This window comes from Telluria aromaticivorans, assembly GCF_013003915.1.
GTDB lineage: Bacteria > Pseudomonadota > Gammaproteobacteria > Burkholderiales > Burkholderiaceae_D > Telluria > Telluria aromaticivorans.
In genome coordinates, this window is sequence record NZ_JABAIV010000015.1 from 1 (window position 1) to 41060 (window position 41060).

General features: G+C 64.6%; 24 protein-coding genes. 13 read left to right on the plus strand and 11 right to left on the minus strand.

Annotated features, from left to right (window positions below):
• Window positions 1-156 precede the first annotated feature (156 nt).
• Complete coding sequence (locus HGB41_RS22660) at window positions 157-2244, minus strand: 3-hydroxyacyl-CoA dehydrogenase NAD-binding domain-containing protein (RefSeq protein ID WP_171088578.1); 2088 nt, start codon at window positions 2242-2244, stop codon at window positions 157-159.
• A 135-nt stretch (window positions 2245-2379) separates the two neighbouring features.
• On the opposite strand from HGB41_RS22660, the gene HGB41_RS22665 reads away from it, so the two are divergent.
• Window positions 2380-3126 (plus strand): hypothetical protein, encoded by a 747-nt coding sequence (locus HGB41_RS22665; protein WP_171088579.1) that lies wholly within the window; start codon window positions 2380-2382, stop codon window positions 3124-3126.
• A gap of 121 nt (window positions 3127-3247) precedes the next feature.
• Here the strand turns inward: HGB41_RS22665 and HGB41_RS22670 are convergent, their stop codons facing one another.
• Together HGB41_RS22670 and HGB41_RS22675 are read right to left on the minus strand one after the other, a co-directional pair.
• The gene (locus HGB41_RS22670) at window positions 3248-4567 is read right to left on the minus strand and encodes an amidohydrolase (RefSeq protein ID WP_171088580.1); all 1320 of its coding nucleotides are present in this window, start codon (window positions 4565-4567) and stop codon (window positions 3248-3250) included.
• Window positions 4568-4585: 18 nt separating this feature from the next.
• Window positions 4586-6223: a 3-(methylthio)propionyl-CoA ligase gene (locus HGB41_RS22675; protein WP_308788950.1), complete on the minus strand. Its 1638-nt coding sequence runs from the start codon at window positions 6221-6223 to the stop codon at window positions 4586-4588.
• Window positions 6224-6487: 264 nt separating this feature from the next.
• Between HGB41_RS22675 and HGB41_RS22680 the strand changes: the two genes are divergently transcribed.
• From HGB41_RS22680 to HGB41_RS22705, 6 genes are all read left to right on the plus strand, one after another.
• The gene (locus tag HGB41_RS22680) at window positions 6488-7978 is read left to right on the plus strand and encodes a protein adenylyltransferase SelO (protein WP_171088599.1); all 1491 of its coding nucleotides are present in this window, start codon (window positions 6488-6490) and stop codon (window positions 7976-7978) included.
• A gap of 31 nt (window positions 7979-8009) precedes the next feature.
• Complete coding sequence (gene msrB, locus HGB41_RS22685; protein ID WP_171088581.1) at window positions 8010-8405, plus strand: peptide-methionine (R)-S-oxide reductase MsrB; 396 nt, start codon at window positions 8010-8012, stop codon at window positions 8403-8405.
• A gap of 14 nt (window positions 8406-8419) precedes the next feature.
• On the plus strand, window positions 8420-9049 hold the full coding sequence (locus HGB41_RS22690) for a septation protein A (RefSeq protein WP_171088600.1): 630 nt from the start codon (window positions 8420-8422) through the stop codon (window positions 9047-9049).
• Window positions 9046-9327: a BolA family protein gene (locus HGB41_RS22695; protein WP_171088582.1), complete on the plus strand. Its 282-nt coding sequence runs from the start codon at window positions 9046-9048 to the stop codon at window positions 9325-9327. Before HGB41_RS22690 ends, HGB41_RS22695 begins: the two co-directional genes overlap by 4 nt.
• A 159-nt stretch (window positions 9328-9486) precedes the next feature.
• The gene (locus HGB41_RS22700) at window positions 9487-10266 is read left to right on the plus strand and encodes a peptidylprolyl isomerase (protein ID WP_171088583.1); all 780 of its coding nucleotides are present in this window, start codon (window positions 9487-9489) and stop codon (window positions 10264-10266) included.
• Between the two features lie 82 nt (window positions 10267-10348).
• Window positions 10349-11125 carry a peptidylprolyl isomerase gene (locus tag HGB41_RS22705; RefSeq protein ID WP_171088584.1) on the plus strand — a complete coding sequence of 259 codons (777 nt, stop codon included), beginning with the start codon at window positions 10349-10351 and terminating at the stop codon, window positions 11123-11125.
• Window positions 11126-11797: 672 nt separating this feature from the next.
• Here HGB41_RS22705 and purL read toward each other — a convergent pair.
• Window positions 11798-15829 carry a phosphoribosylformylglycinamidine synthase gene (gene purL, locus HGB41_RS22710; protein ID WP_171088585.1) on the minus strand — a complete coding sequence of 1344 codons (4032 nt, stop codon included), beginning with the start codon at window positions 15827-15829 and terminating at the stop codon, window positions 11798-11800.
• 222 nt (window positions 15830-16051) lie between these two features.
• Here purL and HGB41_RS22715 point away from each other — a divergent pair, with 222 nt between their 5' ends.
• Window positions 16052-17680, plus strand: coding sequence for a tetratricopeptide repeat protein (locus HGB41_RS22715; protein WP_171088586.1), 1629 nt, complete (start codon window positions 16052-16054; stop codon window positions 17678-17680).
• Window positions 17681-17884: 204 nt separating this feature from the next.
• Entirely contained in the window at window positions 17885-18853 is a 969-nt protein-coding gene (locus HGB41_RS22720) for an extracellular catalytic domain type 1 short-chain-length polyhydroxyalkanoate depolymerase (protein WP_171088587.1), read from the plus strand.
• A 7-nt stretch (window positions 18854-18860) separates the two neighbouring features.
• Here HGB41_RS22720 and HGB41_RS22725 read toward each other — a convergent pair whose 3' ends face one another.
• The 5 genes from HGB41_RS22725 to HGB41_RS22745 form a co-directional block, all read right to left on the minus strand.
• On the minus strand, window positions 18861-19505 hold the full coding sequence (locus tag HGB41_RS22725) for a redoxin domain-containing protein (protein ID WP_171088588.1): 645 nt from the start codon (window positions 19503-19505) through the stop codon (window positions 18861-18863).
• A 58-nt stretch (window positions 19506-19563) separates the two neighbouring features.
• The gene (locus HGB41_RS22730; RefSeq protein WP_371868575.1) at window positions 19564-21630 is read right to left on the minus strand and encodes a protein-disulfide reductase DsbD family protein; all 2067 of its coding nucleotides are present in this window, start codon (window positions 21628-21630) and stop codon (window positions 19564-19566) included.
• A gap of 122 nt (window positions 21631-21752) precedes the next feature.
• A complete protein-coding gene (locus HGB41_RS22735; RefSeq protein WP_171088590.1) occupies window positions 21753-27002 on the minus strand; it encodes a tetratricopeptide repeat protein in 5250 nt (1749 codons plus the stop codon).
• Window positions 27003-27130: 128 nt separating this feature from the next.
• Window positions 27131-30712, minus strand: a complete 3582-nt coding sequence (locus HGB41_RS22740; protein ID WP_171088591.1) for a M1 family aminopeptidase — start codon at window positions 30710-30712, stop codon at window positions 27131-27133.
• Window positions 30713-30721: 9 nt separating this feature from the next.
• On the minus strand, window positions 30722-31651 hold the full coding sequence (locus tag HGB41_RS22745; protein ID WP_171088592.1) for an ABC transporter ATP-binding protein: 930 nt from the start codon (window positions 31649-31651) through the stop codon (window positions 30722-30724).
• A 326-nt stretch (window positions 31652-31977) separates the two neighbouring features.
• Between HGB41_RS22745 and HGB41_RS23680 the strand changes: the two genes are divergently transcribed.
• Entirely contained in the window at window positions 31978-33237 is a 1260-nt protein-coding gene (locus HGB41_RS23680; RefSeq protein WP_171088593.1) for a GNAT family N-acetyltransferase, read from the plus strand.
• 10 nt (window positions 33238-33247) lie between these two features.
• Here the strand turns inward: HGB41_RS23680 and HGB41_RS22755 are convergent, their stop codons facing one another.
• The gene (locus HGB41_RS22755; RefSeq protein WP_171088594.1) at window positions 33248-36847 is read right to left on the minus strand and encodes a hydantoinase B/oxoprolinase family protein; all 3600 of its coding nucleotides are present in this window, start codon (window positions 36845-36847) and stop codon (window positions 33248-33250) included.
• An 85-nt stretch (window positions 36848-36932) separates the two neighbouring features.
• On the opposite strand from HGB41_RS22755, the gene HGB41_RS22760 reads away from it, so the two are divergent.
• On the plus strand, window positions 36933-38435 hold the full coding sequence (locus HGB41_RS22760) for an NAD(P)H-hydrate dehydratase (protein ID WP_171088595.1): 1503 nt from the start codon (window positions 36933-36935) through the stop codon (window positions 38433-38435).
• Here HGB41_RS22760 and HGB41_RS22765 read toward each other — a convergent pair.
• A complete protein-coding gene (locus tag HGB41_RS22765; RefSeq protein ID WP_229423187.1) occupies window positions 38432-39172 on the minus strand; it encodes an ABC transporter ATP-binding protein in 741 nt (246 codons plus the stop codon). The two genes, HGB41_RS22760 and HGB41_RS22765, sit on opposite strands and share 4 nt — an antisense overlap.
• Between HGB41_RS22765 and HGB41_RS22770 the strand changes: the two genes are divergently transcribed.
• Window positions 39171-39800, plus strand: coding sequence for an arylesterase (locus HGB41_RS22770; protein ID WP_171088596.1), 630 nt, complete (start codon window positions 39171-39173; stop codon window positions 39798-39800). The two genes, HGB41_RS22765 and HGB41_RS22770, sit on opposite strands and share 2 nt — an antisense overlap.
• On the plus strand, window positions 39797-40852 hold the full coding sequence (gene mnmH / locus HGB41_RS22775; RefSeq protein WP_171088597.1) for a tRNA 2-selenouridine(34) synthase MnmH: 1056 nt from the start codon (window positions 39797-39799) through the stop codon (window positions 40850-40852). Before HGB41_RS22770 ends, mnmH begins: the two co-directional genes overlap by 4 nt.
• Window positions 40853-41060: the final 208 nt, after the last annotated feature.

Below are 41060 nucleotides of genomic sequence, written 5' to 3' on the forward strand. Positions count from 1 at the left end.
ATCACGCAGGGCACCACGGCAGCGAAGAAAGCATCCGCTCAAAAGCGAGTGTGACTTTTGGAAAACGGACATTTTAACTTTGCTAAAAGCGGACATTTCTACTTTGCTGTTACACACCCTACGGGAAGGCTGCAGCTCATCCGGCGCGTACCTGGATCAGCCGTTAAAACCCTTGCCCTCCGCCGCGCGCCGTTCGAGCAGCGCCGCCGGCTTCCACGCTTCGCCATGGCGCCCACCCGCGTACTTGCGCACCGCTTCCAGCAGCTTCGGCAGCCCGACCGACTCGGCGTAGAACATCGGGCCACCCCGGTGCAGCGGGAAGCCGTAGCCGCTCAGGTAGACCATGTCGATGTCGGAAGCGCGCATGGCGATGCCTTCCTCGAGGATCTTCGCGCCCTCGTTCACCAGCGCATACACCAGCCGTTCGACGATCTCGGAATCAGGAATCGCGCGGCGCTTCAGGCCCAGGTCATGCGAATGCCGGACGATCATGTCGTTCACCAGCGCCGACGGATAAGCCTTGCGGTCGCCCGCCTTGTAGTCGTACCAGCCGGCGCCGGTCTTCTGGCCGAAGCGGCCCCCCTCGCACAGCAGGTCGGCGCTCTTCGAGTAGGCGATGTGCGGCGACTCAACCGCGCGGCGCTTGCGGATATACCAGCCGACGTCGTTGCCGGCCAGGTCGCTCATGCGGAACGGTCCCATCGCAAAGCCGAATTTCTCGATGGCGGCATCCACCTGTTCCGGCAGCGCGCCTTCGTCCAGCAAAAAGTAAGCCTGGCGCAGGTATTGTTCCAGCATGCGGTTGCCGATGAATCCGTCGCAGACGCCCGATACCACACCCAGCTTCTTGATCTTCTTCGAGAGCGCAAGCGCGGTCGCCAGCACGTCCTTGCCGGTCTGCTTGCCGCGCACGATTTCCAGCAGCTTCATGACATTGGCCGGGCTGAAGAAATGCAGGCCGATCACGTCTTGCGGACGGTTGGTGAAGGCGGCGATGCGGTCCAGGTCGAGCGTCGAGGTATTCGAGGCGAGAATTGCCCCCGGCTTCATCACGGCGTCGAGCTGCTTGAACACGGCTTCTTTTACGCCCATGTCTTCGAACACGGCTTCGATCACGATGTCGGCTTGGGCGATGTCGGCATAGTCCAGGGTGCCCTTGACCAGGGCGATGCGCTGCTCGGCTTTTTCCTGGGTCAGCTTGCCCTTCCTGACGGTGTTCTCGTAGTTCTTGCGGATCGTGGCCAGGCCCTTGTCGAGCGCTTCCTGCCTGGTCTCCAGCAGCGTGACCGGGATGCCGGCATTCGCGAAGTTCATGGCGATGCCCCCGCCCATGGTACCGGCGCCGACCACGGCGGCACCCGCGATGCTGCGCACCGGGGTGTCCGACGGCATGTCCGGCACCTTGCTCGCGGCGCGTTCGGCCATGAAGGCATGGCGCTGGGCTTTCGATTCGGGCGTGGCCATCAGGTGCAGGAAACGCTCGCGCTCGAACTTCAGGCCGTCTTCGAAAGGCATGGTGATCGACGCGGCGACGGTCTCGACGCATTCGAGTGGCGCCGGGAACGGTCCGGCCAGCGCCTTGACCGACTCGCGCGAAGCCGCAATAAAACCTTCGTGGTTCGGGTAATCGACCTCGCGGTCGCGCACCTTCGGCAGCGGACGCAGGTCGGCCACCTTGCCGGCGAATTCGACCGCCGCGGCCAGCAGGTCGGTCCCAGCCGGGAACACCTGGTCGAACAGCTTTGTACCCGCCAGCTTTTCCGACAGGACCGGCGCGCCCGAGACCACCATGTTCAGTGCCATTTCCAGGCCAACCAGGCGCGGCATGCGCTGGGTACCGCCGGCGCCCGGCAGCAGGCCGAGCTTGACTTCCGGCAGCGCGATCTGGGCGCCCGGCAGCGCGACGCGGAAATGGCAGCCCAGCGCCAGTTCCAGCCCACCGCCCATGGCGACGCTGTGGATCGCGGCGACCACCGGCTTGCTGCAGTCTTCGACCACGCGGATCAGCGTGTGCAGGGTCGGTTCGGTCAGCGCTTTGGGGGAATTGAATTCGCGGATGTCGGCGCCGCCAGAGAACGCCTTGCCGGCGCCGGTGATCACGATCGCCTTGATGGCGGCATCGCGTTCGGCCTGCTGCACTGCGTTGACTGCGGCAGTGCGCGTTTCCAGCCCGAGGCCGTTGACCGGCGGGTTATTCAAAGTAATGACGGCAACGCTGCCCTGGACGGTGTAGTCGGCACTCATGTCTCTTCCATCTCCTGGTTGGTGGTCCTGCTTATCCGTTCAACTATACCTCAACTAAAAGAACGTTCGTATTATTTTCTGCCTGCTGCATGCTGTGCCAGAATAGCGCCCTTACGAAGCAACCGGACCGCCCCGATGGAAAAACTGATCGCGCTATTGAACCGCCTCTACCTCATGCCGCAACTGGCATCGCCGGAGGCGCTCGCCCGGCATTTCCATGGTCTGCAGGCCTTGCGCATCCCGCTGGCCTCGCCCGACGACCTGACGCGCGCCATCGTCATCGACTTCCCCAAGCTGCGCGGCCACGCCGACCGGCACTGGACCAATTTGTGCGAGGTCGCCAACCGCCTGCAGGAAGCCTATGGCTTCCCGCCGCCCGCCGTCAGCATCGATGGCGGCAGCGGCTACCAGCTGTGGCTGTCGCTCGATGAGCCGGTGCCGCTGGGCGATGCGCGCCGCTTCGTGGCCATGCTGCGCGACGCCCACTTCCCCGAACTGGACCTGCAGGTAGCGGTCGAGGTCGCGCTGCCGCCCTGCCTCAACGCGGCATCGGGCAAATGGGCTGCCTTCATCCACCCGGGCATGGGTGCGTCGTTCGCCGAGGAAGCCGGGCTCGAGATGACGCCGCCGGTGAACGCGCAGCTTGCCTTCCTGGAGGGACTGGACAGCATCGGCAAGGCCCAGTTCTTCGATGCGCTGGTGTCGATGAAGCAGGGTGACGCCCCGGCGCAGGTGCAGGCACCTGAACCGCCGCGCGCATCTCCGGACGGCCTGCTGCTCAAGGACGCGACGCTGGAAGACATCGTGCGGCGCCTGCATGCGATGAATATCGAGCCGACTTTCCGGCACCTGCTGCGGGGCGCGACCTGGTCGCAGCCTTGACCGCATCGCCGGCCCCCATCGGTTCAGTCCTGCCCAGCCTTGGAAGCCATCATCGAACTGGATAAGAGGCGAACCTCGTCGGGGTGATCGACGACCAGGGGTCGAGCGATACTGCGAATATTTACCGCTTGCCCATCAAATCCTGCAGGGCCACTACCGTCGACTCCACCCCCATCCTCACCGCCGGCCCGTGCTCGACCTTGAACAGCGGGCTGTGATGGCTCGGCAGCCGCAGCTTGCCGGCCTTGGCGGCAGCGATGGTCTCCGGCGCCGTCCCGCCAACCGTGAAATACACGCTCGGGATATACGGGTCGGTCACGAACATCGGGAAGTCCTCCGAGCCCATCCCTTCGCGGAATTCTTCCGCACCGAATGCATCCGCCCCCAGCTTGCCGGTCCAGGCTGTGCGCAGGCGCCGCACCAGCTCGACATTGTTGAGCACCGGAGGCGCCGGCGTATCCACCAGCTTGACTTCGGGCAGTTCGTTGTCCGCCATGCCGGCGGCGCGCGCCGTGTGCTCGGCCATGCGTTTGATCCCGCCCAGCAGCAGGTCGCGCGTCTTCGCGCTCTCGCTGCGCACCGTCAGCTGCAGCCTGGCGTTGTCGCCGATGATGTTGGCCTTGCTGCCGCCATGGAAGGAGCCGACCGTGATCAGGCCCGGCTCGCGCGGGCCCAGCTCGCGGCTGACGATGGTTTGCAGGCCCATGACGATCATCGCACCCAGCACGATCGGATCCTTGCCCCGGTGCGGCTGGGCGCCGTGGGCGCCGACGCCCTTGATCAGGATCTCGACGGTGTCGGCGCCCGAGTAAGGCGACACTTCGGACGCATGCACCTTGCCGGTCGCCATGTCGGCCTTCACGTGGAAGCCGAGCGCGAAGTCCGGCTGGCCGAAGCGCTTGTACAGGCCATCCTTCATCATCGCCAGCGCGCCGCCGATGCGCTCCTCGGCCGGCTGCCCAACCAGCATCAGGCTGCCCGACCACTTGCCGCGCTCGGCCGCCATGCGGCGCGCCGTGCCGACCAGGCTGGCCATGTGGATGTCGTGGCCGCAGGCATGCGCCACGGGCGTCATATTGCCTTCCATGTCCTTCTGGGTCGCGGTCGAGGCATTCGCCAGGCCGGATTTTTCCTGCATCGGCAAGCCGTCCATGTCGGCGCGCATCATCACCAGCGGGCCGGGGCCGTTCTTCAGGATCGCCACCACCCCGGTGCCGCCGACGCCCTCGGTCACCGTAAAGCCTGCCGCGCGCAATTCTTTCGCCATGCGCGCCGCGGTTTTCACTTCCAGGAATGAGAGCTCGGGATTGCGGTGGAAGTAGTCGAGCAGCGGCGCCAGGTGGGCGTCGTAATCTTTCGCGACGGCCTTGGACAGCTCGTTTGCATGGAGCGCCCCCGGCACGAACAGGGCGGCGAGCAACAGGGGAAGCAGTTTTTTCATGAAGTGCTCAAGGTGTGGTCAGGCGGTTGGCAAACGGTGCTCGTGGTAGGCGTCGCGCAGCTTGTTCTTCTGAATCTTGCCGGTGCCGCCCATCGGCAGCGACTCGGTGAAGACGACATCGTCCGGAATCCACCACTTTGCCACCTTTCCATCGAAGAAGGCCAGCAGTTCTTCGCGGCTCACCTCCATGCCAGGGCGCTTGACCACCACCAGCAGCGGCCGCTCGGCCCATTTCGGGTGCTGTATGCCGATGCAGGCCGCCTGCAGCACCGCCGGGTGGGCCATGGCGATGTTCTCCAGGTCGATGGTGCCGATCCATTCGCCGCCCGACTTGATGACGTCCTTGCTGCGGTCCGTGATCGAGAGGTAGCCATCGGGGTCGATGGTCGCCACGTCGCCGGTCGGGAACCAGCCGTCCTGCAGCACGTCGCCACCCTCGCCGCGGAAATAGCCCGACACCACCCAGGGCCCCTTGACCAGCAGGTGGCCGTAGGTCGCACCGTCCCAGGGCAGTTCGGCACCGTCGTCGTCGACGATCTTCATGTCCACGCCGTAGATGGCATGGCCCTGCTTGCGCAGCACGGCGCGCTGGGCCTCCGGCGGCATAGCCTTGTGCTTGCCCAGCAAGGTGCAGGCGGTGCCGAGCGGCGACATCTCGGTCATGCCCCAGGCATGCACCACTTCGACGCCGAGCTGGTCGATCAGGGTATCCATCATCGCCGGCGGGCAGGCCGAGCCGCCGATCACGGTGCGGCGGAAAGTCGAGAAGCGCAGCCCGTTCTGCAGTACGTAATTGACCAAGCCCAGCCACACGGTCGGCACGCCGGCCGAGAAGGTCACGCCCTCGCCCTCGAACAGGTCGTACAGCGATTTGCCGTCCAGCGCAGGCCCCGGGAACACCATTTTCGCCCCCGACAGCGGCACCGAGTAAGGCAGGCCCCAGGCATTCACATGGAACATCGGCACCACCGGCAGCACGGTATCGGCCGCCGAGACGTTCAGCGCGTTCGGCATCGCGGAGGCGTAGGCATGCAGCACCGTGGAACGGTGCGAATACAGCGCGCCTTTCGGATTGCCGGTCGTGCCCGAGGTGTAGCACAGGCTGGCTGCCGAGCGCTCGTCGAACTGCGGCCAGGCGTAGTCGCCGGACGAGGTCGCAATCAGGTCTTCGTAGCAGAGCAGGGTCGGGATGGTCGTCTCCTGCGGCATGTGGGCGCGGTCGCACATCGCGACATAGCCCTTGATGGTCTTGCAGTGGCGCGCCATCTGTTCGATCGCCGGCAGGAACGTCATGTCGAAGAACAAGTACTGGGCTTCGGCGTGGTTGACGATGTAGGCGATCTGTTCCGGGTGCAGGCGCGGATTGAGGGTGTGCAGCACCGCGCCCGATCCGGACACCGCGTAGTAGAGCTCCATGTGGCGGTAGCCGTTCCAGGCCAGGGTCGCCACCCGGTCGCCCATGGCTACGCCCAGGCCTTGCAGGGCCTGGGCCATGCGCCGCGCGCGCGCTTCGCAATCGCGGTAGGTGTAGCGATGCAGGTCGCCTTCTACGCGGCGCGACACGATCTCGCTGCTGCCATAGTGGCGGGCGGCGAATTCGATGATGCTCGAGACCAGCAGCGGCTGGTCCATCATCTGGCCCATCAGTGGGCTCATTACGGGGCTCACTGCGGAACTTACTGCGGGGCTGGTCGAGTGGTCGGTCATGCGGTTTCCCATGGACGGATTGGCAAAATTGGCAACATACCCCGAGTTTCATCTACAGGGTTCTAGTGCGTCAACGCAATTCGGTGATGCGCCGCACAAGCTATGCACAGCGGTTACCGGATGTAAATGCGTTGGCCGCCGGCAGTCGTGCGCCGATAGAATTGCTTCGGTACGGTAGAATCCTGCCAATATTGCCCTTACCCTGCCCTACAACTGAATATTTGTACTGGAACTGCCATCACTGCTGACGAACTTCCCTTCAACAACTCGTTTGCCGAGTTGCCCCCGGCGTTCCATACCCGGTTGATGCCGACGCCCTTGCCGGCGCCGACCTTCATCGCCGCCAGCGCGCCCGCAGCGGCGCTGGTCGGGCTCGAGCCGCAGGACCTGGCCGGCCAGGATTTCGTTGACGTTTTCACCGGCAACAAGGTGGCGGTACGTTCGCAGCCCTTGTCCGCGGTGTATTCGGGCCACCAGTTCGGCGTCTGGGCCGGACAGCTCGGCGATGGCCGTGCGATCACGCTCGGCGACCTTCCTGGCGAAGGCGGCCAGATGGAGATCCAGCTCAAGGGCGCCGGGCTGACGCCCTATTCGCGCATGGGCGATGGGCGCGCCGTGCTGCGCTCCTCGCTGCGCGAGTTCCTGTGCTCGGAAGCGATGGCGGCCCTTGGCATCCCGACCACGCGCGCCCTGATGGTGACCGGCTCGCACCAGCCGATCATGCGTGAAAGCGTCGAGACCGCCGCTGTCGTGACCCGCATGGCGCCGACGTTTGTGCGTTTCGGTTCCTTCGAGCACTGGTACCACCGCGGCAGGCAAGACGAATTGCGTATCCTGGCCGATTACGTGATCAAGAACTGGTACCCGGAATTTGCCGGTGCCGCCAACCCCTATAAAGAGCTGCTGGCCGAGGTAACCCGCCGTACGGCACGCATGATCGCCGGATGGCAGGCAGTCGGTTTCATGCACGGCGTCATGAACACCGACAATATGTCGATCCTGGGCCTGACCCTGGACTACGGCCCCTTCGGATTCATGGAAGCGTTTGATGCCAACCATATCTGCAACCATACCGACCAGGGCGGCCGCTATTCCTATGCCAACCAGGTGCCGGTCGGCCACTGGAACTGCTACGCACTGGGCAATGCCTTGCTCCCCCTGATCGGCACGCCGGAAGAAGCCGAGGAAGCGCTCGACGCCTACCGCCCGGCTTTTGGGGCCAAACTGGACGAACTGCTGCATGCCAAGCTCGGCCTGCTGGACGTGCGCGAGGGCGACGAAGCACTGTTCGACGACATGTTCAAGCTGCTGCAGGCGAATCATGCCGACTTCACGCTGTTCTTCCGCCGCCTGGGCGAACTCAAACTCGATGGCGACCTGGGCCAGGACGCCCCGCTGCGCGATTTGTTCCTCGACCGCGCAGCCTTCGATGCCTGGGCCTTGCAATACCGTGCTCGCCTGCGCCTGGAAAACAGTAGCGACGAACGGCGCCGCGCCGCCATGCACCGCGCCAATCCGAAATACGTGCTGCGCAACTACCTCGCGCAGACGGCGATCGAACAGGCGCAAAATGGCGACTACAGCGGCGTGCACAAATTATTGGGCGTGCTGGAGCGGCCGTTCGACGACCAGCCCGAGAACGAGGCCTATGCGGCCATGCCCCCTGACTGGGCGGCCCATCTTGAAGTAAGCTGCTCATCCTGATTTCAACAAGCCCGACCAGAACGAGACCGACATGAACGATAAAGTGACCAAGAGCGACGCCGAGTGGCGCGCCCAGCTCGACCCGATGGAATACCAGGTGACCCGCCATGCCGCCACCGAGCGCGCCTTCACCGGCAAGTTCTGGGACCACCACGAGCACGGCATCTATACCTGTGTCTGCTGCAATACGCCGCTGTTCGAATCCGACGCCAAGTTCGATTCCGGTTGCGGCTGGCCCAGCTATTTCCGCGCGCTCGACCCGGACAACGTGATCGAAAAGACCGACCGCACCCACGGCATGCTGCGCACCGAGATCATTTGCGCCGTCTGCGACGCCCATCTCGGCCACGTGTTCCCGGACGGCCCGCCGCCGACCGGCCTGCGCTATTGCATCAACTCCGCTTCGCTGCGTTTCGAACCTGCCTGAGGATGTTTTAAATGATTAAGTTTTTGTTCGACATGCTGCCGGTGATCCTGTTCTTCGGGATCTACAAGTATGGCGAAAGCAACCAGGACTGGGCCCATGGCCTGGTCACCGATTACCTCGGCTTCCTCATCTCGGGCGGGGCCGTGCCGGCCTCGCAGTCGCCGATCCTGCTGGCCACCTTCGTCACCATCCTGGCGACGGTGCTGCAGATCGTGTATTTGCTGGCGCGCCGGCGCAAGGTCGATGGCATGCTGTGGCTGTCGCTGGGCGTGGTGGTGATCGCGGGCGGCGCCACCATCTACTTCCACGACGACACCTTCATCAAATGGAAGCCGACGATTTTGTACTGGGCCTTCGGCGCCGCCCTGATGTTCGCCCACCTGGTCTACCGCAAGAACCTGATGCGCTCGGCGCTCGGGGGCGCGATGAACTTGCCGGAAGCCGTGTGGAACCGCGTGCTGTATGCCTGGGTGGCCTTCTTTACCGTGCTGGGCCTGCTGAACTTGCTGATGGCTTTCGTTGTCTTCCAGGGCGACACCGGCGCCTGGGTCAGCTTCAAGCTGTTCGGCATTACCGGCATCCTGTTCGCCTTCATCGTCATTCAATCGTTAATGCTGTCTAAACACATTCAGGAGGATGCATGACTGATTCGACCCGTACCGAACGCCTGCGCGAGCGCCTTCAGGCCGAGCTCGCCCCGACCCTGCTCGAGATCACCGACGACTCGCACCTGCACGCCGGGCATGCCGGCGCGGCCTCCGGCGGCAGCCATTACAGCGTCAAAATCGCCTCCGACAAGTTCACCGGCCTCACGCTGGTCATGCGCCATCGTCTTGTGTATGATGCCGTTCACGAAATGATTAACAAGGCGGAAATCCATGCGCTGGCCATCACGGCCATCCTGCCTTCCGAAGCCGCTTGAAGATTGGCCGTTCGCGGCCGCCTTCAGTCAGCTTTAAGTAAAGTCGCCGACAATCTTTCGTGGTACGCAATGAAGGCGAAGTAGAAGACGGCACTACAACACGAAGTAAAAGAACTGAGCAATCTCGTCCAAGCAACTCTCCCCACAGGAATTCCAGAAATGACTTTGAAGCCAGCACGCCTGCTGTTAGCCCTGATCGCCGTTGTCGCGGCGCCTGCCTTTGCGCAGAACCTCGCCGTGGTCAACGGCAAGCCGATCCCGTCGTCGCGCGTCGACGCCGTGGTCAAGCAGGTCGTCGCCGCCGGCCAGGGCCAGGATTCGCCGCAGCTGCGCGAAGTAATCAAGCGCGACCTGGTCTCGCGCGAAGTCCTGATGCAGGAAGCGGTCAAGCAAGGCTACGACAAGAAGCCTGAAGTCAAGGCAGCGCTGGACAGTGCGCGCCAGGCGATCGTCGTCAACCAGCTGGCCCGCGACTACATCACCAAGAACCCGGTGACCGATGCCGAGATCAAGGCCGAATACGACCGCTTCACCAAGCAGACCGGCGACAAGGAATACCATGTCCGCCACATCCTGCTCGAGACCGAAGCCGAAGCCAAGGCCGTGATCGCCAAGATCAAGGGCGGCGCCAAATTCGAAGAGCTCGCCAAGGGTTCGAAAGACACCGGCACCGCCAACAATGGCGGCGACCTGGACTGGGCTGCCCCTGCCTCCTTCCCGCCAGAATTCGCAGCCGGCTTCACCGGCCTGCAAAAAGGCGGCGTCAGCGAGAACCCGGTCAAGACCGCGAATGGCTTCCACGTCATCAAGCTCGACGACACCCGTGCGGCCAAGCTGCCGACCCTGGAAGAAGTCAAGCCGCAGGTCGCCGACGCCCTGGCCCAGAAGAAGCTCGAAGAGTACAAAGAGCAAATGGTCAAAAAGGCAAAGGTGCAGTAATATGTGTTACCGCCGGTGCTGAGTCAGCACCGGTTTTTGCCGCCTGCGGCGAACTTTTTCGTGTTTAGATAGGACCTCAACAATGATTTTGAAGCCAGCCCGCCTGTTGTTAGCCATGATCGCACTGGTTGCCGCGCCTGCGTTCGCGCAAAACGTTGCGACCGTCAATGGCAAACCCATCCCGGCGGCCAAGGTTGACCAGATGGTCAAGCAAGTCGTCGCCCAGGGTCGCGCCACCGATTCGCCGCAACTGCGCGACGCGATCAAGAAAGACCTGATCGGCCGTGAAGTCCTGATCCAGGAAGCCGACAAGCAAGGCGTCGGCGGCCGTGCCGACGTGAAGGCAGCGATCGACAACGCACGCCAGAGCATCATCATCAATGCGATGCTCGCCGACTACGTCAAGAAGAACCCGATCAAGGATGCCGAGATCAAGGCCGAGTACGACAAGTACAAGTCCCAGGTCGGCGACAAGGAATACCGCGCACGCCACATCCTGGTGACCACCGAAGACGAAGCCAAGGCGATCATCACCAAGCTCAAGGGCGGCGCCAAGTTCGAAGAGCTGGCCAAGCAGTCGAAAGACGGCTCGGCTGCCAATGGCGGCGACCTGGACTGGGCAAGCCCGGCCAACTACGTGCCTGAGTTCTCGAAAGCCATGGTCGCCCTGCAAAAAGGCGCCATCACCGAGACCCCGGTCAAGACCCAGTACGGCTTCCACGTGATCAAGCTGGAAGACACCCGTAACGCCAAGGTGCCGGCACTGGACGAAGTCAAGCAGCAGGTCGCGGAACAACTGCAACAGCGTCAGCTGGCCCAGTACCGCGAAAGCCTGGTGAAGAAGGCCAAGATCCAGTAAGCGGATACTGCCTCATCAAGAAGCGCTCCCTCGGGGGCGCTTTTTTATTGGACGCGCCGCGTGCGCAGCCTCCTACGCCGCCGCGCTCGGTGATCCTATTGCGGCGGCACGAGGAAGGATTAGGATAGGCTGCATTGTCACTCATGCAGGAGCTTACGATGGCCAACGAAAACGACGATCAAGCGGGCAGCGCGCCCCAGGGCGAACGCAATCGCGCCGATCCGCTGTCTCCTCCGCCGGGCGCAGGGGGCGGCGACATCCGTCATACCAACTTTCCGCCAGCCTCGCCCGAAAGCAATGTCGGGCCCGCAGGTGCGCCGCAGACCAGCCGTGGGAGTGCCGGGAAACCGGAGACCGGGGGTGGGGGAAGTGGGCAGGAAGGCAGCGGTGCGGCCGGTGGGCAGGACGATGCGGGTGCTGGTGCGGCGCCGGGGACGCCTAAAGGGAACGGAACTAAGGATGAGCCGATTTGGGGTAGCTGACGAACGTGATGCAACGCCGGCATCGACGCGGCTCGTAGGGGGGGCAGATTCTGCCCACGCGGTGACAGGTAGATGGAATGACGCCGCGGTCGTGCCGGCGGTGGACCGCTTGGGCAAGGAACTTGCCCACCCTACGGGTCTCGGCGGATCAAAAAAAAGCGCCTCGAAAGAGGCGCTTTTGCTTACGTGATCAACCCACCCACTTCCGCGCATTGCGGAACATGCGCATCCACGGCGATTCATCCGGCCAAGCGTCCGGCGCCCACGAATGCACAACGGTGCGGAACACGCGTTCGGCGTGCGGCATCATCGCGGTGAAGCGGCCGTCTTCGGTGGTCACGGCAGTCAGGCCGCCCGGCGAGCCGTTCGGATTGAACGGGTAGATTTCGGTGGCCTGCCCGCGGTTGTCGACATAGCGCAGCGACTTGATCGCGGCGTTTACGTCGCCGGTCAGCGAGAAGTCGGCGAAGCCTTCGCCGTGCGCGATCGCGATCGGCGCCTGGGTGCCGGCCATGCCGTCAAAGAAGATCGACGGCGAATCCAGCACTTCGACCATGCCGAAGCGTGCTTCGAACTGTTCCGATTTGTTGCGGGTGAACTTCGGCCAGGCGTGCGCGCCCGGGATGATCGACTTCAGGTTGCTCAGCATCTGGCAGCCGTTGCACACGCCGAGACCAAACGTGTCCTGGCGCGCGAAGAAGCCGGCAAAGGCGTCGGCCAGCTGCGGGTTGAACAGGATGGTCTTGGCCCAGCCTTCTCCCGCGCCCAGCACGTCGCCATACGAGAAGCCGCCCACGGCGATCACGCCCTGGAAGTCGTCGAGTTTGGCGCGGCCGGCAATCAGGTCGCTCATGTGCACGTCGATCGCGGCAAAGCCGGCCTGGTGCATCGCCCAGGCGGTTTCGATGTGCGAGTTGACACCCTGTTCACGCAGGATCGCTACGCGCGGACGCACGCCGGTTGCAATGAACGGGGCAGCGACGTTCTCTGTCAAATCGAAGGTCAGCTTCGGTGAGATGCCCGGGTCGGTTTCGTCGAGCAGGCGGTCGAATTCCTGGTCGGCGCAGTCCGGGTTGTCGCGCAGGCGCGCGATGCGCCAGCTGGTGTCGCTCCACAGTCGGTGCAGGTCGGCGCGCTTCTGGTGGTAGATCACCTTGGCGTCGCGCGTGAACTCGACCACGCCGCGGTCGTTCAGCTTGCCGATGATATGGCTGCAGGCGCCCAGGCCCTGCTCGCGCAGCACGGCCATCACGGCCTGCTTGTCTTCCGCGCGCACCTGGACCACGGCGCCCAGCTCTTCGTTGAACAGCGCGCGCAGGGTCAGTTCGTTGCGGCGCTCGGCCACCTGGCCGGCCCAGTTCTTGGCATCGCCCCAATCGGCGCCATGGCCCTCTTCCATCGCCAGGATGTCGAGGTTGACCGAGACGCCGGCGCGGCCGGCGAAGGCCATTTCGACCAGGGTGGTAAACAGGCCGCCGTCCGAGCGATCGTGGTAGGCCAGCAGCTTGCCGTCGCGGTTGAGCTGCTGGATCGCGACGAAGAAGGCTTTCAGGTCTTGCGGCGCGTCGAGGTCCGGCACGCTGTCGCCCAGCTGCTGCGTCACCTGCGCGAGCGCGGAGGCGCCCATGCGGTTCTTGCCGCGGCCAAGGTCGACCAGGATCAGGGCGGTCTCGCCGAGGTCCGTGCGCAGTTGCGGGGTCAGCGAACGGCGCACGTCGGCGACTGGCGCGAACGAAGACACGATCAGCGACACCGGAGAAATGACGGCCTTGCCGGCGCCATCGTCGTTCCAGGTCGTGCGCATCGACAGCGAATCCTTGCCGACCGGGATGGAGACGCCCAGTGCCGGGCACAGTTCCATGCCGACCGCTTTCACGGTGTCGAACAGGGCCGCGTCTTGGCCCGGCTGGCCGCAGGCCGCCATCCAGTTGGCCGACAGCTTGATGTCCGAGATGTCGTTGATAGCGGCGGCGGCGATGTTGGTGATCGCCTCGCCCACGGCCATGCGACCCGAGGCGGCGGCATTGATCACGGCCAGCGGGGTGCGCTCGCCCATCGCCATCGCCTCGCCCACGAAGCCCTCGAAGGACATCGCGGTGACGGCGCAGTCGGCGACCGGCACCTGCCACGGGCCGACCATCTGGTCGCGCACAGTCAAGGCGCCGACGCTGCGGTCGCCGATCGTGATCAGGAAGGATTTGTCGGCGACGGTAGGCAACAGCAGCACGCGGCGCGCGGCCTCGATCAGTTCGATGCCGGTCAGGTCGACCGCCGGGAAGCTGTAACTGACGTGTTCCACTTCGCGCAGCATCTTCGGCGGCTTGCCCAGCAAGACGTCCATCGGCATGTCGACCGGCGACGCGCCGCTTGACTCCTGGTCGATCACGCGCAGTTGGCGTTCTTCGGTGGCGGTGCCGACCACAGCGTAAGGGCAGCGCTCACGCTCGCACAGCGATGCAAATTTATCAAGGTCAGATGGCGCGATAGCCAAAACATATCTCTCTTGAGACTCGTTTGACCAAATTTCCTTCGGTGCCATGCCACTCTCTTCGAGCGGTACCTTGCGCAGGTCGAACAATGCGCCGCGCTTGGCGTCGTTGACGATTTCCGGGAAGGCGTTGGACAGGCCGCCGGCGCCGACGTCGTGGATCGAGATGATCGGGTTGTCATCGCCCATCTGCCAGCAGCCGTTGATGACTTCCTGGGCCCGGCGTTCCATCTCCGGGTTGCCGCGCTGGACCGAATCGAAATCGAGGTCGGCGGTGTTGGTGCCGGTCGCCATCGACGATGCGGCCGAGCCGCCCATTCCGATGCGCATGCCCGGGCCGCCCAGCTGCACCAGCAGGCTGCCGACCGGGATCTCGTCCTTGTGGGTGTGCGAAGCCGAGATGCTGCCGATGCCGCCCGCGATCATGATCGGCTTGTGGTAGCCGTACACGCTGCCTGCTGCGCCGACGTTCTGCTCGTAGGTCCGGAAATAACCGCCCAGGACCGGGCGTCCGAATTCGTTGCTGAAGGCGGCGCCGCCCAGCGGGCCGTCCGTCATGATCTGCAGCGCCGAGGCGATCCGTTCCGGCTTGCCGTAGACCGCATCGACACGGCCGGCTTCGGCGCCGGTCACGTCGGAGGCGTTTTCCCACGGGCGCTGGGCGTCCGGCAGATAGAGGTTCGACACCGTAAAACCGGTCAGGCCGGCCTTCGGCTTGGCGCCGCGGCCGGTTGCACCTTCGTCGCGGATCTCGCCGCCGGCGCCGGTCGAGGCGCCCGGGAACGGGGAGATCGCGGTCGGGTGGTTGTGGGTCTCGACCTTCATCAGGATGTGGGTCAGGTCGGTCGCCGGCGCGTATTCCTGGCCAGCACCACGCGGGAAGAAGCGGGTCACGCTGGCGCCCTCGATGATCGACGAGTTGTCGCTGTACGCGACCACGGTGCCGCGCGGGTTGAGCTGGTGGGTGTTCTTGATCATGCCGAACAGCGACCGGTCTTGCTTGACGCCGTCGATGATCCAGTCGGCATTGAAGATCTTGTGGCGGCAGTGCTCGCTATTCGCCTGCGCGAACATCATCAGCTCGACGTCGGTCGGATTGCGCGCCGCCTTGGTGAAGGCCTCGTTCAGGTAGTCGATCTCGTCGATCGACATCGCCAGCCCCAGCTCGGTGTTCGCGCGCAGCAGGGCGTCAACGCCCTCGCCCAGCACGTCCACGGTCTCCAGCGGCTTGCCTTCGAGCTCGTCGAACAGGCGCGAAGCCCCGTCGGCATTGCGCAGCACGGTCTCGGTCATGCGGTCGTGCAGCAGCGCCGCGACAGCCGCGAGTTCCTCGTCCGCCAGCTTCTTCGGCGCGCCGAAGCCGGTGCCGAGGATGCCGCTCTTGAGCACCACGGTGTAGCCGACGCCGCGCTCGATGCGGTGCACCTGCGCCATGCCGCAGTTGTGGGCGATGTCGGTGGCCTTCGAGGCCCACGGCGAAATCGTGCCCAGGCGCGGGATCACGAAGAATTCCTCGGTCACGCCTTCGTAAAGTGTCTGGGCCGCCGGCTCGCCATAGGTCAGCATGGCGGTGAGGCGTTCGGTATCGGCGGTGGTCAGCGGTGCGCTGGCGTCGATGAAGTGGAAGAAGCGAGCCTGGACTGCGGCAATCGACGGGGCGACAGCTTGGAGTTGCGACAGGAGGCGTTGGCTACGGAAGGCGGACAGGGCATTGGAACCCGGCAGAATCAACATGGCTGAGAAGTCGGTTGATGCAGCGTCGCTGCTTGGGTGGAAGATAGCCCGCCATTATACAGTGTTGCAATGCAGCGTTGCATTCCTGGCAGTTGCGACCTTGCAGAACCGACATTTCTTGATCCTCGAAGCACTTATCGGTATTGTAACGGCTACATAATTACGAAAGCTGCGCCGCGCAAAGCAACTGCGAGCGCGCAGCCACACGGGGAACGAGAGCAAATGCAAGAGAATGCCAACCTGACGGTGCTGGTGGTCGACCCGAACCCGGGCATGCGCGCCAGCCTGCAGAACATGCTCAACCAGGCCGGCATCGGCAAGGTCGAGACCGCGGTCAATGCCTCTACTGCGATCAAGCAGCTGGGCAAGCGCAGCTATGACGTGATCCTCTGCGAATACGACCTCGGCGGCCCGGGCGGCGACGGGCAGGATGGCCAGCAGTTGCTGGAAGACCTGCGCCACCACCGCCTGATCACGGCATCGACCATCTTCATCATGCTCACCTCCGAAGGCGTGTACGGCAAGGTCGTCAGCGCGGCCGAGCTGACCCCGACCGACTACGTGCTGAAACCGTTCACCGTGGACATGCTCAGCGGTCGCATCAAGCGCGCGCTGGAACGCCGCACCGCCCTGCTCCCGGTCTGGCAGCTGGCGGCGCAAGGCAAGCCGGTCGAGGCGATCCGCGCCTGCGGCACCGCCACCCTCGCCAACCCGCGCTACGCGCTCGACTTCCTGCGCCTGAAAGCCGAGCTGCACGTCTCGGTGGGCGAACATGCCGAGGCAGGTGCGCTGTACCGCGACGTGCTGGCCGAACGCCCGCTGGGCTGGGCCGGACTGGGCCTGGCGCGCACCATGGTCGCGCAAGGCCAGTTCGACGAGGCGCGTGAGACGCTCGAACTGCTGGTGCAGGGTAATCCGCGCCTGATGGGCGCCTACGACCTGCTGGCTCGCTGCCACGAGCAGCTGGGCGCCAGCAGCGAAGCGCAGAAGATCCTGGAAGAAGCGGTGTCGATCTCGCCGCACATGGTGCGCCGCCTGCGCAAGCTCGGCGAAGTCGCGCTCGAGAACGGCGACGCCGAAGCGGCCGAGAAATCCTTCAAGCAAGTCGTCTCGAAAGCGCGCTATTCCGATTTCCGCAACCCGGAAGACCACGTTAACCTGGTCAAGGCCCTGGTCACGCGTGGCGACGTGCAGGGCGCCAGCGGCGTGATCCGCGACCTGGAACGCTCGCTGCGCGGCAGCTCGAATGCCGACGCCTGCAAGGCCTATTCGAGCGCCCTGCTCCACGAAAAGATGGGCAATGTCAGCGCCGCCGTGGCCGAACTGCAGATGGCCGTGAGCGCCACGCGCGCCAGCAGCGGGCTATCCTCGAACCTGAAGATCGGCCTGGCCCAGGCCTGCCTCGAACACCAGATGGACGAGCAGGCATCGAGCGTGATGATGACCGTGATGGCCGATGCTTCCAGCCCGGTGACGGTGGACCAGGCAATGGGCGTGTTCGTGCGCGCCGGCCGTTCGGACCTGGCCGACGGCATGGGCCAGCAACTGCGCGCACAGGCCCAGATCCTGCTGGGCGTGGCCGGCGAAAAGCGCAACATGGGCGACGTGCGCGGCGCGGTGCAGACCCTGCTCGAAGCCCTGCATATGGCGCCGGGAAACCAGCAGGTGATGGTGGCCGTGGCCGGCGGCATCCTGCGCCAGGTTAATGAGCTGGGATGGGACCACGCCCTCGGCGAAGTGGCCGCCGAACAGGTCGAGCGGCTGCGCGCGATGGATGCGAACCACCCGCGGCTGGCGGCGCTGGTGGAGGAATTCCAGCTGGCCAAGCGCAAGTACGGTATCGCCAGCTAGCGGCAACCCGACCGCTGCCGATCCAGCCGCAGCGGGCTTCTCTTAAGACGGCGCAGGCGACTTCTTGTCGTTCGTGCAGCGCCGCATTCCTTGGCGTTCTCGGGCAATGATCCTACGCCTGGCCACGCGCCCGCCCTACATGCTGCAACGCAGCATTTACTTAGAATAGGGAAAAAATACCGGAGACTTCACTACGAGGTCAACATGATGAATACAGCACTGAGCTGGCCGTTCTTCGGCTGGAATCCCTGGACAGCCGCGCATGACGCGACGGCTCCCTCCACTATCCCTTCTGCACCGCAAGGCGAATTTATCGCCGGCAGCTACGACAGTGGCGCCCAGTCCATGCGCTACAAGCTGTACATCCCCAGCAATTATTGCGGCGAACCCGTCCCCTTGGTCGTCATGCTGCACGGCTGCGGCCAGGACGCCACCGATTTCGCGCTCGGCACGGGCATGAACGAACTGGCCGAACAGGCCGGATGCCTGGTGCTGTATCCCGAGCAGTCGGTGCAGGCGAACTGGAACCGCTGCTGGAACTGGTACGAGGAGGCGCATCACGCACGCGACGAAGGCGAACCCGCGCTGATTGCGGGACTCACACAACAGCTGTTCGACAGCCATGCCATCGACCGCGCCCGGGTGTCGGTCGGAGGCTTGTCGGCCGGCGGCGCCATGGCGGTCATCCTCGGCCGGACCTATCCGGACGTCTTCAAGGCGGTCGGCTCCCACTCGGGCCTGGCGCATGGCAGCGCGATGGACAGCTCCACCGCCTTTATCGCGATGCGCGAGGGCGTCGACGTCGATTTACTGGAACAGCCGGCGTCCCTTTGTCCGACCCCGACCATCGTGTTTCACGGCGACGTCGACCATACGGTCCACCAGAAGAACAGCGGCGACGTGGTGCGCCAGGCGATCGCCTGCTACGCCGGGCAGGTTCCCGGGGAATCCAGGGAAACGGCCATGTCCGAACAACTGGGGGCGACGAGCGGGCGGGAATTTACCCGCCACACCCATCGCGGCGAAGCGGGCGACGTGATCGCCGAACACTGGACCATCCACGGCGCCGGCCACGCCTGGTCCGGCGGCCAGGAGCGCGGTAGCTACACCGACAGCCGCGGGCCCGACGCGAGCCGCGAGATGCTCCGCTTCTTCATGGAGCAGGCCGAGTAGCAGCGGCTCAGGACTTGTACTTGACCGCGCAGCCATAAGGGCGCGTGACGGCCTGCTTGACCTCCACGCCCTTCACCACCGATTCCATCGCGGTCTTGAAGACCGGATCGGCCTTCTCGAGATCGGCCACCTTGGTCGATGCGATGCTGTCGATACCGCCCGCATAGCGCAGGATCCCCTTGGCGTCGATCACATACATGTGCGGCGTGGTGCGGGCGTCATAGGCCTTGCCGATCGTGCCTTGCGGGTCCAGCAGCACGGCAGCCGGCGCCGCCTGGCGGCTGGCGCTCAGTTCATCGGCCCTGGGCCCCGCGACATGCCCCTGCTCGCCCGGCGCCGACGAGATCACGCTCAGCCACACGATGCCTGCGTCCTTGGCCTGCTGCTGCAGCTTCTGCATGTTCGACGCGCCGTAGTGTTTCTTCACGTAAGGGCATTCGTGGTTGGTCCATTCCAGGACCACGATCTTGCCCTTGAAATCTTCGAGCTTGTGTTGCTTGCCCTTGCTGTCGACCGCGACAAAGGCGGGCGCTGCCTGCCCGACAGCGGGTGCGGCCATGGCCGGCGCAGTGGACAACAGGGAGCCGGCGCCGACCAGGGCAGCCGTCAGGACAGTAGTGCGAAGCATGGCGCGACGTGGAAAACTGTTCATGAGATTCCTCTTTCAAAAAATAGGTCAAGTGACCGGCAAAACTGCCAACAACATCGAATCATTGTTCGATTGCTTCGGTGACGATAGCCTGGGTCAGCACCGGCGGCAGCACCACCGCCTCCTTCCCGGGCGGATAAAACGCATAGAACGGCAGTCCATCCCGCTGGAAGGATTGCAGGAACGCCGTGATGGCCGGGTCGCGATTGGTCCAGTCTCCCTTCATGTAGACCACCTCCTGGGCTTGCATGGCCTGCTGCACGGCGGCGGTCGACAGGGTCGTGCGTTCGTTGACCAGGCAGGTGATGCACCAGGCGGCAGTCATGTTGACGAAGACCGGCTTGCCCGCGGCCCGCAGGCTCGCGAGCCGCTCGGCGCTGTACGGCTCGGCATTGGTCGCCTGCTGGCTGGACGGCGCCACCGGCTCGGTGGTATGCAGCACCGCCATCAGGCCGAACAGCCCGGCCATGCCAAGCACCGCAAAACCGCGCGGCCACCACGGCTTCTTCACGCCCTGCTGGCCCAGGCCCACCAGCCATCCGACCAGGCCGACCAGCACCGCACCGGCCAGCGCCGTGCGCAGGCCTGCCTCGCCCGCCTGCTGGGCCAGCACCCACAGCAGCCAGGCCGCCGTCGCATACATCGGGAAGGCCATGGCCTGGCGCAGCGTCACCATCCACATGCCGGGCCGCGGCAGGCGGCGCGCGACGGCCGGGAACAGGCCCAGCAACAGGAAAGGCAGGGCCAGGCCGAGGCCCATCATCGCAAACACGACCAGGCTGACATAGGCCGGCGCCACCAGCGCCGAACCGATCGCCGCGCCCATGAAGGGCGCGGTGCAGGGCGTGGCCACGACCACGGCCAGCAAGCCCGTGAAGAAGCTGCCGGCATGGCCCTTGCGCTCTGCAAGCTGCTGGCCCGTGCCGGCGAGTGAACTGCCCACCTCGAACACGCCGGACAGGTTCAGGCCGATCGCCAGCATCAGCCAGCACATGCTTGCGACGAACAGCGGCGACTGGAACTGGAAGCCCCAGCCTACTGCGCCGCCGCCGGCACGCACGGCCAGCAAGCCGATCGCCAGCGCCATGAAGGCGGCCAGCACGCCCAGGGTGTAGAACACGGCCGACAGGCGCACCTCGCGCCGGTCGCTGCCCGACATCCCGGCGAAAGCCGTGGCCTTGATCGCCAGCACAGGGAAGACGCAGGGCATCAGGTTGAGGATCAAGCCGCCGATGAAAGCGAACACCGCCATCTGCCATAGCGGCAGGCTGGCGGGTTTGGCATCGGCCGCGGCAAGCTCGCCCGCACTGGCCGTCGCAGGCGCCAGCTCCAGCGCGAACCAGCGTTTCCGTCCGCCGCCGTCGGTGATCGCCAGCAGGCCTTTGGCCGGTCCCGGCGCATAGCCCTGCGCTTTCTGGAGCTTCATGCTCAGTTCACCCTGCCCCACCTCCAGGGACTGTGGGGCAACGTGGTCGATCAAGCCCCAGCGCTCCGGGAAGAACAGGGCCGACCGCACGGATTGCGAAGTAATGCCCTCGCCCTTCACCAGCAGCTGCAAGCCCGATCCGCCGGCGGCCAGCGAGGCCTTCCAGGGCGCCGCTTGCGGCCGGCGGGCATCGGCAATGCTGAAGGCGGCGCGGATCTCCGCAGCTGCCGGGCGTGGGCTCGCCTCCACCGGCAAGCTCAAGCGGAACTTGCCTTCTTCCGGGATGCATTCCTTTTCGCAGACCACCCAGTCGCCGCTGGACTCGATGACCAGTTGGCTGCCGGGCCGGGCATCCTGCGGGACGGTCAAACGCATCGGGAAGACGATCTCGTTCTCGTAGCCATAGCTGGCAACCGGGCCGATGATGAAGCGATCCGGGCCCGGCCAGTCGATCGCGCCGACCGTCGCGCCTTGCGGCAGCGTGAATGCGATATTCGGGGGCGAGCCCGCATCGCCGGGATTTTTCCAGTAGGTGTGCCAGTGCGGCGCCAGGCGCTGGCGCAGGCCGATCCGCAGGGTCTGCCCCGGGCTGACCGCCGCGTGGTCGCTGACCAGCGACACCGTCGTACGCGGGCTTTGCTGGAGATTGCTCTCCGCCGCCAGCGCGGGCAGCAAGGTGGCAACGAGCAGCACTGCGGTCACGGCGCGCCAGGATGTGCGAACAGCAGCTGCAAAAAATCGGGGCATGTAAGGGGCGGCAATCTCGATTGTTCCGGCTCGCTGCTGGCATGCCGCCGCGGCCTGGTCAACGGGATTCCCGGCGCTCATAGCCGCTGGGTCTTGCGAGTCAGTTCGTCGACCAGCAACTCGCTCGAGCGCGTCGACGGGTGCAGGGGCATCAACTGCTGGCGAATCGCCAGGGCGCGCCGCAGCAGGGGCTCGGCCTTGTCGAACTGTTGCCGGCCAAGGTAGAGCGCTCCAAGCTCATGCAACGATTCCGCAATCTCGGCATGCACGGGGGTGTAAACACGCTCGCGCAAGGCCAGGGATTTCTTGAACGCGGCCTCGGCCTCGGCAAGCTTGCCCTGCCTTGCCCACCCCGTGCCGGACTGGTTGAGGGCGAGCGCAACCTCGCCATCGAACTTGCCCAGGAAGACTTCTCGCAAGGCCAAAGCCTGCTGCAAGGCTTGCTCCGCTTCGCCATGACGATCAAGCTTCGACAACTGCAGCCCCAGGCCAGCGAGCGCGGCGGCATACAGGTGATGTTCCTTGCCGTAGCGTTTCTCGCGCAGCTCGACCGCACGCCGGAACAAGCGTTCAGCTTCGGAATGGGCACCGCGCGCCCCAAGCGTCCAGGCCAGGCCGTTCAGAGGCGACTCCAGCGCGGTGCCGGGATCGGTCCTGGCTTCGGCGATCGCCAGTGCGCGCCGCTGGAGCATCTCCGAATCGTCGTATTGCCCTAGTTCATAGTACTTTTGCGCAATCCAGGTCAGTTCTTCCGGAAAATCGGCGTGTGCGGTACCGAGCTGTTTTTCGGCGGATGCCTGCGCCTGGGTCAGATACGTGCGTGCCTGTTGAAGATTGCCGCGTGCGCCGGCTACGGCCGCGAGCTTGCGCAGGTTGGCGCGGGTGCGGGCGCTGGCCGGCCCCAGCGTCGCCAAGCGGATCTCGAGAGCACGCTGGCCGGTGGACTCGGCCAGCGCAAGGCGTGCGGTCGCCGCATAGACCGATGCCAGGCTTTCCAGCGTGTCGCCGACTTCTTCGTGCCGCACGCCGAACTCTTTTTCTTTCAGGGCCAGCAGGCGCAGGTAGTGTGGTTCCGCTTTCAGGTACTTTTCGTACCGGGCATAGTTGTCCGCGAGCTCACCGAGCAGCACCCGCGCAAGCTCTGTCCGCTCTTCCTTTTCCGCTACCCGGAGCATGCGTTCATACACCTGCTGCGCGCGCTCGCCGTCCAGCACTGCATCGAAGGCTCGCGCCAGCTTTTCCAGCCATTCAAACTCGCTGGCGCGCCCCCAGCTCTCCAGCGTCTGCTCGAAATAGCCGGCGTCGCGCGGCCCGCCCTTGCCTTGTGCGCTCAGCACGGCACGCCGGATGTTGGACTCCCATACCGACTCCGACCGGACATACAGGGCGTGCGCCCGGGTCTCGTCCTTTGGCCGGCCCAGGCCGCGTTCATGCAGCAGGCCAAGCCAGAAATATCCAGTCTCTTCGCCTGCCGCGACCGCCTGCTCGAAACGCTTGGCGGCCAGCGCGTAATCGCGTGGCAGGCCGCTCCCGTTGAACGACATGATGCCTAGCCGCAGTGCGCCCAGCGCGTTGCCGCCTTCGGCTGCGGCCGTGTACCAGCGCACGGCCTCGGCCAGGTCCTTGGCGACGCCCTCGCCTTTCTGGAATGCCTCGGCGAGAAGGCTCATTGCATCGAGGTCGCCGTTCTTCGCCGCTCTCGCATACCATTCGGCCGCCTTGGCCGGATCCGCTGGCACGCCCCTGCCTTGCTTGAATTGCTGGGCAAGATTGTATTGTGCGATGGGATCATCCTGTTCCGCAGCCTTCAGGTACCACGCGTGCGCCTGTGCGGAATCCGGTTTGCTGGCCGTGGGGTACTCGAGAAGGTAGCCATACTTCGTCATTGCCTTCGTAAAGCCCTGTTCAGCGGCTTTCCGAAACAAGGATAGCGCGGCTTTTTCATCTTTGGAAACGGCTGTGCCGTCTGCATAAAACTGGCCGAGGTTGGTCTGTGCAATCGCATTGCCTTGTTCAGCCGACTTACGGTACCAGGCGGCCGCTTCGCGCACATCCTTGGCGACGCCATTTCCCATTTCGTAGGCATAGCCCAGGTCGAGCTGGGCGCCGGCGTGGCCCTCGCTCGCCGCCGCCCGGTACAGAACTGCCGCCGTCTTGAGGTCGTGCGGCACGCCTTGTCCGCTTGCGAGCGCTCGCCCGAGCCCGTAGGTCGCGTCGATGTTGCCGCGCATCGCCGCACGCTGGAACCACAGGGCTGCGTAGGCGCCGTCTTGCGGGTAGCCATTGCCGTAGAAATAACGCCAGCCTACCAGGCTCATGGCTACCGGATTTCCCAGCTCGGCACTGCTGCGCAACAGCGCGACCGACTTTGCCTCATCCTTGGGAACGCCCTGTCCCACGCGATAAAGTTCGGAAAGCGCCAGGCTGGCCTGGGTATCGCCGTTGGCGGCCGCTTGGCGGTACCGGTGCGCGGCCTGGGCCGGGTCGGCAGAGACCGCCTGGGCGGCGGCAGCGACACCAGCTTTCGAGTTGGTCAGCAGACGCAGCTCCGCGACGCCCTGCAGATACAAATGGGAGCTACGGATGCCGGTTTCTTCCAGCCTGCGCAATGCAGCCGCCGCACCGTCAGTGTCCTTCGATGCCAGCCGCAACTGTCCCACGTAAAACAGCGCTTCGGTCAAGGCGTAGGCGCGTGCATGCTCGGGCATCGCGTCGACCTGTGCAAGCAGCGCCTCCTGGCTGATCAGTCCTGCCTGCATGGCGAGTAGCGGGCGCGGCCACGGGCCGTCCGGTACATGTCGGGCACGCTGCACCAGCTCGGGCGGGAGCGGACGACCAGCCCGCTGCAACAGCGCGATCCTGTCGATCAGTTCGAGTTCGGCGCCAGGGCGGGTAGCTGCCTTGGCCTGCGCATCTTCGTACTGCTGCATGGTTGCCAGTGCCAGCTCGGGCTGGCCCTGCAAGACCTGCGCCCACGCCATATTGCGCAGTGCGTCCGTCTCCTTGCCGGCCAGGTCGCCACCGAGCTCGTGGTACAAGCGGGCGCTGGCGGCAAAGTCGCCGCTCTCGAACGCCATGCGTGCGCGGCAGGCGCGAGCGCTCCTGTCCTTCGCATCGCCCTTGATGATGCGCCCGGCCTGGAGCAGCACTTTCTTGTTGGCCGGCTCGAGTATCCCATCCCCTGCGCGGGCGAGTTGCAGCAACAGGCAGGCCTTGTCGCGCGCCACGGCACCGTCGTTCTGGTTTCCCATCGACTGCGCAAGCCCGTCGGCCGCCGCGGCCATGCGCAGCAGGTCGAGGTCGCGCGCACTGAAGTTGGCTGCCAGCTTGTCGACCTTCTGTTGCGGCAGCGAGGTAAACCGGCCATGGCCCAGGTCATCAAGCTGTTTGGCCTCCGCGTGCAGTTCCGCTACCTCGGATGCCGGGACGGTCTGCGCCCTGGTGCGATAGTCGACCATGTGCTGCAACTGGTTACCCCGGAACACATAGGTTTCGTGCGCATGGAAAAAGCGGTTCTCGATGTTGCGCGACCACGGCGATTCGCTTGCGCGGACGTCGTCAGGCCACTGGATATTCAAGCGGTAACGGCCATGGAATTTCGCTGCGGGCATGTCGAGCGGATAGCTGCGCTGCAGCTTGTCGGGCAGGCCCATGACGCCGTCCAGCATCCCTACCCGATAGTCGATCGACAAGGCGCCATCGGCCAGCTTGACCGCCTTGGGCAGGCGATAGCGTGCCCGTAATTCCACCTGGTTGGCCTGCTTGCTATCGACGACGACCGGGGCATCGAGGGACAAGATGCCGGGATAGCGCTTCTCGTAATCCTTGACGGCGGCCTTCTTCAGCTCGAGGGGAGACAGTGCGCCCAGGCGCTGGCGCCAGATTTCCGCCAGCTCTGCGCGGAACAGCTCGCGCGTCTCCATGATGGCGTCGCCTTTGTCGTCCGCGATGGTAATGGTTTCGACGACTTCATAACCCGGCTCGCGCCGGTCCGGCTCCGGAAGCACGGTCAATGCGGTGCTGCTGCTGTCCACCACGAGTGCCGATGCGCCCGGGAAGGCAGCGGACAACGCATCGAGCCCTACCTGCTGGCCGCTACGGGTCGGGTCGACATAGTAGCGCTTGCCGTCGACCAGGATTTCGACAATGACGTGATCGAACCAGCCCGGCGAAGGCCCGACCTTGGCCGGGAGGCGCGGCGCGCGGGTAGACAACAGCACCGGCTTTGCCTCTATGCCGAGCTCGCCGAGAAGGGAAATCAGGAGATAGCTTTTATCCTTGCAGTCCCCGTAGCGGCGCTTGAGCACCGTGCCGGGCGCTTGCGGCCGGTGCGAGTTCTCTCCGATCGACACGCTGAAATAACGAATCTCGTCCTGCACCCAATGCAGGGCGGCCGCGGCGCGTGCCAGCGGCCTGGCATGCTTGCGGAACTGCTCGGCCTGTACCTTGACGGCGGGGTTGGCGGCCGGCGCCGGAAACAGGCTGCTCGCCCATAGTGCGACCGAGGCCCAGTCGGGGAATTCGGAGAACTGCAAGGCCCTCGCCGGAAGGTAATCGCTCGGGATGGACGCTTCGTCGTCGAGCGCTTCGATGCCCTTGCCCTCGAAGGTCAGGATTTCGTACGGGCCCACCGTGCTGGTTCGCGGAAGGATTTTTTCGGTACGAGAATCGCCGAGCTGGCGCCACGCCAGCTTGCGATGCGTCGGGGACAAGACCGTCAGGCGGCGCAGCTCGATCGGCGACAGCTGATCCCAGGTAAATTCGTCAGACCACTTTTTCCCGAATACAGGATTGGCGCCCGACACGCTGTAAGTCATCCACAAGGTATCGCCTGTCCGCACGTCTTCCAGCAGCAGCTGGATCGTACTCGCGCCCCCATAGACTCCCTGCTCGATGGCCGTTTCGCGTTGCAGGACGCGCGCTTCGACAGTGGCGGTCCGGTCCAGCACCTTGCCCTCCCTCAGGATGGCAACCCGGTGCAGGCTCAATGACTGGTAGTCCGGGTAATAGCTCAGGCTAGCCTGGCCGATGGCGGCAAGCGCGCTGCGGTCATTGACCTGGATGGCGCGATTGACCAGGACCGCGGGCTGGTCGCCCGCCAGTGCCTGGGTCTCATGAAGACGCAGTACGACGGCGTCGCTGCGTTCGGTGCGTGGAATGTCCGCCAGTGGCTGCGCCCAGCCGGGCAGAGGCGCGCCCCGCCGCAACGCCGACTTGGCACCCGCCGGGCGCGCGGCCTTTTCGGCCGGGGTTGAGACGGCTGCGCCCACATCGGCACACGCGAGCAGCGCAACATGGACAGCGAGGGCGACCGGAAGATAGCGCATATGATTTATTTTTTGGCAATCCCTTCAGCCTACTGCTGCCATATCAGTTACGCAAGTCCGGCGTGGAAGTCATGCGCTACGCATGCCACTGCGGGGCCGAAGCCTCGCAGTGGCACCATGGCCAAGCATCAGTCGATACTGACTTCCTTGCGGTTATCGCGCGACACCCGGTCGATCATCTTGTTGTAGGGATCGACCCCGACTTCGAACGGCTGCTCTTTGACCGTCACGGTGAGCACCGGATTGTCGCTCGACAGCACGCGCTTTTCCAGCAGCAGCACGCGCTCGTCGGCTTCCTTGGCGCCCTTGGCGCGGGCGAAGATGCCGATTTCCACCGGTTCGTCATAGGCACGGAGCGTTTCCTTGCCCTTGCCGTCCGCTTCCATCTTGGCCAGGTGCAGCTTCATGCTCACATCCCACTGCCCGTCCGCCCGCTTCTTGGCAGTCGCCTCGAGTACGCGGTTATCGTAGAAGACGATCTTCTCGAACAAGTCGGCGATCAGCGCGTGTTTGCTGGCAGGCGCCTCGGCGCGGATGTAGTCGACCAGCTCGGCGGAGGTGGTGAACGGCGACTCCTGGTAGCCCTTGTCCTGCAAGAAGCGCTTGAGTGCGCGGTTCAGGGCCTCTTCGCCGATCTCGTCGCGCAGGCGGTAGAACACCAGGCTGCCCTTGCGGTAGTGGATGTAGTCCTGGTTTTCCACGCGCACCAGCGGCAGTTCCTCGATGGCCTCGCCGCCGCGCGAGCGCAGGTAGCGATCCAGCTCGTAGCGCAGGAAGCGGCGCATCTTGTGGCGGCCGTATTCCTTTTCCATCACCATCAGCGCCGAATACTGCGACAGCGATTCGATCAGCATGCTCGCGCCCTGCACATTGGCGGCGGTGACCTGGTGGCCCCACCACTGGTGCGCCATTTCGTGGGCCGTCACATAGAATACATAGTCGATGTCGTCCTTGTCGCGCAGGTCGGCGATAAAGCCGATCGATTCCGAGAACGGGATCGTGTTTGCGAACGACTGGGCGAAGGCGCTGTAGTTCGGGAATTCCAGGATCCGCACCTGCTTGTGCTGGTAAGGCGTGAACTGGGTCGTGAAGTAGTCGAGCGACTTCTGCGTGCCCGCGATCATCCGGTCCACGTTATAGGCATGCTTGCGGTCGTGGTAGATCTCGATCGGGATACCCTTCCACTCGCCTTTCTTCACCTGCCAGTCGGCCGAAAGATACGCGAAGAACGGCATCATCTTCTGGTCCATCTTGTACTGGTAATAGTTACGGCCGTTTTCCTTCCACGATTTCTGGAGGTAGCCCGGCGCCAGCGCGATCTGGTCGCCGCTGGTCGAGACGACGGTCTCGAAACTGATCCAGTCCGCGTCCTGGCCGAACATCGAGTCGGCACGGGCCGCCTTGTTCTCGAGCCTGGCCATGCGTTCGGGTTCGCCCAGGCCGCGCTTGCGGCGCTCGTTGCGGTCGGTCAGTTCGTAATCCGTCTGGTAGCCGACCAGCGGGAAGAACGAGCGGTTGTTGAAGAAAGTGCCGTTCAGGTTGATGGTGTCGGGCGTCCCGCCATTTGTAAAGCCCGGGCGCCGCACGTCGACGGTGAAGGCGAGCGGCAGGCGCGCCCCCGGCGCCAGGGGCTGGGCCAGCTTGAAGATCCTGAAGCCCGAGTCCTTGTCGTCCAGTTCGACCTTATGCGCAGGCAGTCCGGACAAGGTGGTCACGACGTCGGGGTTGAGTTGCAGGCGCAAGGTGTCGAGCGGCTGGCTGGTCTTGTTCTCCAGGACGTAGCTGCCCTTGATCATCACCCGGCGTTCGGCCGGGTAGATGTCGACGGCGGCACGCACGTCGATGATCTTCGCATGCGGCAGGTCCTTGTACTTGCGGTAGGTCTTCTCGTACTGCGCCCGCTTGTCCATCGCCGAGTCGCCGGCTTCATAGCGCGCCAGGGTGTTCGTGTTGTGGAAGATCCAGCCGCCCACGCCGGCGAAGGCCAGCAGGCATACGGCGAGCGCCGCGCCGGCAGGCCCCGTCAAACGACGGCCAGCTTCGCGCACGCGGCTGCGCCATTCGGTCGACAGGCCACGTACCCAGAAGGCCTGGGCCACGATCAGCGCCGCCAAGGTAAACAGGGACCAGTACAGTGCAAACCACGACCAGCCCGCGATGAAGTGGCCGAAGCCGTTCATGTCCGAATACGGGGTGCGCGGCAGGCCGCCGAAGTTGTACAGGTTGTGGTCGAGGTGCATGACGCCCGCCACCACCTGCCATACCATCAGCAGGATCATCAACAGGTAGCCAATGAATTTGTTGTTGGTGACCACCTGCAGCACCACGGCGATCAGGCCCATGAGGATGTAGGGGACGCCTGCGACCAGCACGCCCTTGGCATACACCAGCGGCTCGATTGGCGCGCCGCCCTTGACCAGCTGGATCGCGATCGCGGCCACGATACCGGTGAGCAGGAAGGCCAGCACGACGCCCACCAGGGCCAGGCTCTTGGCAACCAGCGGCGCCCAGTTCGGCACCGGCATGGCGTCGTTGACGTCGGCGATCTTGACCTGGCGCTCCTTGAAGATCAGCTCACCTGCATAGAAGGTCACGATGATAATCAACAGGAAGTTGAAGCTGCCGTTCAGCAGTTCGACCATCAGGTGGGTCATCGGATACACGGTGGTGCCGAAGATCTCGCCCATCTGCGATGCGGCGCCGACCATGTTCAGCACGCCGAACAGCAGCATTACGAGGAAAGGCACGCTCTTGAACACCGCGCCGGCATCGAAGGTGAAGATGTGCCAGCACTGGATCCAACGCGTGGCGTTGGTGAAGCGCGGCTCGATGCGCGGCAGGGCGATTTGCCCCGCCACCGGCGCGGCGGGCGCCGATGCCTTGGCCTTGCCGAACAGGCGCTTGCCGGTCCCGGCGCGCTGGGGCTTGAACAGGACCAGCGTCAGCCCGAACAGCGCGAGGGCCACGGTAGCCCACAGCACGCGATTGGCCAGCATGTAGCCGGCGATGCCGGGCAGGCCGGCGTTCGCTTCGGCGGTGGAGAAATAGCGGGTGGCGCGGCCCAGCGCACGGATGCCGAAGGGATCGGCCAGCACGGCGACCCATTCGTTGTCGATGTTCGCGGTAAAGCTGCCGGCGACGATCCACAGCACGAAGAAAGCCAGCACGCCGACATACACCAGCATGATCGAGCGCGTGGTCGAGGCCAGCAGCATCAGCAAGGCGCCGACAAAGAACAGGTTGGGCACGACGATGACGCCCAGCGCCCACAGGTAGGCGCCGCCCGGGAATGGGCCGACCCGCTGGGTATCGACCCAGGGCATCAGGGGGCCGAGCATCATGCCGGCGACGATCAGGGCGAAGATCACCAGGCAGGCCACCAGGCCCGCGGCGAAGCGGCCGACCAGGTAGTCGCGCTTTTTCATCGGGGTGGCGAACAGCATGTCGGAGATGCCGACTTCGCTGTCGCGCAGCACGGTGCCGGCGATGAAGATGGTGACGACGAACATCGACATCAGGCTGAAGACGCCGAGCAGCTGGGCGACGACGACCGGCGCATTGCGGTTGACGTTGCCGATGCTGCCGCCGACCTGGATCGCATCGGTGGTGGAGGCGCCGAAAGCGAGCGCGCCGAACAGCAGCGCGCACACCCACAGTAATGGCTGGCGCAGCTGGGTACCCAGCTCGAAGCTGAAGAATTCTCTCAACATGGCCGCTCCTTACGCCGTGACAGGCACGCTTGGCGCCGCCGCTGCTGCTGCCGACGTGGCCGGCGCGCTGCGGCCGGCATTGCGGATCTGGAGGAAGTAGACGTCTTCGAGGTCCGGCTCGACACTGCGGAAACCGTCGTCCGGCTGCGACTCGGCATACACGTTGATCTGCGGCTGGCCGGCCACCAGGCGGGTCGACAGCACGTTGAAGCGCTCCTGGTATTCCGCCAGGGCGTCCTGGCTCACCGTGCGGCGCCAGACCCGGTTTTTCAGCGTGTCGATCGCGGCCTGGGGTTCGCCCTGCAGCAGCACCGTGCCCTTGGCGATCATCGCCATGCGCGGACACAGGTCGGTCACGTCTTCGACGATGTGGGTCGACAGGATCACGACCACCTGCTCGCCGATCTTGGCCAGCAAATTGAGGAAGCGGTTGCGTTCATCCGGATCGAGGCCGGCGGTCGGCTCGTCGACAATCACGAGGCGCGGCGCGCCGAGCAGCGCCTGGGCGATGCCGAAGCGCTGCCGCATGCCGCCCGAATAAGTGCCGAGGCCGCGCTTGCGCGCTTCCCACAGGTTGGTCTGGTGCAGCAGCGCTTCGACCGCTTCCTTGCGCTCGCCCTTGCTGCTGATGCCCTTCAGCACAGCGAAGTGGTTCAGCAGCTTTTCAGCGCTGACTTTCGCGTACACGCCAAAGTCCTGCGGCAGGTAGCCGAGCTGGCGGCGCAGCGCTTCTTTTTCTTTCAGCACGTCGAGGCCATGGAAATGGATGCTGCCGCTATCGGGATCCTGCAGCGTCGCGATGGTCCGCATCAAGGACGACTTGCCGGCGCCATTCGGCCCGAGCAGGCCGAACATGCCGTTCGGAATCTCGAGACTGACGTTGTTGATGGCCTTGACGCCATTGGCATAGGTCTTGTTGAGCTGCTTGATCGATAGCATTGGCTTGTTTCTCCAGGGTTTATGGGCAGGTTTCTTCCTTGTCGCGCAGGGCGCACGTAGGGAGATTATTTCCTCTTAGCTAATGTATCGTTAATGAACCGCATTGTCTGCAAAATGTGACAGGCGGTGGAAAAGCGGTAACGGACGACGAAAATCGCGGTATATGCATGAGGCATAGGTAACAGGGGATCGAGCCAGATTCACCCTGGACACTTCCGCTAGGCTCGTAATAACCGGCGAGGCTCAGCGAAGATGTCCCGAAGCACATTGATCTATCGCAAACGACCTTGCCCAACACGGAATAGACTTTCAGTATGAAACAAAGAGTGCACTTCAATCCAGTCTCTCCCTTGGCGGAGAACATGGGCCTACATAAAATAGGTGAACATGAGCCGTTTCTTGATTCGCCCCTGGCGGACGGCCAGCGTCTACCGAACCGCAGCGGCCGTTCCGACGCCTATGCCTTGCGGGTTTATGAGAACGAGATTCCGCCCTTCGTCGAAGTCCATCTGGAAAAGCTTTACGATAATATCTATTGCTCGCTTGCGAGACTACGCTTGTATGAGTCCATGGAAGGTATCAGCACCTTCGTCGCCTCAGACGGGAATGACATACGTTTCCTTATTTTGTTTCGCCTTTTCAGAGGTGTAGTCAAAGTCGTCAACCAGCAAATAGAATTGCGCGAACACGACATTGCGTGCTTTGCAAATGAAATTTTTGCTGTGTATCCGGGTGTGCGCAGGATCGAGTTCTACGCTTTGAATTGCACGATCCATTCATCCGCATTCCAGTATCTTTATCAACAGATCCAGCAGCTTGAAGAAAACGTCATCGAAATTTCGGGAAATGGCAATGACTATCTTCGCCAGCTTGGATCAAAAACGCGGTGTGGAATACAAAAATACATGAGGAAAACCGTTGCAGACTTTCCAAGCTACCGATTTGAGGTGTTCGCGCAGGATCGAGTAACCATCGATCTCGTAAGTGCTGTCGTGCGGTTGACGGAAATGCGGATGAAATTCAAGCATAAGCCTTCCTACCTTGGGGCCGACTCCATTGCCACCCTGGCGAAACTCGCACGCACGCACGGTTATATCACCACGATCACGATCGACGGTGAGATCTGCGCAGCCAACCTTTGCTTCAAGGTCAGGGACAGGCATTTCGCCCAAGTGATTGCGCATGACCCGCGCTTCAACCAGTATGCGCTCGGCCACCAGCTCAATCTCCAGTCCATCTTGTATTCCATTTCAGATGGCGCAAAAGAAATATGGATGATGGGCGGGCGCAGTGAGGAAAAAGCGCGTTTTCACGCGCGTCAGCGGTTTCTGAACAGTATTGTCGTTTACCGGACACGGTTCGATGCGCTTTGCAGTTGGCCGACCTTCATCCGGATCGTCCTCAGGAAGCGAGCAATGTCGGCAAGACGGTTTCTCAGGAAGAAGTCGCTGGAGAATAACAATCCAGGCCGGTTTGTGGCGAGACTTGTTCACTTGACACGCCACGCGCGAGCCGTCGTGGGAAAAGCCTCCCACGTCGTTTGGACTTTCCTGGCGGCCCGCCGGGATGGGGATCACACCGAGTAGGCAGGCCAGCCTACGGCGTCCCCCACCCGCCGCCGCCCGGCGTCTCGATGACAAACACATCGCCCGGCTCCATCTCCACCTTGCCGATATGCCCCAGGGTCTCGTCCGTCCCATCCGCCCGCACGACCGTATTGCGCCCGCGCCCGGCCGGTTCGCCGCCCGCCATCCCGAACGGCGCATGGATCCGGTTGTTCGACAGGATCGCCGCCGTCATCGGCTCCAGGAAGCGCACTTTGCGCACGCCCCCGTTCCCGCCATGCCAGCGCCCTGCTCCGCCCGATCCGTGGCGGATCTCGTAGCTCTCCAGCCGCACCGGGAAGCGGAACTCCAGGATCTCGGGATCGGTCAGGCGCGAGTTGGTCATGTTGGTCTGGACGACGTCGGTGCCGTCGAAGCCCTCGCCCGCACCGGAGCCGCCCGAGATGGTCTCGTAATACTGGTAGCGCGCGTTCCCGAAGGTGAAGTTGTTCATGGTGCCCTGCGCAGCTGCCATCACGCCCAGCGCGCCGTACAGCGCGTTGGTGATGCAGGTCGAGGTCTCGACATTGCCCGACACGACCGAGGCCGGGTAATGCGGGTTCAGCATCGAGCCGGGCGGAATGATCACCCTCAAGGGCTTGAGGCAGCCGGCATTGAGCGGGATCTCGTCATCCACCAGCGTGCGGAACACGTAGAGCACCGCGGCCATGCACACGCTTGAGGGTGCATTGAAGTTGTTCGGCAGCTGGCTGGATGTGCCGGTGAAATCGACTTCCGCGCAGCGCTTGTCGCGGTCGACCCGGATCGCCACCTCGATGCGGGCGCCGTTGTCGAGGTCATAGCTGTACTGGCCGTCCTTCAACGCAGAGATCACGCGGCGCACCGCTTCCTCGGCGTTGTCCTGCACGTGGCCCATGTAGGCGCGCACGACATCCAGCCCGAAGTGGGCGACCATCTTGTGCAGCTCTTCCACGCCCTTCTGGTTGGCGGCCACCTGGGCGCGCAGGTCGGCCATGTTCTGGTCCGGATTGCGCGCCGGGTAGCGTGCGCTTGCCAGGAGTTCGCGCGTCTCCTGCTCGCGCAGGATGCCATCGACGCCGTCGACCAGCTTGAAGTTGTCGATCAAGACGCCTTCCTGCTCGATGTGGCTCGAATCCGGCGGCATCGAGCCCGGCGTGGTGCCGCCGATGTCGGCGTGGTGGCCGCGCGAGCCCACATAGAACAGGATGTCGACGCCCGCCTCGTCGAACACCGGCGAGATCACGGTAACGTCCGGCAGGTGGGTGCCGCCGTTGTACGGGTCGTTCAGCATGTAGACGTCGCCGGCGCGCATGCGGCCCGCGTTCTCGCGCATCACGGTCTTGATGCTCTCGCCCATCGAGCCCAGGTGCACCGGCATGTGCGGCGCATTCGCCACAAGGTTGCCGTCGGCATCGAAGATGGCGCAGCTGAAGTCGAGGCGCTCCTTGATGTTCACCGAATACGCCGTGTTCTGAAGGCGCAGGCCCATCTGCTCGGCGATCGACATGAACAGGTTGTTGAAGATCTCGAGCATGACCGGGTCGGCGGTGGTGCCGATGGCGCGGCGTTGCGGAAGCGCGTCCACTCGCTTGAGCACGAGGTGGTTGTGCCGCGTGACCTCGGCCTGCCAGCCCGGTTCGACCACCGTGGTGGCATTGGCTTCGGCGATGATCGCCGGGCCGCTGACGATATCGCCGGGATGGATGGCCTCGCGCAGGAAGACCCCCGTGTCGCGCCATTCGCCCCCGCTGTACATCGGCACGGTTTCGCCGGGCGCGGGACGTGCGCCGTTCGAGCCGGCCACCGCCGCAGCTTCAACCGGCGCGTCGGAACGGCCGATCGCTTCCACCGACACCGCTTCGACCACCAGGCCGCGCGACGGCATCAGGAAGGAGTAGCGGCGCTTGTACGCGCTTTCGAAGGCCGCCTGCATGGCCCCGGCATCGCCAAACGGCACGACAATCGCCGAATCCGTGCCTTCGTAGCGCAGGTGCACGCGCTGCACCAGCTCGATGCGTTCCGCAGGGACGCCCTGTGCCAGCAGCTGGCCCTGCGCCGCTTCACCCAGCACAGCCAGCCGCGCGCCGAGGGTCTCGGTGCCGGCGTCAAGCAGGCGCGACTCGACTGCCTGTTCGCGCATCGCAGTCTGGTTGGCCAGGCCCATGCCGTAGGCCGAGAGCACGCCGGCCAGCGAATGGATGAATACGGTCTTCATGCCCAGTGCGTCGGCCACCAGGCAGGCATGCTGCCCGCCGGCGCCGCCAAAGCTGGTCAGCGCGTATTCAGTCACGTCGTGGCCGCGCTGCACCGAGATCTGCTTGATGGCGTTGGCCATGTTGCCGACCGCGATCTGGATGAAGCCTTCGGCCACCGCTTCCGGAGCGGGCAGGCTGCCGGTGCCGGCGGAGATGTCGGCCGCCATTGCCGTGAAGCCTGCGCGCACCGCTTCGACGTCGAGCGGCTCATCGCCGCGCGCGCCGAACAGCTGCGGGAAATGGCGCGGCTGGATTTTACCCAGCATGACATTGCAGTCGGTGACCGCGAGCGGCCCGCCACGGCGGTAGCTGGCCGGCCCCGGGTTGGCGCCGGCGCTGTCCGGCCCCACGCGGTAGCGGGTGCCGTCGAAATGCAGGATCGAACCGCCACCCGCCGCCACGGTATGGATGCTCATCATCGGCGCGCGCATGCGTACGCCGGCCACCTGGGTCTCGAACACGCGCTCGAATTCGCCGGAATAATGCGACACGTCGGTGGAGGTGCCGCCCATGTCGAAGCCGATCACGCGCTCGAAGCCGGCCAGCTGGCTGGCCCGCACCATGCCGACGATGCCGCCGGCGGGCCCGGACAGGATGCTGTCCTTGCCCTGGAAGGCGCGCGCATCGGTCAGGCCGCCGTTGGACTGCATGAACTGGAGGTTCACGCCGGGCAGGTCGAAGGCCACCTGGTCGACGTAGCGGCGCAGGATCGGCGACAGGTAGGCGTCGACCACGGTGGTATCGCCACGCGCGACCAGCTTCATCAGCGGGCTGACTTCGTGCGACACCGATACCTGGCTGAAGCCGATCTCGCGCGCAATGCGGGCAACGGCCGCTTCGTGCTGGGTGTAGCGGTAGCCGTGCATGAAGACGATGGCGAGCGAGCGCAGGCCTCCATCGTAGACGGCCTGCAGCGCAGTGCGTGCGGCGGTCTGGTCGAGCGGCTTAACGACCTCTCCGTGCGCGCCGATGCGTTCGTCGATCTCGGTCACGCTGGAGTACAGCAGCTCGGGCAGCACGATATGGCGATCGAACAGTCGTGGGCGGTTCTGGTAGGCGATCCGAAGCGCGTCGCGGAAGCCGCGCGTGATGGCCAGCGCGGTCGGTTCGCCCTTGCGTTCGAGCAGCGCATTGGTGGCGACCGTTGTGCCCATCTTCACCACCTCGACCTGCTCGGTCGCTACCGGCTCTCCGGCCGCGACGCCCAGCAAGTGGCGGATGCCGGCCACCGCCGCATCGCGGTACTGTTCGGGATTCTCCGACAGCAGCTTGTGCGTGACGAGCTGCCCATCGGGCTTGCGCGCCACGATGTCGGTGAAGGTGCCGCCGCGGTCGATCCAGAACTGCCAGTCCATGTAAGTACTCCTGCCGATGCTGTTGACCCGATATTGTAGTCCGGACGCGCGACCATGTTGGCGAAAATGCAGCACAATCTGGCGCATGGACAATCACCTTTATACCGTGGCGCAGCTGCGCGCCATCGAGGCCTCGGCCTATGCGGTCCTGCCACCCGGGACCCTGATGCAGCGTGCCGGCGCGGCCGCCGCGCAGTTCGCCATGCAACTGCTGGGCGAACGGCGCGACCGGCCGGTATTGGTGCTCGCCGGGCCCGGCAACAACGGCGGCGATGCGCTCGAGCTGGCCGCCAACCTGGCCGATGCCGGCATCGATGCCCTGGTCCTGCATTTGCCGGGTCAACGCGATGCCTCGATTGAGACCGCCACGGCCCACGAACGCGCACGGGACGGCACGGTCGGCTTCATCGACATGCTGCCGCCAGATGGCGATTGGGGACTGGTGGTGGACGGCCTGTTCGGCATTGGCCTCACCCGCCCCATCGGCGACGAGTACCGCGAAGCCATCGCCGCGCTGGCCGACGTCCGCTGCCCCATCCTGGCCCTCGACGTGCCGAGCGGGCTCGATGCCGATACCGGCGCCATCATCGGCCCGGATGGCATCGCTGTGCGCGCCACCCACACCATTACCTTCCTTGGCGACAAGCCTGGCCTGCACACGGCTGACGGCCGCGATCATGCCGGGCTGGTGCACGTGGAGATGCTCGGCGTCGGGCCGGAGCACCTGCCGCAATCACAGGCCCGGCTCGGCACCGACGACGTCTTCGCGCACCGGCTGGCGGCGCGGCGCCACAACACCCACAAGGGCAGCTTCGGCGACGTCGCCATTGTCGGCGGCGCGCACGGCATGGCTGGTGCGCCGGTGCTGGCGGCGCGCGGCGCCTTGTTGACAGGCGCGGGCCGCGTCTTCGTGGCGATGCTCGATCCGGGCCCGGGTTACGACAGCATGCAGCCCGAACTCATGTTCCGCGCCGCCGACGACTTTGAGCTCGACAAGCGTACGCTCGTGATTGGCCCCGGGATGGGCGGCTCGGCGAGCGCAATGCGCCTGCTCGCAAAGGCGCTGGACAGCGACAGCCCGCTGGTCATCGATGCCGACGCCATCACCCTGATCGGCGCGAGTCCCGACCTGCTGGCGCGCCTGGCAGCGCGCAGCGCGCCGACGATACTCACGCCCCACCCGCTCGAAGCCGCGCGCCTGCTCGGGAAGGACGCCGGCGAGGTCCAGGCAGACCGCCTGCAGGCCGCGCGCGACATGGCCGTGCGCACCAATGCCACGGTCATCCTCAAGGGTTCGGGTTCGGTCATCGCGCAGCCGAATGGCGAAACCGTGATCAACCCCACCGGCAATGCCGGACTGGCGACCGCTGGAAGCGGCGACGTGCTGGCGGGAATCTGCGGAACCCTGCTGGCGCAAGGCTGGCCGGCCTGGGAAGCGGCCAGCGGCGCCACATGGATCCATGGCGCCGCGGCAGACCTGCTGGTAGCCAATGGCGTCGGCCCAATCGGGTTGACGGCAGGCGAATTGCCCGCGGCGGCGCGGGCGGTGCTGAACATGCTGGTGCTTGACGCCGCCGACGGAAATTAAACCAGGCGGCCGGCCGCGATCGTGATGGTGCGGCCACAGCGCGCGGCCATCGCCGGGTCGTGCGTGACCAGCACGAGGGTGGAGCCGCGTTCGCGGTTCAGTTCGAACATGAGGCCGATGATGGATTCGCCGGTGGCGGCATCCAGGCTGCCGGTCGGTTCGTCTGCGAACAGCAGCGGCGGTTCGGTCACGAAGGCGCGCGCCAGTGCCACGCGCTGCTGCTCGCCGCCGGACAGGTATTTTGGATAATGCTTGAGGCGGCTCGACAGGCCCACGCGGCCCAGCATCGCTTCGGCCTTGGCGCGCGCATCGGCATCGCCGCGCAGTTCCAGCGGCAGCATGACGTTTTCGACCGCGTTCAGGTGGGCGAGCAACTGGAAGGACTGGAACACGAAGCCCAACTTGGCCTTGCGGAAAGCGGCGCGGCCATCCTCGTCTAATGCGAAGATATCGGTGCCGTCCAGCAGGACCTTGCCGCCGGATGGCGTATCGAGGCCGGCCAGCAGGCCCAGCAGCGTCGATTTGCCGGAGCCGGACGCGCCGACGAGCGCGAGCGTCTCGGCCGGTTGCACGGTAAAATCGACGTTGTGCAGGATGGTGAGTTCGCCGCTGGCGTCCGCTACCCGCTTGGACAGGCCGCTGACCTCGATCGCCGGCGGCCGCCCTACAGGACTTGTGCCCGCATTTGCGCCGCTCGTCGTCGCACCATTCTTGGAAACCTCGGGATTATCACGCATGCTTGCTGTTCTTAAGAAATTGACTGTTGTTGCAATCCTGACGCTGGCAGCGTCATCGAGCGCCTATTCTGCACCAAAAACCGTGCTTGTGGTGGGCGACAGCCTGTCAGCCGAATACGGCATCACGCGCGGCGCGGGCTGGGTGGCACTGCTCGAACAAAAGATGAAAGCGGAAAAAATCCAGGCCTCGGTGGTCAACGCCAGCATCAGCGGCGAGACCACCATTGGCGGGCGCACCCGCCTGCCGGCCCTGCTCGACCAGCACCGGCCCGACGTCGTCGTGATCGAACTGGGCGCCAACGACGGCCTGCGCGGCCTGCCGGTAGCCTCGGCCGAAGGCAACCTGCGCGCAATGATCGACATGGCGCACAAGAAGAAGGCCAAGGTGATGCTGGTGGGGATGCGCATGCCGCCCAACTACGGCCGCGCCTACACGGAAAGCTTCTTCAACATGTTCAAGAAGGTCTCAAACGAGACCAAGTCGCCGCTGGTGCCCTTCATGCTCGAGGGCGTCGCCGACAAGCCGGCCCTGTTCCAGCAAGACCGCCTGCATCCGACCGCCGCGGCCCACCCGATCATCCTGAATAACATCTGGCCGCAGTTCGCCACCCTCGTGAAGAAACAATGAAATACCCTGCCGTCCTGAGTTTTGCCGACATCCTTCCCGAACTCGACGCCTTCGACGCCATCATCGACGCGCGCACCGAGGCGGAATTCGCCCTCGATCGCATCCCCGGTGCGATCAATGCGCCGGTGCTGGACGACGAACAGCGCGTCAAGGTCGGCACCCTGTACAAGCAGGTCGGCGCCTTCGAGGCGAAGAAGGTCGGCGCCCCGCTGGTGGCCGCCAACATCGCGCGCCACGTCGAGACGCTGTGGGCGGACAAGCCCAAGGACTGGAAGCCGCTGGTCTACTGCTGGCGCGGCGGCAACCGCAGCGGCTCGATGGCCCACATCCTGGCCAAGATCGGCTGGCCGGCGATCCAGCTCGATGGCGGCTACAAGGCCTACCGCGCACACGTCGCGGCAAGCCTGGAAACCCCGTCCGAGCTGGACTTCCGGGTCGTCTGCGGCACCACCGGCAGCGGCAAGAGCCGCCTGCTGGAAACGCTCGACGGCATCGGCGCCCAGGTGCTCGACCTGGAACGCCTGGCCGCCCACCGCGGCTCCGTATTGGGCCACCTGCCAAACGAGCCTCAGCCGACCCAGAAGATGTTCGAAAGCCTCATCTGGGACAAGCTGCGCCGTTTCGATCCATCCAGGCCGGTGTTCGTGGAGTCCGAAAGCAAGAAGGTCGGCAACCTGCGCGTGCCCGACGCCGTGATGCAGCGCATGCGCGCCTCGACCTGCATCTCGCTGTCGCTGTCGCGCGAGAACCGCGTGCGCCTTCTGATGGAAGACTACGAGCACTTCTGCGCCAATCCCGATGCCCTCAACACCCAGCTGGATCACCTGGTGCAGCTGCACGGGCGCGCCAAGATCGATGCCTGGCATGCGATGGCCAAGGGCGGCGCGATGCCGGAGCTGGTGGGAGAGCTGCTGGAGGAGCATTACGACCCTGCCTACCTGCGCTCGATCGACCGCAATTTCGTGCAGGTGTCGAAGGGGGAAGTGCTGGAGTTGAAGGATATTGCGGAAGATGATTTCGTGGCGGCGGCGCGGCATTTGCATGCGGCGTAGGGGAGACAAAGGCCACGTTAGGGCTATTCTTCGGCTGCTTGAACGCGCGGGCGGGAGACCCGCCCACCCTACGAACAGCTGCAATTCGTAGGGTGTGTAAGGGCAAAGTAGAAATGTCCGGTTTGGGCAAAGTAGAAATGTCTGCTTTTGCGATGTAGTTCATGCTGTCGACTCCGAAAAGTTTGGGGTCCAGCGTGAGCGAAACCGG

What these genes read in the sequence shown, in the direction of transcription:
- HGB41_RS22660 (WP_171088578.1), bottom strand. Translation starts at nt 2,244, where the DNA reads ATGAGTGCCGACTACACCGTCCAGGGCAGCGTTGCCGTCATTACTTTG.
- HGB41_RS22665 (WP_171088579.1), top strand. Translation starts at nt 2,380, where the DNA reads ATGGAAAAACTGATCGCGCTATTGAACCGCCTCTACCTCATGCCGCAA.
- HGB41_RS22670 (WP_171088580.1), bottom strand. Translation starts at nt 4,567, where the DNA reads ATGAAAAAACTGCTTCCCCTGTTGCTCGCCGCCCTGTTCGTGCCGGGG.
- HGB41_RS22675 (WP_308788950.1), bottom strand. Translation starts at nt 6,223, where the DNA reads ATGAGCCCACTGATGGGCCAGATGATGGACCAGCCGCTGCTGGTCTCG.
- msrB (WP_171088581.1), top strand. Translation starts at nt 8,010, where the DNA reads ATGAACGATAAAGTGACCAAGAGCGACGCCGAGTGGCGCGCCCAGCTC.
- HGB41_RS22695 (WP_171088582.1), top strand. Translation starts at nt 9,046, where the DNA reads ATGACTGATTCGACCCGTACCGAACGCCTGCGCGAGCGCCTTCAGGCC.
- HGB41_RS22700 (WP_171088583.1), top strand. Translation starts at nt 9,487, where the DNA reads ATGACTTTGAAGCCAGCACGCCTGCTGTTAGCCCTGATCGCCGTTGTC.
- HGB41_RS22705 (WP_171088584.1), top strand. Translation starts at nt 10,349, where the DNA reads ATGATTTTGAAGCCAGCCCGCCTGTTGTTAGCCATGATCGCACTGGTT.
- purL (WP_171088585.1), bottom strand. Translation starts at nt 15,829, where the DNA reads ATGTTGATTCTGCCGGGTTCCAATGCCCTGTCCGCCTTCCGTAGCCAA.
- HGB41_RS22715 (WP_171088586.1), top strand. Translation starts at nt 16,052, where the DNA reads ATGCAAGAGAATGCCAACCTGACGGTGCTGGTGGTCGACCCGAACCCG.
- HGB41_RS22720 (WP_171088587.1), top strand. Translation starts at nt 17,885, where the DNA reads ATGATGAATACAGCACTGAGCTGGCCGTTCTTCGGCTGGAATCCCTGG.
- HGB41_RS22725 (WP_171088588.1), bottom strand. Translation starts at nt 19,505, where the DNA reads ATGAACAGTTTTCCACGTCGCGCCATGCTTCGCACTACTGTCCTGACG.
- HGB41_RS22735 (WP_171088590.1), bottom strand. Translation starts at nt 27,002, where the DNA reads ATGCGCTATCTTCCGGTCGCCCTCGCTGTCCATGTTGCGCTGCTCGCG.
- HGB41_RS22740 (WP_171088591.1), bottom strand. Translation starts at nt 30,712, where the DNA reads ATGTTGAGAGAATTCTTCAGCTTCGAGCTGGGTACCCAGCTGCGCCAG.
- HGB41_RS22745 (WP_171088592.1), bottom strand. Translation starts at nt 31,651, where the DNA reads ATGCTATCGATCAAGCAGCTCAACAAGACCTATGCCAATGGCGTCAAG.
- HGB41_RS22755 (WP_171088594.1), bottom strand. Translation starts at nt 36,847, where the DNA reads ATGGACTGGCAGTTCTGGATCGACCGCGGCGGCACCTTCACCGACATC.
- HGB41_RS22760 (WP_171088595.1), top strand. Translation starts at nt 36,933, where the DNA reads ATGGACAATCACCTTTATACCGTGGCGCAGCTGCGCGCCATCGAGGCC.
- HGB41_RS22770 (WP_171088596.1), top strand. Translation starts at nt 39,171, where the DNA reads ATGCTTGCTGTTCTTAAGAAATTGACTGTTGTTGCAATCCTGACGCTG.
- HGB41_RS22765 (WP_229423187.1), bottom strand. Translation starts at nt 39,172, where the DNA reads ATGCGTGATAATCCCGAGGTTTCCAAGAATGGTGCGACGACGAGCGGC.
- mnmH (WP_171088597.1), top strand. Translation starts at nt 39,797, where the DNA reads ATGAAATACCCTGCCGTCCTGAGTTTTGCCGACATCCTTCCCGAACTC.